Annotated in this window: 55 protein-coding genes and 2 tRNA genes (1 of these 57 cut by a window edge); 25 read left to right on the forward strand and 32 right to left on the reverse strand. The window is 69.4% G+C overall.

The window, feature by feature from the left end; genetic code table 11:
- The 9 genes from LC438_RS15580 to LC438_RS15620 all read right to left on the reverse strand — a co-directional run.
- A protein-coding gene (locus tag LC438_RS15580) for a hypothetical protein (protein WP_223587114.1) crosses the window boundary here: on the reverse strand, positions 1–66 show its start. It extends 792 nt beyond the left edge of the window; the window shows 66 of its 858 coding nt (coding positions 1–66); its start codon is at positions 64–66; its stop codon lies beyond the left edge, outside the window.
- Positions 67–71: 5 nt separating this feature from the next.
- Positions 72–317, reverse strand: a complete 246-nt coding sequence (locus LC438_RS15585; protein ID WP_223587115.1) for a hypothetical protein — start codon at positions 315–317, stop codon at positions 72–74.
- 74 nt (positions 318–391) lie between these two features.
- Positions 392–2,629: a cation-translocating P-type ATPase gene (locus tag LC438_RS15590; RefSeq protein ID WP_223587116.1), complete on the reverse strand. Its 2,238-nt coding sequence runs from the start codon at positions 2,627–2,629 to the stop codon at positions 392–394.
- Positions 2,630–2,638: 9 nt separating this feature from the next.
- Positions 2,639–2,848, reverse strand: a complete 210-nt coding sequence (locus LC438_RS15595) for a heavy-metal-associated domain-containing protein (RefSeq protein ID WP_181155899.1) — start codon at positions 2,846–2,848, stop codon at positions 2,639–2,641.
- Between the two features lie 103 nt (positions 2,849–2,951).
- Positions 2,952–3,608: a GntR family transcriptional regulator gene (locus LC438_RS15600; protein ID WP_223587117.1), complete on the reverse strand. Its 657-nt coding sequence runs from the start codon at positions 3,606–3,608 to the stop codon at positions 2,952–2,954.
- A 131-nt stretch (positions 3,609–3,739) separates the two neighbouring features.
- The gene (locus LC438_RS15605) at positions 3,740–4,381 is read right to left on the reverse strand and encodes an NADPH-dependent F420 reductase (protein ID WP_105674778.1); all 642 of its coding nucleotides are present in this window, start codon (positions 4,379–4,381) and stop codon (positions 3,740–3,742) included.
- A 38-nt stretch (positions 4,382–4,419) separates the two neighbouring features.
- Positions 4,420–5,349, reverse strand: coding sequence for a GNAT family N-acetyltransferase (locus tag LC438_RS15610; RefSeq protein WP_223587118.1), 930 nt, complete (start codon positions 5,347–5,349; stop codon positions 4,420–4,422).
- A gap of 56 nt (positions 5,350–5,405) precedes the next feature.
- A complete protein-coding gene (locus LC438_RS15615; protein ID WP_105674782.1) occupies positions 5,406–5,930 on the reverse strand; it encodes a hypothetical protein in 525 nt (174 codons plus the stop codon).
- Between the two features lie 152 nt (positions 5,931–6,082).
- Entirely contained in the window at positions 6,083–7,321 is a 1,239-nt protein-coding gene (locus LC438_RS15620) for a low temperature requirement protein A (protein WP_219844609.1), read from the reverse strand.
- Between the two features lie 254 nt (positions 7,322–7,575).
- Between LC438_RS15620 and LC438_RS15625 the strand changes: the two genes are divergently transcribed.
- A complete protein-coding gene (locus LC438_RS15625; RefSeq protein ID WP_223587119.1) occupies positions 7,576–7,926 on the forward strand; it encodes a hypothetical protein in 351 nt (116 codons plus the stop codon).
- A gap of 67 nt (positions 7,927–7,993) precedes the next feature.
- Here LC438_RS15625 and sufU read toward each other — a convergent pair whose 3' ends face one another.
- Both sufU and LC438_RS15635 read right to left on the reverse strand, forming a co-directional pair.
- A complete protein-coding gene (sufU, locus tag LC438_RS15630) occupies positions 7,994–8,428 on the reverse strand; it encodes a Fe-S cluster assembly sulfur transfer protein SufU (RefSeq protein WP_105674785.1) in 435 nt (144 codons plus the stop codon).
- Entirely contained in the window at positions 8,425–9,717 is a 1,293-nt protein-coding gene (locus tag LC438_RS15635; RefSeq protein WP_223587120.1) for an aminotransferase class V-fold PLP-dependent enzyme, read from the reverse strand. The genes sufU and LC438_RS15635 overlap by 4 nt, the downstream gene beginning before the upstream one ends.
- A gap of 126 nt (positions 9,718–9,843) precedes the next feature.
- Between LC438_RS15635 and LC438_RS15640 the strand changes: the two genes are divergently transcribed.
- The 5 genes from LC438_RS15640 to LC438_RS15660 all read left to right on the forward strand — a co-directional run bounded on the left by LC438_RS15640 (position 9,844) and on the right by LC438_RS15660 (position 13,979).
- Positions 9,844–10,725, forward strand: coding sequence for an RNA polymerase sigma-70 factor (locus LC438_RS15640; RefSeq protein ID WP_223587121.1), 882 nt, complete (start codon positions 9,844–9,846; stop codon positions 10,723–10,725).
- A gap of 62 nt (positions 10,726–10,787) precedes the next feature.
- Entirely contained in the window at positions 10,788–11,105 is a 318-nt protein-coding gene (locus LC438_RS15645) for a hypothetical protein (protein WP_223587122.1), read from the forward strand.
- Between the two features lie 61 nt (positions 11,106–11,166).
- Complete coding sequence (locus LC438_RS15650; protein WP_223587123.1) at positions 11,167–12,198, forward strand: type IV toxin-antitoxin system AbiEi family antitoxin domain-containing protein; 1,032 nt, start codon at positions 11,167–11,169, stop codon at positions 12,196–12,198.
- Entirely contained in the window at positions 12,195–13,121 is a 927-nt protein-coding gene (locus tag LC438_RS15655) for a nucleotidyl transferase AbiEii/AbiGii toxin family protein (RefSeq protein WP_223587124.1), read from the forward strand. Before LC438_RS15650 ends, LC438_RS15655 begins: the two co-directional genes overlap by 4 nt.
- Before the next feature lie 102 nt (positions 13,122–13,223).
- Positions 13,224–13,979, forward strand: coding sequence for an SDR family oxidoreductase (locus LC438_RS15660; RefSeq protein ID WP_223587125.1), 756 nt, complete (start codon positions 13,224–13,226; stop codon positions 13,977–13,979).
- 7 nt (positions 13,980–13,986) lie between these two features.
- Here the strand turns inward: LC438_RS15660 and LC438_RS15665 are convergent, their stop codons facing one another.
- A complete protein-coding gene (locus tag LC438_RS15665) occupies positions 13,987–14,367 on the reverse strand; it encodes a helix-turn-helix domain-containing protein (protein WP_105674795.1) in 381 nt (126 codons plus the stop codon).
- A gap of 87 nt (positions 14,368–14,454) precedes the next feature.
- Here LC438_RS15665 and LC438_RS15670 point away from each other — a divergent pair, with 87 nt between their 5' ends.
- From LC438_RS15670 to LC438_RS15705, 8 genes are all read left to right on the forward strand, one after another.
- A complete protein-coding gene (locus LC438_RS15670) occupies positions 14,455–14,847 on the forward strand; it encodes a nuclear transport factor 2 family protein (RefSeq protein WP_223587126.1) in 393 nt (130 codons plus the stop codon).
- Positions 14,848–14,924: 77 nt separating this feature from the next.
- Positions 14,925–15,572 carry a LysE family translocator gene (locus LC438_RS15675; RefSeq protein WP_223587127.1) on the forward strand — a complete coding sequence of 216 codons (648 nt, stop codon included), beginning with the start codon at positions 14,925–14,927 and terminating at the stop codon, positions 15,570–15,572.
- 101 nt (positions 15,573–15,673) lie between these two features.
- Positions 15,674–17,146 carry an aspartate aminotransferase family protein gene (locus tag LC438_RS15680; RefSeq protein ID WP_223587128.1) on the forward strand — a complete coding sequence of 491 codons (1,473 nt, stop codon included), beginning with the start codon at positions 15,674–15,676 and terminating at the stop codon, positions 17,144–17,146.
- Positions 17,143–18,471, forward strand: coding sequence for a lysine N(6)-hydroxylase/L-ornithine N(5)-oxygenase family protein (locus LC438_RS15685; RefSeq protein ID WP_223587129.1), 1,329 nt, complete (start codon positions 17,143–17,145; stop codon positions 18,469–18,471). The genes LC438_RS15680 and LC438_RS15685 overlap by 4 nt, the downstream gene beginning before the upstream one ends.
- Positions 18,468–19,049: a GNAT family N-acetyltransferase gene (locus LC438_RS15690; RefSeq protein WP_223587130.1), complete on the forward strand. Its 582-nt coding sequence runs from the start codon at positions 18,468–18,470 to the stop codon at positions 19,047–19,049. The genes LC438_RS15685 and LC438_RS15690 overlap by 4 nt, the downstream gene beginning before the upstream one ends.
- Positions 19,046–20,836 carry an IucA/IucC family siderophore biosynthesis protein gene (locus tag LC438_RS15695; RefSeq protein WP_223587131.1) on the forward strand — a complete coding sequence of 597 codons (1,791 nt, stop codon included), beginning with the start codon at positions 19,046–19,048 and terminating at the stop codon, positions 20,834–20,836. Before LC438_RS15690 ends, LC438_RS15695 begins: the two co-directional genes overlap by 4 nt.
- 4 nt (positions 20,837–20,840) lie before the next feature.
- Positions 20,841–22,943: a penicillin acylase family protein gene (locus tag LC438_RS15700; RefSeq protein ID WP_223587132.1), complete on the forward strand. Its 2,103-nt coding sequence runs from the start codon at positions 20,841–20,843 to the stop codon at positions 22,941–22,943.
- On the forward strand, positions 22,940–23,557 hold the full coding sequence (locus tag LC438_RS15705; protein ID WP_223587133.1) for a GNAT family N-acetyltransferase: 618 nt from the start codon (positions 22,940–22,942) through the stop codon (positions 23,555–23,557). The genes LC438_RS15700 and LC438_RS15705 overlap by 4 nt, the downstream gene beginning before the upstream one ends.
- A 6-nt stretch (positions 23,558–23,563) precedes the next feature.
- Here LC438_RS15705 and LC438_RS15710 read toward each other — a convergent pair whose 3' ends face one another.
- Positions 23,564–24,427 (reverse strand): AraC family transcriptional regulator, encoded by an 864-nt coding sequence (locus LC438_RS15710; protein ID WP_223587134.1) that lies wholly within the window; start codon positions 24,425–24,427, stop codon positions 23,564–23,566.
- Between the two features lie 125 nt (positions 24,428–24,552).
- Between LC438_RS15710 and LC438_RS15715 the strand changes: the two genes are divergently transcribed.
- A complete protein-coding gene (locus tag LC438_RS15715; protein WP_223587135.1) occupies positions 24,553–25,488 on the forward strand; it encodes an NAD(P)-dependent oxidoreductase in 936 nt (311 codons plus the stop codon).
- Between the two features lie 130 nt (positions 25,489–25,618).
- On the forward strand, positions 25,619–26,440 hold the full coding sequence (locus LC438_RS15720) for a hypothetical protein (protein ID WP_105674815.1): 822 nt from the start codon (positions 25,619–25,621) through the stop codon (positions 26,438–26,440).
- A gap of 4 nt (positions 26,441–26,444) precedes the next feature.
- Here the strand turns inward: LC438_RS15720 and LC438_RS15725 are convergent, their stop codons facing one another.
- The 3 genes from LC438_RS15725 to LC438_RS15735 all read right to left on the reverse strand — a co-directional run bounded on the left by LC438_RS15725 (position 26,445) and on the right by LC438_RS15735 (position 28,874).
- Positions 26,445–26,582, reverse strand: coding sequence for a methionine/alanine import family NSS transporter small subunit (locus LC438_RS15725; RefSeq protein ID WP_105674817.1), 138 nt, complete (start codon positions 26,580–26,582; stop codon positions 26,445–26,447).
- On the reverse strand, positions 26,579–28,195 hold the full coding sequence (locus tag LC438_RS15730) for a sodium-dependent transporter (protein WP_223587136.1): 1,617 nt from the start codon (positions 28,193–28,195) through the stop codon (positions 26,579–26,581). Before LC438_RS15730 ends, LC438_RS15725 begins: the two co-directional genes overlap by 4 nt.
- Positions 28,196–28,271: 76 nt before the next feature.
- On the reverse strand, positions 28,272–28,874 hold the full coding sequence (locus LC438_RS15735; RefSeq protein ID WP_105674821.1) for a TetR/AcrR family transcriptional regulator C-terminal domain-containing protein: 603 nt from the start codon (positions 28,872–28,874) through the stop codon (positions 28,272–28,274).
- 191 nt (positions 28,875–29,065) lie between these two features.
- Between LC438_RS15735 and LC438_RS15740 the strand changes: the two genes are divergently transcribed.
- Genes LC438_RS15740 through LC438_RS15750 form a run of 3 tightly spaced genes read left to right on the forward strand, consistent with a single transcriptional unit; the run spans position 29,066 to position 32,400 of the window.
- A complete protein-coding gene (locus LC438_RS15740; RefSeq protein ID WP_223587137.1) occupies positions 29,066–30,316 on the forward strand; it encodes an MFS transporter in 1,251 nt (416 codons plus the stop codon).
- On the forward strand, positions 30,313–31,944 hold the full coding sequence (locus LC438_RS15745) for an amidohydrolase (protein WP_223587138.1): 1,632 nt from the start codon (positions 30,313–30,315) through the stop codon (positions 31,942–31,944). The genes LC438_RS15740 and LC438_RS15745 overlap by 4 nt, the downstream gene beginning before the upstream one ends.
- Before the next feature lie 60 nt (positions 31,945–32,004).
- Complete coding sequence (locus LC438_RS15750) at positions 32,005–32,400, forward strand: VOC family protein (RefSeq protein ID WP_105674827.1); 396 nt, start codon at positions 32,005–32,007, stop codon at positions 32,398–32,400.
- A gap of 9 nt (positions 32,401–32,409) precedes the next feature.
- On the opposite strand, the gene ppsA is transcribed toward LC438_RS15750, so the two are convergent.
- The 4 genes from ppsA to LC438_RS15770 all read right to left on the reverse strand — a co-directional run bounded on the left by ppsA (position 32,410) and on the right by LC438_RS15770 (position 36,784).
- A complete protein-coding gene (gene ppsA, locus LC438_RS15755; protein WP_223587139.1) occupies positions 32,410–34,785 on the reverse strand; it encodes a phosphoenolpyruvate synthase in 2,376 nt (791 codons plus the stop codon).
- A 151-nt stretch (positions 34,786–34,936) separates the two neighbouring features.
- Positions 34,937–35,788, reverse strand: a complete 852-nt coding sequence (locus LC438_RS15760; protein WP_223587140.1) for a pyruvate, water dikinase regulatory protein — start codon at positions 35,786–35,788, stop codon at positions 34,937–34,939.
- 233 nt (positions 35,789–36,021) lie between these two features.
- The gene (locus LC438_RS15765) at positions 36,022–36,534 is read right to left on the reverse strand and encodes a GNAT family N-acetyltransferase (RefSeq protein WP_223587141.1); all 513 of its coding nucleotides are present in this window, start codon (positions 36,532–36,534) and stop codon (positions 36,022–36,024) included.
- A 161-nt stretch (positions 36,535–36,695) separates the two neighbouring features.
- A tRNA-Ser gene (locus LC438_RS15770) sits at positions 36,696–36,784 on the reverse strand.
- 174 nt (positions 36,785–36,958) lie between these two features.
- On the opposite strand from LC438_RS15770, the gene LC438_RS15775 reads away from it, so the two are divergent.
- On the forward strand, positions 36,959–37,801 hold the full coding sequence (locus tag LC438_RS15775; protein ID WP_223587142.1) for a peptidoglycan-binding protein: 843 nt from the start codon (positions 36,959–36,961) through the stop codon (positions 37,799–37,801).
- 105 nt (positions 37,802–37,906) lie between these two features.
- On the opposite strand, the gene LC438_RS15780 is transcribed toward LC438_RS15775, so the two are convergent.
- On the reverse strand, positions 37,907–40,195 hold the full coding sequence (locus tag LC438_RS15780; RefSeq protein WP_223587143.1) for a glycoside hydrolase family 3 C-terminal domain-containing protein: 2,289 nt from the start codon (positions 40,193–40,195) through the stop codon (positions 37,907–37,909).
- A 95-nt stretch (positions 40,196–40,290) separates the two neighbouring features.
- Here LC438_RS15780 and LC438_RS15785 point away from each other — a divergent pair, with 95 nt between their 5' ends.
- Positions 40,291–40,863 carry a TetR/AcrR family transcriptional regulator gene (locus tag LC438_RS15785; RefSeq protein WP_105674840.1) on the forward strand — a complete coding sequence of 191 codons (573 nt, stop codon included), beginning with the start codon at positions 40,291–40,293 and terminating at the stop codon, positions 40,861–40,863.
- A 114-nt stretch (positions 40,864–40,977) separates the two neighbouring features.
- Here the strand turns inward: LC438_RS15785 and LC438_RS15790 are convergent, their stop codons facing one another.
- The 6 genes from LC438_RS15790 to serS all read right to left on the reverse strand — a co-directional run bounded on the left by LC438_RS15790 (position 40,978) and on the right by serS (position 45,819).
- Positions 40,978–41,463: a hypothetical protein gene (locus LC438_RS15790; protein ID WP_146114314.1), complete on the reverse strand. Its 486-nt coding sequence runs from the start codon at positions 41,461–41,463 to the stop codon at positions 40,978–40,980.
- A 110-nt stretch (positions 41,464–41,573) separates the two neighbouring features.
- Positions 41,574–42,041: a peptidoglycan-binding protein gene (locus tag LC438_RS15795; protein WP_181155901.1), complete on the reverse strand. Its 468-nt coding sequence runs from the start codon at positions 42,039–42,041 to the stop codon at positions 41,574–41,576.
- A gap of 146 nt (positions 42,042–42,187) precedes the next feature.
- A complete protein-coding gene (locus LC438_RS15800; RefSeq protein WP_105674844.1) occupies positions 42,188–43,435 on the reverse strand; it encodes an LCP family protein in 1,248 nt (415 codons plus the stop codon).
- 167 nt (positions 43,436–43,602) lie between these two features.
- A tRNA-Ser gene (locus LC438_RS15805) sits at positions 43,603–43,687 on the reverse strand.
- A 42-nt stretch (positions 43,688–43,729) separates the two neighbouring features.
- Positions 43,730–44,551 carry an HAD family hydrolase gene (locus tag LC438_RS15810; protein ID WP_223587144.1) on the reverse strand — a complete coding sequence of 274 codons (822 nt, stop codon included), beginning with the start codon at positions 44,549–44,551 and terminating at the stop codon, positions 43,730–43,732.
- Entirely contained in the window at positions 44,548–45,819 is a 1,272-nt protein-coding gene (gene serS / locus LC438_RS15815) for a serine--tRNA ligase (protein ID WP_105674847.1), read from the reverse strand. Before serS ends, LC438_RS15810 begins: the two co-directional genes overlap by 4 nt.
- A 113-nt stretch (positions 45,820–45,932) precedes the next feature.
- On the opposite strand from serS, the gene LC438_RS15820 reads away from it, so the two are divergent.
- Positions 45,933–46,313 carry a nuclear transport factor 2 family protein gene (locus LC438_RS15820; protein WP_223587145.1) on the forward strand — a complete coding sequence of 127 codons (381 nt, stop codon included), beginning with the start codon at positions 45,933–45,935 and terminating at the stop codon, positions 46,311–46,313.
- Between the two features lie 32 nt (positions 46,314–46,345).
- Here the strand turns inward: LC438_RS15820 and LC438_RS15825 are convergent, their stop codons facing one another.
- On the reverse strand, positions 46,346–46,861 hold the full coding sequence (locus tag LC438_RS15825) for an RNA polymerase sigma factor (protein ID WP_105674851.1): 516 nt from the start codon (positions 46,859–46,861) through the stop codon (positions 46,346–46,348).
- 62 nt (positions 46,862–46,923) lie between these two features.
- Here LC438_RS15825 and LC438_RS15830 point away from each other — a divergent pair, with 62 nt between their 5' ends.
- Positions 46,924–47,922 carry a diacylglycerol kinase family protein gene (locus LC438_RS15830; protein ID WP_105674853.1) on the forward strand — a complete coding sequence of 333 codons (999 nt, stop codon included), beginning with the start codon at positions 46,924–46,926 and terminating at the stop codon, positions 47,920–47,922.
- Positions 47,923–47,995: 73 nt separating this feature from the next.
- Here LC438_RS15830 and LC438_RS15835 read toward each other — a convergent pair whose 3' ends face one another.
- From LC438_RS15835 to LC438_RS15845, 3 genes are all read right to left on the reverse strand, one after another.
- Positions 47,996–48,733, reverse strand: a complete 738-nt coding sequence (locus tag LC438_RS15835) for a hypothetical protein (protein WP_223587146.1) — start codon at positions 48,731–48,733, stop codon at positions 47,996–47,998.
- 67 nt (positions 48,734–48,800) lie between these two features.
- Entirely contained in the window at positions 48,801–50,261 is a 1,461-nt protein-coding gene (gene cls / locus LC438_RS15840) for a cardiolipin synthase (protein ID WP_105674857.1), read from the reverse strand.
- Positions 50,262–50,359: 98 nt separating this feature from the next.
- Positions 50,360–50,533, reverse strand: coding sequence for a hypothetical protein (locus tag LC438_RS15845; RefSeq protein ID WP_181155902.1), 174 nt, complete (start codon positions 50,531–50,533; stop codon positions 50,360–50,362).
- A gap of 112 nt (positions 50,534–50,645) precedes the next feature.
- Between LC438_RS15845 and LC438_RS15850 the strand changes: the two genes are divergently transcribed.
- Positions 50,646–51,761 carry a DUF4192 family protein gene (locus LC438_RS15850; protein WP_223587147.1) on the forward strand — a complete coding sequence of 372 codons (1,116 nt, stop codon included), beginning with the start codon at positions 50,646–50,648 and terminating at the stop codon, positions 51,759–51,761.
- Here LC438_RS15850 and lysS read toward each other — a convergent pair.
- Positions 51,754–53,325 carry a lysine--tRNA ligase gene (gene lysS, locus LC438_RS15855; RefSeq protein WP_223587148.1) on the reverse strand — a complete coding sequence of 524 codons (1,572 nt, stop codon included), beginning with the start codon at positions 53,323–53,325 and terminating at the stop codon, positions 51,754–51,756. The genes LC438_RS15850 and lysS overlap by 8 nt on opposite strands.
- Before the next feature lie 80 nt (positions 53,326–53,405).
- Here lysS and LC438_RS15860 point away from each other — a divergent pair, with 80 nt between their 5' ends.
- Positions 53,406–55,262 carry a DUF2207 domain-containing protein gene (locus LC438_RS15860; protein ID WP_223587149.1) on the forward strand — a complete coding sequence of 619 codons (1,857 nt, stop codon included), beginning with the start codon at positions 53,406–53,408 and terminating at the stop codon, positions 55,260–55,262.
- Positions 55,263–55,402 lie beyond the last annotated feature (140 nt).

Below are 55,402 nucleotides of genomic sequence, written 5' to 3' on the forward strand. Positions count from 1 at the left end.
GGCGTTCGCCCGTCCGACGACGCCCGCGGCGACGACGACCGCGAGGGCCGCCGTGACCGCCAGCATCCGCCTCACTGCAGGAACCCCGTGACGTCGGAGAGCTGCGCGTCCTGCTCGGCGATCTGCGACTGCAGAGCTGCCAGCTTCTCGGACAGCCCGTGGTTCGCGGCCCGCAGCTCTGCGACCTCCCCGCGAGCATCCTCGACGGCGGCCTTGGCCTCCTGCAGAGCCGCCATGCGCTGCTGATCCGCGGACACGACGAGGACTCCGCCGCCGATCACCAGCAGCCCCCCGACGACCACCGCGATACTCCGCATCTCGCTCCCCAGAACGCATGACTTCCGGAAAGAATCCGTGTAGCGCTAAATATAGCTCCGCACCTGGGGCGCTCCTAGACCGTTCTCATCCCGGGCGCGGCGCTGCGGAACCGACGCAGCCGGAGGCTGTTCAGCACCACGAACACGCTGGAGAACGCCATGGCGGCACCCGCGAGCATCGGGTTGAGCAGACCGAGAGCCGCGAGCGGGAGCGCCGCGACGTTGTACGCGAGCGCCCAGAACAGGTTGCCGCGGATCGTGCCCAGCGTGCGGCGTGCGAGCCGGATGGCGTCGACCGCTCCCCACAGATCGCCCCGCACGAGCGTCAGATCGGATGCCTCGATGGCGGCGTCCGTTCCCGTGCCCATGGCGATGCCGAGGTCGGACGAGGCGAGAGCCGCGGCGTCGTTCACGCCGTCACCCACCATCGCGACGACCCTGCCCTGCGCCTGCAGCGCGGCGACCTCGGCGACCTTGCCCTCGGGGAGCACGCCGGCGCGCACCTCGTCGATGCCCACCTGTGCGGCGACCTGCCTCGCGGCCTTCTCGTTGTCACCCGTGAGCAGCACGGGGGTGAGGCCGAGGCCCCGCAGAGCCGCGATCGCGTCGGCGCTGCTGGGCCTGACCTGATCGGCGACGACGAGGATGCCGCGCACCGCACCGTCCCACGCGACGGCCACGGCCGTGCGCGCCTCGGACTCCGCACGCTCGAACGCCGCGGCGAGATCGGCCGGGAGATGCAGCGCCCAGTCGGCGAGCAGCGACGGGCGCCCCGCGATCACGGCGTGCGTGTCGACGACCCCCGAGACCCCTCGGCCCTGCGCGTTCTGGAAGTCGGACACGGAGGGGAGGTCGCCGAACTGCTCGACCGCAGCGCGCACGATGGCCTGCCCGATCGGGTGCTCGGATGCCTCCTCGACGGCGGCCGCCAGCCGCAGCAGCTGCAGACGGTCTTCGCCGGCTGCGGGGACGACATCGAGCAGGGTCATGCGTCCGCTGGTCACCGTGCCGGTCTTGTCGAGCACGATCGTGTCGACTCGGCGCGTGGACTCCAGCACCTCGGGGCCCTTGATGAGCACGCCGAGCTGGGCTCCTCGCCCCGTGCCGACGAGGAGCGCCATGGGCGTCGCGAGACCGAGCGCACAGGGGCACGCGATGATGAGGACGGCGACGGCGGCGGTGAACGCCGCAGCGGCACCGCCTCCTGCGAGGAGCCACACGGCGAGGGTCACCGCGGCGATCGCGAACACGATCGGCACGAACACGGCCGACAGGCGATCGGCGAGGCGCTGCGCCTCCGCCTTGCCCGACTGCGCCTCCTCGACGAGCTGCGCCATGCGAGCAAGCTGCGTGTCGGAGCCGATGCGCGTGGCCGTGACGAGCAGGCGGCCGCCCACGTTGACCGTGGCGCCGGTGACAGTGTCGCCCGGCGTCACCTCGACGGGGACCGACTCGCCGGTGAGCATCGAGGCGTCCACGGCCGACGAGCCGTCCCGCACGATGCCGTCGGTCGCGATCTTCTCACCAGGGCGCACGACGAACACGTCTCCGACGAGGAGCTGAGACAGCGGCATCCGCGTCTCGACGCCGTCTCGGAGGATCGCGACGTCCTTCGCACCCAGCTCTCCGAGTGCCCGCAGGGCGGCGCCCGCGCGGCGCTTCGACCGCTGCTCGAGGAACCTCCCGAGCAGCAGGAACATCGTCACTCCGGCGGCGACCTCGAGGTAGATGCTGCCGAGCCCGTCGCCGCGCTCGATCGTGAACCGGAACGGGTGGGTCATCCCCCACATGCCCGCAGTGCCGAAGAACAGCGCGTACAGCGACCAGAGGTAGGCGGCTGTGACGCCGACCGAGATCAGGGTGTCCATCGTCACGGCGCGGTGGCGGGCGTTCAGCCAGGTCGCGCGGTGGAAGGGCCAGGCGGCCCAGGTGACGACGGGGGTGGCCAGCACGAGCGACGCCCACTGCCAGCCGGGGAACTGCAGCGGCTCGACCATCGCGAGGACGATCACGGGGATCGCCAGCGCCGCGGCGACGATCAGGCGCAGACGCAGGAGCCGATACGCGGCATCGGGCTCACCCTCGTCCTCCTCGCGCGGGAGCGCGGCGGAGTAGCCGGTGCGCACGACCTCGGAGATGAGGTCGTCGACGTCGATGCCCGGAGCGGCTTCGACGTGCGCCTTCTCGGTCGCATAGTTGACGGATGCCGTGACCCCGTCGATGCGATTGAGCCGCTTCTCGATGCGCGACGCGCACGACGCGCACGTCATGCCGCCGATCTCGAGATCGTAGGTCGCTCCTGCGCCTGCCATGATCGCCCCTCAGGCGCGCGCGGCGCGGTAGCCGGCCTCGTCGACCGCGGCCAGGACGGCCGCGTCGTCGAGCGCGGAATCGGAGGTCACGACGAGCGTGCCCGATGCGGCGCTGACCTCGATGCCCGTCACTCCGTCGAGCTTGGCGACCTCGCTCCGCACCGAGCCCTCGCAGTGTCCGCAGGTCATCCCGGTGACGGCGTAGGTGGTGGTGTTCATGATGTGCTTCCTCTCGGCAGTGTCCCGAAGGTCGGAACCTATACCCCCTAGGGGTATCTGCCTATCGACAACGATACGCCCGAACCGGCTATTCCCGCAAAGCTCAGATCGCGTAAGCGACGTTCGAGAGACGCGCCTCTGCGGCCGCCTGGCCGGACGCCAGATGCTCCGGAACGAGTCGCCGGAGAGCCTCGACGTCACGCGCAGCCACCGCGTCGAGGAGGACCCGGTGCTCTTCGGCCATGGCCAGCAGGTCGTCGTGCTGACCGAACAGCCACCTCAGCCGCGTGACGAAGACGCCGATGAGCTCGGCGAGCATCGAGTTGCCCGCGAGGTCGGCGGCGATGCCGTGGAAGTGCGCTGCCGCGATGCGGGCGGCCTCGGCATCGCCCGCCTGCGCCGCGAGGAGCTCGGTCTCGTAGGCGGCGCGCAGCCGGGAGAGCCCCTCGTCGTCGTGGCGTTGCGCCGCGAAGACGAAGATCAGGGTCTCGATGGCCTCGCGGACCTCGCCGAACTCCTGGATGTCCTGGTGGGTGAACTCGCGCACCACGGCCCATCTGCGCGGCCTCGAGACGACGATCCCCTCGGCGACCAGAGCGCGGATCGCCTCGCGGACGGGCAGCCGCGAGACATCGAGCTCGGCGGCGATGTCGCGTTCCACGAGCCGTGATCCCGGCGCCCGCCGCCCCAGGATGATGTCGTCGCGCAGCACGCTCGCCACTCGCACCGACTCGAGCTCGCCGGCCCCCGCCTCCGTCATGCTCGAATTCTCTCACCATGCGGAAGGCGACGGCAATCTGGTATTCCAACGGTGCGCATGGATCACCCACGCGGACACGAAGAAGGGGAGCGGATGCCGCAGCATCCGCTCCCCTTCGCTCTGCCGCCCGCTCAGGGCAGGCGGTTCGCGATCGCCAGGTTCGCCCGCAGCTCATCGGCGTTCTGCCGGACGACATACGCCGGACGGTCGCGCTCGACCCGCCAGGACTCGCTGAGCGGACCGACGTTCACCGCGTCGAATCCGATCTCGTCGTAGAAGCGCGTGACGAAGGCGACCGCCTCCGCGTCGTCTCCGGCCACGGCGAGCGCACGACGGTTCTCCGAGCCCGCCGGAGCGCCATCGGACGTGATGTCCGCCGCGAAGATGTGGTTGAAGGCCTTCACGACCTTGGACGTCGGCAGGTGCCGCTGGACGATCTCGGATGTCGTCGTCTCACCCTTGTCGAGCGCCTCGATGCGCCCGTCACGCTCGAAGTAGTAGTTGTTGGTGTCGAGCACGACCTTGCCGGCGAGAGGCTCGACGGGGATCTGGTCGATGGCGCGCAGCGGCACCGTCACGACGACCGCGTCACCCGCCTCGCCCGCTTCGACCGCCGTTCCGGCCTTCGCACGCGGACCGAGCTCCGCGACGAGGTCGGCCAGCGTCTCAGGTCCGCGCGAGTTGGCGATCACGACGTCGTACCCGTGCGCCACCGCGACGCGCGCGATCTGACTGCCGATGTGTCCTGCACCGATGATTCCGAGAGTTGTCATGCAGGGGGAAACCTCGCGCCCATCCACGTATTCCCGTCTCAGAGATCAAGGAAATACGACTCCTCGACGCGTCGGTACCCCAGCCGCTCGTAGAGCTCGATCGCACCGGTGTTGAAGCCGAAGACGTGCAGTCCGACCGAGTCGGCCCCGAACGCCCGGGCCTCCCGCTCGACGGCGAGCATGAGCGCCCGCCCGTATCCCCTGCGTCGCTGGTCGGCCGCCACCTCGATGTCGAGCACGAAGGCGTGCGGGCGGTCGTCACGCAGGCGCGCGCCGATCCACAGGACCCCGACCTCGACCCCGTCGACGGATGCCGTGAAGAACGACTGGCCCGCCGAGTCGAGCCCGTCGGGGAGCTCGAGCTGCATCTGGCGATGGGACTCGGCGACCGCCTCCTCGGGGGTGTAGCGCCCGGAGTCGACGAGGTCACCGGCGAACGCGGCCTCCGAGGCCTCCGCGTATCCGGGGAAGCGCTCGGCCGTCATGGGCGCGACCACGACGTCGTCTTCCGCGGCGCGCACTGGCAGGGGTTCGAGGACCATCTGGATCGAGGCGAGGGTGAAGCCCCTCCCGGCGATGAGTGCGTGGCCGGCCGCGTCCTGCGGGAAGAGCCCGACGCTGAGCCGTGTGGCGCCCTGCTGTCGAGCGATGACCTCGATCTCCGCGAACAGCTCGTCGGCGAGGAACGCGCCCTCGACCGCGAGCTCGATGACGAAGAGCTTCTCCCCCGCCAGCGCCAGCCACAGCGTGCCGAGCTCGCGACCGCCCTCGGTGATGACGAGGACGCGGGCGGCCGGCGAGTCGACGCCTTCGGGGAGCACCTCCGCGAACACGCGCGCGGCGTACTCGACGGCATCCGCTCCGACCCGATAGCCCGAACGCCGGGAGCGCTCCACGAGCCGCGCCTCGGCAGCAGCCCTCCACTCGTCGAACCGGTCGGCGGGCAGAGGAGCGAGCTGGATCGACATGACTCCATCATGTCGTCTGTCAGCCGTCTTCGGTCCCCGTGCCGGTCGGGCGTCGGCTACCGATTGACGAGCGGGTTCCCGATGGCGGGAACCTCCACCATCTCACCCTTGGTCACGGAGTCCGCGTACCCGCCATCGGCGTTCTTCTCCGAGAGGATCAGCACCACGCCTCGGATCCGCTTCGTCGTCGACTTCACGACGATGCGCGGCTCGGTGTACCCACCGCCTCCGTGCGTGTAGAAGGTGCAGCCGTTGTCGTCGGACGAGATCTTGACCTTCTTGCTCGTGCCGTCGGTGAAGAAGATCTTCGCGTCGAGCTGCGCGTTCTCACCGTCGCCCTTGCCCAGGACCGGGCAGTTGTCGGTGACCGCGTTGTAGACCCGGAAGGAGTACGCGCTCGTCCACTGGAGGTATCCCCACGCAGTGGCCTTGCCGTCCGGCGACTTCTCGAAGGTCGTCTCCACACGGAAGCTCGTCTTGATCTCGCTGGCCGAGGCCGGCGCCACGATCCCCAGCGACAGGATGCCTCCGAGCGCGAGCCCTGCGGCGACGATCCTCGCCGTTCGTGCGCGTTCCTTCATGTCTTCCCCCTCATGCGTGTGACGACCCGACGAATCGCGAGCCCGAGCCCCATCATCCGCTCAGAAGATCGCCGCGTCGATGGGGAGGAGTGCCCATCGGGAGTCACTCCCGTTCGCGATGAGTGACGTGGCTGTCGTGCGCGCTCCGGACGTCAGCTCGACGCGCGAGCCCCCTCCTCCACCACCGCGGCGAGCTGCGCGTCGAGCGTGCGCCACGCCCCCAGTTCGAAGGAGAGCACGATCGTGACCGGGGAGATCACGACGACCAGCAGGCACGCCCACAGCGGCCAGCCGATGGCCGCGAGGAGCACGGCGACGACGGGAAGAGCGATCACCGTCGCCTGCAGCGGAGTGTTCGTCGGCATCGCGGAGACCAGCCAGGCGTGCAGCAGGTAGAGCGTGACCATGAAGATCAGCACGGGCACCGCGATCGAGGAGATCGCGACGAGGGTGCTCACGTGGTAGTGCTCGTCGTAGACGTAGCCGATGACGTGCAGCCCCGCGCCGACCGCGGCGATCGCCGCGAACAGCAGGATGTGCCCATACCCCCATACGAGAGCCTTCGACCGGCGGACCGCAAGGATGGGCGCGCTCGGCACGAGGAAGTAGACCCACCACAGCGCGAACGCCATCAGGACGCCGAGGCCGACGACCATGATCGACGAGACCGTCCAGCCCTCCGCCGCCGTGATCGACTGCGCCGCCGCGAGGGTGCCGAAGACCGTCTCCCCGAGAGCGATGATCGTGAGCAGGGCGTACCGCTCGGCGATGTGGTGCGGATGCCACGGCGTCGCTCCGCCCCCGTAGTGGGCGCCCTTCGCCTCCGCGAGGATCGGGCTCGACCAGTCGATCGCGAGCACCACGATCGCGGCGAGGACGAAGCCCAGCGGATCGAGCGGGAGGAAGATCAGCAGCACCCATCCGATCTGCGCGATGCCGATCGACACGGCGTAGGTCTTCGCGACCGCGCGGTACTTCGGGTTGCCCTGGGCCGCTCTGAGCCACTGCGCGATCACGGCGACGCGCATCACCACGTAGCCGGCGACCATGACCTCGTTCTGCACGGGCTGCCCGCGCTCGATCGACGCGAACATCGTCGGCAGGCCGATCGCGAGCACGATCACTCCCGCCATCTGCACCATCGTGAGCACGCGGAACAGCCAGTCGTCCGTGTCGAACGCCGACGCGAACCAGGAGTAGTTGATCCAGGCCCAGATGATCGCGACCATCGCGAACGCGAACGCGCCGATCCCGGCGAGGATGTCGCCGTGAGCGATGGACGATGCGAGCGCGTTGCCCGCGACGCCGAAGGCCGCGACGAAGGTGAGGTCGAACAGCAGCTCCAGCGGCGTCGCCGCGCGATGCGACTCGGTGGAGTCGCGCCCCGTCATGCGCCTCAGACCGTGTCGGTAGTAGCTCGGTGTGGACAAGATGAAACCCCCAGATGCCCCAGTGTGTGGGAACACGATACTGCGACTCCGGACGCCGGGTCACACGGAGCCGCGCTGTCCAGTCCGCCGCAGGGCGCGGGTAGGCGAACTGGCCTGCATCGCCACCCCCTCGTCCACCCACTACCTGACTACCATCGGTCACAGACTGACCAGCATCAGTCTTAGGAGACCACGAAGAAGAGGATTGAACACACATGGGCGTTTCCGTCTACTACTCGCTTGCCCGTGAACGCCCGCTCACGCCCGACGAAGCGCATGCTCTCAACACCGCATTCGACGGTGCGACACTGCCGAGCGGCACCGAGCCGCTGGCGTTCTACGAAGAACCCGAGACCGTCGTGAGCACCGACGACTGGGAGCTTTCCGGCTCGAGCAAGCTCCCGTCCAACCTCTTCACAGCGCCGCGTGCGGTCAAGAAGTTGCTACGAGGTCTTTCCGCCGCCAGGCGCGCCGTCCCGGACGCCGACTGGTCAGTGCAGCTCGACGACGAACCAGTGGCATGGAACACCGAGACCACGGAGTACGACCTCAACCCCTCACGCTGACGAACGCGCACCCTCTGCGACGTCGATGCGGTGCCGGGGAAGAGGCTCCCGTATCATGTCCGGCTCCTCAGCTCTTGGCGAGTGCATCCTCCGCGGCGACCCAGGCGAGCATCGCGCACTTGACCCTGGCGACGTACTTCGAGACGCCGCCGAGCGCCGCGGCGTCGCCGAGCAGCTCCTCGTCGGGGAGGATCTTTCCGCGGGAGCGCATCGCCTCGCGGAAGGAGGCGATGCGCGTCTCCAGGTCGTCGACCGTCAGCCCCTCGGCGAGCTCGGACAGCAGGGACGCGGATGCCTGCGAGATCGCGCAGCCGTGCCCCTCCCAGGCGATCGCCTCGACCGAGCCGTCGGCTGCCCGATGCACCTGCAGGGTGATCTCGTCGCCGCAGGTGGGGTTGAGCTGGTGCGACTGCGCCGCGATCTCGCCGCGCAGCCCGAAGCCGTGCGGGGTGCGCGAATGGTCGAGGATCAGCTCCTGGTACAGGTTCTGCAGGTCGCTCATGCGCCCCTCCGGAAGAAATCGATGGCGCCGGCCGCGCCCGCGATGACGGCGTCGATCTCGGCATCCGTCGTGTAGAGATAGGTGCTCGCCCTCGTCGACGAGGTGATGCCGAGGCGGCGGTGCAGCGGCTGCGCGCAGTGGTGGCCCACGCGCACCGCGATGCCGAGGTCGTCGAGGTACTGCCCGACATCGTGCGAGTGGATGCCGGCCACGTCGAAGCTCGCGAGACCCACGCGCGGCAGGTCGATCCCGGCGCCGAGGACGCGCACGCCCTCGATCGCGCTCAGCCCCTCGACGAGACGCGCACCGAAGGCGGCCTCGTGCGCGGCGATGCGATCCATGCCCACCTCGGAGAGGTAGTCGACGGCCGCGGCGAGCGCGATCGCCTGCGAGACGCGCTGCGTGCCGGCCTCGAAGCGCTGCGGCGGCGGCAGGTACTCGGCCTCGGTCGTCGTGACCGTCGTGATCATGGAGCCGCCGGTGAGGAACGGGGGCATGGCCTCCAGCAGCTCCCGACGTCCGTACAGCGCGCCGATGCCGGTCGGCCCGAGCATCTTGTGCCCGGAGAGCACGGCGAAGTCGACGTCGAGCGCCTTCACGTCGAGCGGCAGGTGGGGCGCCGACTGGCAGGCGTCGAGGAGCACGAGCGCGCCGACGGCCCTGGCGAGCACGACGAGCCTGTCCACGGGGTTGATCACGCCGAGCACGTTCGAGACGTGTGTGAAGGCGACGATCCTCGTGCGCTCGGTGATGAGCTCGGCGGCGACATCGAGCCGCAGCGCGCCGTCGTCGTCGAGCGGGACGACCTTGAGCGTCGCTCCCGTGCGCGCGGCGAGCTCCTGCCACGGGATGAGGTTGGCGTGGTGCTCCATCTCGGTCGTGACGATCTCATCGCCCGCCCGCAGGCGCACGCGCTCCGCGGCCGCTCCCCCGCGTCCGAGCGAGGCGTTCGAGATCGAGTACGCGACGAGGTTGATCGCCTCGGTGGCGTTGGAGGTCCACACGATCTCGTCGTCGGAGGCCCCGACGAACCGGGCCACGGTGGCGCGGGCGTCTTCGAACAGCTCCGTCGCCTCGGCCGCGAGGGTGTGCGCGCCGCGGTGCACGGCGGAGTTCATGGTCGACGCGAACTCGCGCTCCGCGTCGAGCACCGCGAACGGCCGTTGCGAGGTCGCTCCGGAGTCGAGGTAGGCGAGCGGGTGCCCGTTCACCTCGGACTGCAGAATCGGGAAGTCGGAGCGCAGACGCTGCACCTCGGCCTCGGTCAACGGGGCGATCGATCCGGTCATCCTTCTAGCTTCTCACCTGGCGCTGTGTGCGAGGGTCGTGTCACGGATGCCGGGAGTATCCGGTCAGAGCTGACGAGGAGTGCGCACGACCGGCGGGCGTACCCTGGATCGACGAAACGAGGGGCGATGGCGGAGGGCGATCTGGACGAGGCCGTCACCGTGTTCGACGCCCAGCGACGGCGACTGTTCGGCATCGCGTATCGGATGCTGGGGACGGTGGCCGACGCCGAGGATATGGTGCAGGAGACCTGGATCCGCTGGCAGGGCGCCGATCGCTCCGGCATCCGGGAGCCGGGGGCGTTCCTCGCGACGATCATCACCAGGCTCTCGATCAACGCCCTGCAGTCGGCGCACGCGCGTCGGGAGACGTACATCGGACCGTGGCTGCCCGAACCGGTGAACACGGACGACGACCCGACTCTCGGGGCCGAGACGGGCGAGGCGCTGCAGTACGCCGTGCTGATCCTGCTCGAGAAGCTCAGCCCGACCGAGCGAGCGGCCTATGTGCTGCGGGAGGCGTTCGACTACCCGTATCCGCGCATCGCGGAGATCCTCGCGACGACGGCCGTCAACGCGCGTCAGCTGGTGAGCAGGGCGCGCGCCCACCTCTCCTCCGCCCGGAGGACGACGGCGAGCGCGCACGAGCAGCGCCGCCTGCTGGAGGCCTTCGTCACGGCCGCCCAGCGCGGCGACGTGGACGCGCTGGAGAGCCTTCTCGCGGAAGACGTCGTGAGCCGCACCGACGGCAACGGCGCGAAGCTCGCCGCACGCATCCCCATCGCGGGACGCAGCAGGGTGGCGGCGTTCATCGCCGCGTTCTCCGGGCACTTCTGGACCGGCAAGCAGGTCGGCTGGGTCGAGGTAAACGGCCAGCCTGCCGCCACCCTCGCCGTCGACGGCGATGTCACCACCCTCGTGACGATCACGGCGGGCCCCGATGGCATCGAGCAGCTGCTCTGGGTCATGGCCCCCGACAAGCTCCGCAACGCGGAGCCGACCAGGGCATGACGTCTCGGCGGATGCCGGCGTGGTGGCGGCGTCGCACCCGGGACTCACCGGATGCCGAGTTGATGCAGAACTTGGCGGCGGCTATCGGTGACGGCGACGCGACGGCGATGCGGATGCTGCTCGCTCCTGCCTCTCGCCTGGTGATCGACGGCGGGGCGGCAGTGGAGAGCCGAGAGCTCCGCGGTCGCGACGCGGTCGCGATCGCGCTCGCCTCCGCCCCCTCGGAGGTTGCGATCGTGAGTATGAACGGTGCGCCAGGTCTCACGATCCTCCAGCGCGGGCAGGTCGTGGCGACGCTGAGCGTGTCGGTTCATCGACGCCTCATCACGGCTGCGTGGTCAGTGCGCAATCCGGACAAACTGCGCCATTGGAACCGCTGACAGACTTCGAGACCTCCATCAAATACTTCACAAGTATCACCTGAGTGATACAATCGCAGTCATGAAGACGGTGAGCGTTGCAGCGCGAGTGTCAGAACTGGCAGCTCGCCAGTGGGGGATGCTCACCACCGCCCAGGCCGAGGCCGAGGGCATCACACGACTTCAGCTCACCCGTCTCGCCGAGGCGGGCGTGATCGTGCGCGTCGACCGGGGAATCTACGCGGTGCCATCAGCGGTAGACGAACGCACTGCCCTGCGCACGGCCTGGCTCTCTCTGGATCCTTCGGAGCTGGCGGAGAAGCGGCTTGCCGACCCTCTCGGATCGGGGGTGATCTCGCACACCTCAGCGGCGGCCCTCCACGGGATCGGGGATCTGCTGGACGACGAACCCGAGATCACGACCCCCGGCAGGAAGCAGAGCCGCCGAGGCATCCGCCTGCATCGCGGCACTCTCGATGCCGGTGAGGTGACGTTCGTGGAGGGACTCCCCGCGACGACGCCGGCACGCACCGTCGCGGATCTTCTCGCGGACGGGCGCGACCCCTCCCACGTCGCGGAGATCGCCGGCGATGTGCTCCGGCAGGGGCTCGCGTCACGGCAGGACATGGCGATCGCGCTCGAGCCGCTCGCCTCCAGGAACCAACAGCCGACGGGTACCGCGCTGCTGGAGCACCTTCTCGACCTGGTGGGGCTGAGCGGGGCGGCACTGGCGAAAGAGCTCGCTGCAAGCGACCTCGGGAAGGCTCTCGTCACCGCCGGTCAGCTCAGTGCGATCCGGAGCATCATCGAGGCCGTCTCAACTCTCGACGTCCCGAAGAACATCCTCGATTCCCTGAACCCTGCGGCACTCGCGGAGTTCACGAGAGACGCCGTGTTCCCTCGGCTTCCTGACGGCGTGCTCCCGAAGGTCGACGTAGCCGCGATCATCGCGGCCACGAAGCTCCCGATCCCCGTCGACACCGAGGTATTCCGCACTGCGCTCAGCGAGAGCGTGCCCGCATGGCTCCCCGAAGTCATCCGTTACGTACCGACCGACTCGCGCCCTCCGTCAGCACAGCAGACGACCATCGGCGATGGGGAGCCATCCCCGTGACGGCCGACCTCTCCTATCGGGACGGCAACGCGCTCTGGAAGTCCGTCACTGCGCGCGCACAGGCAGAAGCCCAGGCATCAGGTGCTGCACCGGGAGCGATACTCAGGCGATTCGTTGTCGACCGCTTTCTCGCGCGAGTGTTCGCCCTGCCCGGCCACGAATGGGTCCTCAAGGGCGGCAACGCCGTACTGGCGCGCGTGCATGACGCGCGTGCGACGAAGGATGTCGATCTGCTCGCCGAGCTATCCGACCTCGACGCTGCAGTTGCGAACCTGCGCAAAGCCGTCGAGATCGATCTGCATGACCACTTCCGGTTTGTGGTCACCGGAGCCCGCGCGGCTGGGGCTGGCACCGCGCAGCCCGCGGTGAACGGATCCAAGATCTCCATCGACGCGTACTGCGGCGTCCGACGCCGTGAGCATTTCAGCGTCGACCTGGTCACAGGCTCACTGATGACCGCAGAACCCGACATCCGGGCCGGGCCTGGACTCGTTCCCGCCATTCCGCCGGCTCACGTGCGGCTGTACCCCGTGGTCGATCACATCGCCGACAAGCTCTGCGCCACCCAGAGCATGTATGGCGTGGCCGGCGACCGCCCCTCCAGCCGAGTGCGCGACCTCGTCGACCTCGTGGTGTTCGCTCGAACCCAGCACATCGACGGCGCCGCGCTCATCGAGGCCATCGCCGCGGAATGGGCGCACCGAGGCCTCCCCGGACAGCCGGTCTTCTCCCCGCCCACCGAGTGGGAACGCCTCTACCCGGCAGAGGCTCGCCGGGTCCCCGCGTGCGGCGACGTTCTCACGTTCAGCGGCGCCGTCGAACTGACGACTTCCCTCCTGGCCCCTGCGTGCGATCGGAGCGCGCTCAACCGCACGTGGTCGCCCGACGCCAGCGCCTGGACGGGGTCTGCACCGATCCGGTAACCACGAAAGCCCGGCAGAGTCCCGAACCTGTCACACCCGCGAGCGGCATCCGGTCACAGCTGGGGAGCGCACCATTCGGTGCGCCGCAGAGAAAGGCTGGACATGGCAAAGATCGTCGTCATCGGGGGCACAGGACTCATCGGGTCCAAGGTCGTCTCGAAGCTCACCGCGCACGGCCACGAGGCGGTTGCCGCCTCGCCGGGCACCGGTGTCGACTCGATCACCGGCGAGGGGCTCGCCGAGGCGCTGGACGGCGCCGATGTGGTCGTCGACGTCACGAACTCCCCGTCGTTCGAGAAGGATGCGGTGCGGGAGTTCTTCACGACCTCGACGGCGAACCTTCTCGCCGCGGAGAAGACCGCGGGGGTCGGCCACCACGTCGCCCTGACCATCGTCGGCACCGACCGTCCGCAGGACATCGACTACTTCCACGCGAAGGCGGCGCAGGAGGCCCTCATCGCCGAATCGGGGGTCCCGTACTCGTTCGTGCACGCGACGCAGTTCTTCGAGTTCATCGGCAGCATCGCGGCCACCGTCGCGGCGGGCGCCGAGGTGCGGCTGCCCGGCGCGCTGATCCAGCCCATCGCGGCGGACGACGTCGCGACGGCCGTCGCCCGCACCGCCGTCGGAGCCCCGTTGAACGGCGGCATCGAGATCGCGGGTCCCGAGGTGTTCCCGATGGACGAGTTCATCCGTCGAGGGCTCGCGTTCCGCGGAGACGACCGCGTCGTCGTGCAGGATCCGGAAGCACAGTACTTCGGGGCGCACATCGAGGAGCGCACCCTGCTCCCCGTCGAAGGCGCGCAGATCTTCCCGACGACGCTCGCGGAGTGGCTGCCGGAGAACCCGCCGCGCTGATCGCGGCTCAGCGGTCGCCGAGCACCCGCTCGTCGACCGCTTCGTCGTAGCGGTCCTGCGCCGCGAGCACGTCGTCGACGTGCGACTCCGCCCACACCTGCAGCGCCTGCAGCGGCTCGTGGAGGGTCGCGCCCAGCGGGGTGAGCGCGTAGCGGACGTGGCCGTCGTCGTCGGTCGTCCGCTCGATCATCCCGTCGCGCTCCAGCGCCCGCAGCGTATCGACGAGCACCTTCTTCGCGATGCCCTCGACCCGTCGATGAAGCTCGCCGAACCGCAGCGGCTGCTCGTGCAGGAGCACGACGATCATGGCCGTCCACTTGTTGGCGATGCGCGCGAGCGAGGTGCGAGAGGGGCATCGGGCCGAGAAGACGGTCCAGTCGGTGGGCATCCGCCGCTCCGTTCGGTGACGTTGAGGTGACCAGCCCTCGCTGGAGAAGCTGGATGCCCAGAGTAACGGGCCACAGGGAGGTTCATCATGTCGGCAATCGACGTCGTCGGACAGTATGGAGCGGCCATGGCCGCCGGAGACATGGAGGCGCTCGCGGCGACCTTCGGGGCGGATGCCGTGTGGCATCAGCCGGGATCGAACCAGCTGTCGGGAGATCACGTCGGTCCCGCGGCCATCGTCGCCCACCTGGGCCGGTTCATGCAGCTCAGCGGCGGGACGTTCGCCCTGGAGCCGGAATCGGTGACGGAGAGCGGCGACCTCGTCTCCATGACCGTGCGGTTCCGCGCGCGACGCGACGGGCAGGACGACCTCGATCAGCACGGCGTCGACGTGTTCCGCGTCGCGGGCGACCGGATCGTCGAGGTGTGGTTGATCAGTGAGGACCAGGCGGCGGAAGACCGCTTCTGGGACGCAGCCTGACCGAGTCCGGGCGGCCGATCGGGCCGCCCGGACTCTCCCCCGCCACGGAACGACACGAGAGGCTCTAGGCTCTCCTCATGTTCAGTGCCGAGACCCTCACGAGCTTCATCATCGCGGCGTTCATCATGGTCGTGATCCCTGGGCCCACGGTGCTGTTCACGATCGGACGCGCGATGGCGCTCGGCCGTCTCGGCGGCTTCCTCAGCATCCTGGGCACCGCGCTCGGGTCGCTGCTCCTGGTCGGCGCCGTCGCTCTCGGAGTCGGGACGATCATCGCCCAGTCGGTCGTGCTGTTCACGATCGTCAAGATGCTCGGCGCCGGCTACCTCGTCTTCCTCGGCATCCAGGCGATCAGGCACCGGAAGGATGCGGCGGGCGCCATCACCGGCGTGCAGCCGCGGAGGTCGGGGATCCGCGTGCTCGTCGAGGGCTTCGTGGTCGGCGTGAGCAACCCCAAGTCGATCGCGTTCTTCCTCGCGATCCTTCCGCAGTTCGTCGATCTGCACACGGGCTCGGTGCCTCTCCAGCTCTTCGTGCTCGGTGCGATCACCGTCGCGATCGGGGTCTCCTGCGATGCGATCTGGGTGCTGCTCGCGAGCGCGGCCCGCGACTGGTTCGGCCGTTCTCCGCGCCGCCTCGAGGCGATGGGCGCCACGGGAGGCGGCCTCATGATCGCCCTCGGGGCCTTCCTCCTGGTGTGGAGCGAGAAGCCCGCGACCGCCTGAGCGCTCGCGTCCTCGTCGTCGCCGTCGGCGTGCGACGATTTATGACTGCGTCCATAAACTTCCTTATGTAGGATAGGCAATCCTAACTAAGGAGTCGATTCGTGCCTGAGCTGCTCACCTCGTCCACCGCCGATGTCTACCGCTCGCTGATCGCCCGCACCACCTCGCGGGTCGCCGACAGATTCGCCGAGACCGCGCAGCCCGCGTCGGGTGCATCCCGCGTCGAACTGCAACAGCTCGTGGATGCCGTCGACCTCGCCGGATCGGGCATCGGCACCCCCTCCGCGATCCGGGAGATCGACGAGCTGTTCCTCGCCCACGCGGTGTGGTTCCACCACCCGATGTACGCGGCCCACCTGAACTGCCCGGTCGCGCTCCCGGCCGTCGCGGCGGAGTCGGTCCTCGCGGCCGTGAACACCTCGGTCGACACCTACGACCAGTCCGCCGTCGGCACGCTGATGGAACGGCGCCTCATCGAGCTCGCGACCGGCTGGGCCGGGTTCGCCGCGGGCGACGGAGTCTTCACCTCCGGCGGCACCCAGTCGAACCTGCATGCCCTCTTCCTCGCACGGGAGGCCGCGCTGGCCGTGCTCTCCTCCCCCCGCTCCGAGGCGATCCCGCGACTGGTCGTCCTCGCCACGGCATCCAGTCACTTCAGCGTCGGCAAGTCCGCACTGCTGCTCGGACTCGCGGAGGACGCGGTGATCGAGGTCGCCGACGACGGTGAGGGACGGATGCTGCCCTCGGCCCTCGACGCTGCCCTCACCGCGGCGAGCGCCGCCGGCCGCGTGCCGATGGCGGTCGTCGCGACGGCCGGGACCACCGACCGCGGCGTCATCGACCCGCTCGCGCTCCTCGCCGACGTCTGCGAGACCCGCGGCGTGTGGATGCACGTGGATGCCGCGTACGGCGGCGGCCTGCTCGTCTCGCCGCGCCGCCGGCACCTGCTCGACGGCATCGAGCGGGCGCGGTCGGTGACCGTGGACTTCCACAAGAGCTTCTTCCAGCCGGTGTCGTCCAGCGCGATCCTCGTCCGCGAGCCGCGCGATCTCGCCGCCGGCGCCTGGCACGCCGACTACCTGAACCCCGTCGAGAACGAGGAGCCCAACCAGGTCGACAAGTCCCTGCAGACGACGCGTCGCTTCGACGCGCTGAAGCTGTGGGTGACGCTCCGCGCGATGGGCGCCGACGGCGTCGGCGCCCTCTTCGACGAGGTGATCGACCTCGCGGCATCCGTCGGGGATCTCGTCGAGGCCGACCCCGACCTCGAGCTCGTCGGTCGCACGCAGCTGAGCACGGTGCTCTTCCGCGTCCGCCCGGACGGTGCCAGCCCGGCTGCGCAGGACGCGCTCGTCGCCGGTGTGCGCCGCGTGCTGTTCGAGTCCGGCCGCGCGCTCGTCGCGAAGACCGTGATCGACGGCCGCCCCTGCCTGAAGCTCACCCTGCTGAATCCCGAGACCACCCTCGACGACGTGCGGGCGATCCTCGGCATGGTGAAGGATGCCGCGGCGGCGCTCGCGGGGATGTCCGCCGATCTCGACGACGCCCTCGTCGGAGCGGAGGCATCGGCATGAGCGCGCACGTGCACGACATCGTCGGCGTCGGCATCGGCCCCTTCAATCTCGGCCTGGCGTGCCTTGCGGATCCGCTCGGGCTGGACGCCGTGTTCCTCGACCGCGCCGACGGCTTCCGGTGGCACCACGGCATGATGATCGAGGGCGCGACGATCCAGGTGCCGTTCCTCGCCGATCTCGTGACGATGGCCGACCCCACCTCGCCGTTCTCCTTCCTCAACTGGCTGAAGCAGTCGGGCAGGCTGTACCCCTTCTACATCCGCGAGAGCTTCTACGCACTGCGCGCCGAGTACGACGCCTACTGCCGCTGGGCGGCCGCACAGCTCCCCCAGCTGCAGTGGAACAGCGAGGTCGTCGCCGTCGAGCACGACGCGGCCGACGATGTCTACGTCGTCCGCGCGATGCGCACCGACACGGGCGAGGAGCACACGCTGCGCGCCAGACACGTCGTCGTCGGCGTCGGGACCAGGCCCCGGGTGCCGCAGGCGCTGCGCGACGTCTCGGGTCATGCCGTGCACAGCTCGGAGTACCTGGAGAACCGCGACGCGCTCAGGGCCACCGACTCGATCACGGTCGTGGGCAGCGGCCAGTCCGCAGCCGAGATCTACCGCGACCTCCTGGAGGGAGCCCGCGACGGCGGATACCGGCTGGACTGGATCACCCGTTCGCCGCGGTTCTTCCCGATGGAGTACACGAAGCTCACGCTGGAGATGACCTCTCCCGAGTACACCGACCACTTCCACTCGCTCCCCATCGCCCTGCGTCAGCATCTGGGGCGCGAGCAGCGGAGCCTGTACAAGGGCATCTCCGCCGACCTCATCGACGACATCTACGACACCCTCTACCGGCTCAGCGCCGACGGGCCGGTGCCGACCACGCTGCTCACCGACACCGAGGTGACGGCGGCGTCGTGGGACGGCACCCGGCACCGCCTCACGCTGCAGCACGGACAGCTCGGCGAGGAGCACGAGCGGGAGACCGCATCGCTGGTGCTCGCGACCGGGTACTCCGCCGAGACGCCGCCGTTCCTCTCCGGCATCGCCGACCGCCTCGACTGGGATGCGCTGGGCAGGCTCGACGTCGCGCGCGACTACAGCGTCGACGGCGGCCGCGGGCGCGTCTTCGTGCAGAACGGCGAGGAGCACACCCACGGCCTCACCGCGCCCGACCTCGGCTTCGGGGCATGGCGCAACTCGTCGATCCTCGCCTCGATCACGGGGCGCGAGGTCTACCCGATCGAGCGTCGCATCGCGTTCCAGGACTTCGGCATCCCCGCGGATGCCGGACGCGCGCCGGCGCTCCACGCGGGGGAGGTCGCACGATGAGCGTCGCGACGAGCCTCGACATCACCCTGATCCCCGCCGATCCGCGGCGCGACGCCGTCGTGCTGCAGAGCTGGCTGTCCGATCCGCACTCGGCGTTCTGGGGGATGACCGCTCTGGATGCCGCGCAGGTCGAGGAGTACCTCACCTCCGTGACGACCGCGCCGGGACAGCAGGCCTGGCTGGGGCTGATCGACGGTGCACCCGCGTTCTACGCCGAGACCTACGACCCCGCCCGCGTGCTGCTGACCGAGGTGCACGAGGCGACGCCGGGAGACCTCGGCATGCACGTCCTCATCTCCCCGCCTGGAGCCGTCACGCGGCACGGTCTGACCGACGCCGTGTTCGCCGCGGTCATGACGTGGTGCTTCGACGGACTCGGTGCGACGCGGGTGGTGGTCGAGCCCGACGTCCGCAACGAGAGGATCCGCGCGAAGAACGTGCGGGCCGGCTTCCAGGAGCTCGGCGAGGTCGTCGTCGACGAGGGCGGTCACCTCAAGACCGCGATGCTGTCCACCTGCACGCGGGAGGCCTTCGCGGCATCCGCGCTCACCCGCCTCGACCGAGAGGAGCGCGCATGATCGCGCCCGCCGACCATCTGACCCCCGACGCCCTCGAGCGCGCGCAGCGCCACCTCGTGGCGAAGGCCATCGCGGAGTTCGCCCACGAGCGGCTCATCTCCCCTGAGCGCCGCGACGACGGCGGCTGGCGCCTCACGGTTCCCCTGGGCGACGCCGAGTACCTGTTCGACGCCGTCCGTGCAGAGCTCGACCACTGGATCGTGGATGAGGACAGCATCCGCCGTCTCGTCCGCGGGACGGCGACGGATCTCGACGCCCAGCAGCTGATCCTGGAGCTGCAGCCGCAGCTGGGCCTCTCCGACGAGCTGCTGCCGCTCTACCTCGAGGAGATCGCCTCCACGCTGGCCGGCTCGATGTTCAAGATCGCGCAGGGCGGGCCGACGGCGGATGCTCTGGCCGACGCCGACTTCCAGACCGTCGAGGCGGCGATGACCGAGGGCCACCCCGGGTTCGTCGCCAACAACGGGCGCATCGGCTTCGGCGTCTCCGACCATGCGGCGTTCGCCCCGGAGGCAGGACGCCCGTTCCGTCTGGTGTGGACGGCCGCGCGCCGCTCCTCCTCTCACCTCGCGCTCGGCGCCGGGATCGATGAGGAGCAGCTGCTGTCGGGCGAGCTGAGCGCCGCGGAGCGCGACCGGTTCGCAACGCGTCTGCGCGACCTCGGCGAGGACCCGGCGGACTTCCACCTGCTGCCGGTGCATCCGTGGCAGTGGGAGAACCGCGTCGCGATCACCTTCGCCCCCGACGTCGCCCGCCGCGATCTCGTGCTCATCGGAGAGAGCGACGACGAGTACCGCGCCCAGCAGTCCGTGCGGACGATGTTCAACATCTCCCACCCGCACCGTCACTACGTGAAGACCGCTCTCGCTGTGCAGAACATGGGCTTCCTCCGCGGCCTCTCCCCCGCCTACATGCGCGTCACGCCGGCGATCAACGACTGGGTCGCCGAGCTCGCAGCGGGCGACGACACCCTGCGGGACGCGGGCTTCCGGGTGCTGCGCGAGCGCGCGTCGATCGGATACACGGGCGACGTCTACCACCGCACGGCGGAGCCGTCGGCGCATCGGAAGATGCTCGCGGCCCTGTGGCGGGAGAGCCCCGTGCCCCTGGTCTCCGGTTCGCAGAGGCTGGCCACCCTCGCTTCGCTCCTGCACCGCGACGGAGAGGGCCGCTCCGTCGTCGGCGCACTCGTCCGCGCCTCCGGCATCCCCGCGGCGGAGTGGGTCCGCAGCGTGCTGCGCGCCTACCTGCGTCCGGTCGCGCACTGCCTGCTCGCGCACGACCTCGCCTTCATGCCCCACGGCGAGAACCTCATCCTGATCCTCGACGAGCACGTGCCGACCGGGGTGTTCATGAAGGACATCGGCGAGGAGGTGGCGCTGCTCTCCGCGCGCACGCTGCCGGAGGATGTGCGCAGGATCGTCTCCCCCGTCGACGACGAGGAGAAGGCGCTCGCGATCTTCACCGATGTCTTCGACGGCGTGCTGCGCCATCTGGCCGGGATCCTCCACATCGACGGGGTGCTCCCGGAGATCGAGTTCTGGCGGCTCGTCGCGGAGACGGTCGACGAGCACGCCGCCGAGCATCCGCACCTGGAGTCCCTGGTCGATCTGCGTGCGGACTCGTTCGCGCACTCCTGCCTGAACCGGCTGCAGCTGCGCAACACCCTGCGGATGGTGGACCTCGCCGATCAGTCCTCGTCGCTGATGTACGCAGGGCGGCTGGAGAACCCCATCGGCCGTGCGCGCATCCCGCAGCCCGCTGCACGGGAGACCGTGGGAGGCTGAGCGGATGGCAGAGGTGTTCCGGGACGACCTCGGCATCCCGCACATCCGGGCGACGGACGTGCGGGATCTCGCCGAGGCGCAGGGTGAGGTCACCGCGCGTGACCGCGGCTGGCAGATCGAGGTCGACCGGCTGCGTTCGGCGGGGCGTCTCTCCGAGCTCATCGGGGAGGCGGGTGTCGTGTGGGACGTCTTCGCCCGACGAGCGCGGCTCGACGAGACCGCGCGGCGCGCGTTCGACGCACTCGGTGAGGAGGATCGCGCCTTCGTGAGCGCCTACGCCGGGGGCGTGCGCCAAGGGATGGATGCCGCGGGCTCCGGCGCGGCGGAGTTCCGCGTGCTCGACGAGACGTTCGGAGACACCCGGCCGCTCACCGCGTGGGACGACCACGATCCGCTCGGCGTGCTGCACGTCGCGCACGCGCTGTTCTCGACGTTCCCGCACGTGCTGTGGCGCGAGCGGGTCGCGCTGGCGCTCGGCGACGAGTGGGTCGACCTCTTCGCCGGCGACTCCGGTGAGGAGACGACCCCGACGGCGGGCAGCAACGCCTGGGCGCTGCACGGATCGCGCACCGCCAGCGGGATGCCGCTGCTCGCGGGTGACCCGCACCGGATCTTCGAGCTCCCCGGCGTGTATCAGCAGGTCAGGCTCGCGTGCGACGAGTTCGACGTGATCGGGCTCGCCTTCCCCGGCGTCCCTGGCGTGCCGCATTTCGGTCACACCGGCGACGCCGCCTGGGGCATCACGAACGCGATCGCGCACAGCGTGGACGTGTTCGAGGAGCGTCTGCGGACCGTGCAGAGCGGGTACGAAGCGCTCGGACCCCGCGGGTGGGAGCCCGTCGAGGTGCACAGGTCGCTGATCGCCGTGCGCGGAGGCGACACGATCGAGGTCGAGTCGCTGGAGACGGCTCGCGGCTGCATCGTGACCGATCCGCATCCGCACGACGGCGGGCTGCGGGCCTGGAGCATCCGGCATCCCGCGCGGACGAACGCCGATCTCGGGGCCGGAGCGCTCCTGCCGCTGCTGCGGGCGCGCACGGCTCAGGACGTGATCTCGGCTTTCGGCCGCTGGGTCGATCCCGTCAATCGCGTGCTCGCCGCAGACCGCGGAGGCGACGTGCTGTCGGCCACGGTCGGGACCGTTCCCCGTCGAGAGAGAGACGAACGCCGACGCGCGCACTCCGCCGCGTCCGTCGCTCCCGCCCCCGACCGCGACAGGGTCGGCGCCGTCGTCGTGCGCGATGTCGCCGTCGACGCGAACGAGCGCCCGTCCGCCGCGGCGATCGACCTCGGCTGGGCGTACCCGTCGTCTCATCGGGCGTCGCGCATCGCCCGTCTTCTCGCCGACCTCGCCCCGCGCACCCCCGCGGACTTCGAGCCGATCTGGGGCGACACCGCATCGGGGTCGACGGCGCCGCTGCGCGCCCTGCTCCCCTCTCCCGACGCCTCGCTCTCCCCCGCGGCCGTGCGAGTCCGCGACCTCATCACGGCATGGGACGGGCGGATGGATGCGGGCTCCGAGGCGGCCGGCGCCTTCGGGGCCTGGCGCGACGCGCTCGTGCAGGAGACGGCCGCGCATCCGACGCTGGCACCGCTGCGGGAGCCGCACCCCTTCGGCGCGGTCTTCGACCCGTGGATGGGCGTCGAAGGACAGATCGCCGCGGTGCTCCCCCGGCTGCTCCAGCATCCGGCCCTGCGCGACGACGCTCCGGCTCTGGTGCGGCGGGCTCTGGAGAGGGCGGCGGACGCCGGTACCTGGGGATCGACGCACCGGATGCTGCCGACGCACGTCCTCGCGGACGTCGACCGGGCCACGGCCCCGGTCGCGGGTCTCGACATCGAGCTGTCCGGAGACGGGGACGCCGTGCGCTGCACCGGATCCACACCAGGGCTCACCGACCGCGCCTGGCGGGGCTCCGTCGCCCGGTGGGCATGGGACCTCGCCGACCGCGAGCAGAGCCTGTGGAGCGTGCCGTTCGGCGCCGCGGGCGCCCCCGGCTCCCCGCACTTCTCCGACCAGCTCCGCGACTGGGCCGCCGTCCACCCCACGAGGGTCGTCACCGACTGGGCGGCGCTGCACGCCGACACCCCGACAGGAGCATCATGACCGCCATCCGCACCTCCCGCCTGGCGAGCGGTCCGGCGGGCGCCGTCGTGCACACGACGGACTCGCCCGCTCTCGGGCGCCTGGAGTTCACGGTGCTCGATCCCGTGGCCGAGCTCGACCTGCTGCACGACTGGGTCACCCGCCCCGCCTCGCGCTTCTGGGGGCTCTCCGAACTTCCGCGAGAGGAGCTGCGCGACCTCTACCTCTTCGTCGACGGACTGCCGAGCCACCACGCGTTCCTCGTGCGCCGCGACGGGCTTCCGATCGTGCTCCTCCAGACGTACGAGCCCGAGAACGATCCCCTCGGCGAGGTCTACGACGCCCTCCCCGGAGACGCCGGCCTCCACTTCCTGCTCGGTGACCGCGGCGCGCCCGTCGCGGGGTTCACCTCGCTCGTCGCCGAAGCGATGGCGGAGTTCCTGTTCGCCGGCCCTGACGTCGACCGCCTCGTGATCGAGCCCGACGTGCGCAACGAGCGCGCCGTCGCACGGGCGGTGAAGTCCGGCTTCGAGCTCGGCCCGCACGTCGACCTGCCGACCAAGACCGGACAGCTCGCCTTCCTCACCCGCGAGCGCTGGGAGAGGCTGCACGCGGAGCGCGCGGCGATCAGCTGACCGCCGTCACTCCGGTTCGACGGCCAGCCACAGCTCGCAGGTGGCGTGCGTGCCGGTGAACTCCAGGTAGCGGACGATCGAGGGGCCGGGGCGCAGCCGCCACGGGTGGGACGGGAACCACTCGGTCGCGGTCGCCGCCCACAGGCTCTGCAGGGTGTCGGGGAACGGACCGGTCGCCGAGAAGACGGCCCAGGCTCCGCCCTCGACGCGCACGACGTCGAGGGCGTCCGGCACCGCGGTGGTCGGCGCCAGGGACACTCCGTGCAGGTAGGTCAGCGTCGTCCCTTCGGGGGCATCCGGCTCGATGTCGCCGGTCACCGCGAGGATGCCGGAGGGCTCGGCGTCGTTCAGCCCCTTGAGCCGCACGTGCTCCTCGGGTGCGATGGCGGCGATGTGCTGCTGGATGTGCGGGTTGACGCCCTCGTGGATGAGCGGCACGCGTGCGGCGTGGCCGACGAGCACGAGCTCGGGCAGGGTGATGACGGTGACGTCCATGGGGACGCTCCCTTCTACGCTCAGGCGGAACCGGAGCATGGGTTGTGTGCGGAGAGGACCCCCGTCTCGTCGCGCCTCCGCCGGGCCGATGCCGTGCACGGCGCGGAACGCCCGGCCGAACGCCTCGACCGAGCCGTAGCCGTGTCGAACCGCGACGTCCAGGACGTTCGGGGCGCCGCCGACGAGTTCCGCGGCGGCGAGCGTCATACGCCGGCGCCGGACGTACTCCGACAGGGGCATTCCGGCGAGCGCCGAGAACATCCGGCGCAGGTGGTACTCGGTGGTTCCCTGCGCGCGGGCGAACCCGGCGACGTCGACCTCGGCCGCGGCATCCCGCTCCACGAGATCGACCAGTGCGTTGAGTGCTCCGATCATGGGGTCCTCCTTTCCTGTCCAGCATCCCTTCCGGCGGCGGGCTCGCACCCGATCGTTCCGGTCCGATCCGATCATGCCCGCACCGGGCCCCGCGCGCGATGTGCTTTCCTGGTGAGGGAGGCGCCATGAAGATCCTTGTCCCGAACACCATCGAGCTGCAGCTCGGATCCGATGCGGAGGTCGTGGTCTACGACGTATCCGCGGACATCCCCGCAGGGCACAGGGATGCCGAGGTGCTGGTCACCTGGCAGAACCCGGGGCGCCAGCTCGACCACGCCGTGCGGGATCTGCCGGAGCTGCGGCTCGTGCAGACGCTGGCTGCGGGGCCGGATGCCGTGCTCGCCGCCGGATTCGCCGCGGACGTGCGGATCTGCTCCGGGCGCTCCCTGCACGACGGCCCCGTCGCCGAGCACGCTCTCGCGCTGATCCTCGGGGCGGTGCGCCGACTCGACCTGCTCCACGACGCGCAGCGCCAACGGCGGTGGGACGCGGACTTCATCTCCGCCCAGAGCGCCGCGGAGACCCGCTCCGCGTACACCCTCGCCGGATCCCGCGTGACGATCTGGGGATTCGGCTCGATTGCCGCACGACTCGCCCCCATGCTCGGTCTGCTCGGCGCCGACGTGCGCGGCATCGCCCGCAGCTCCGGCATCCGGTCCGGGTTCGAGGTGCGCGCGGAGGCGGACGCCGCCGAGGTGCTGGCCGAGACCGACGTCCTCGTCTCCCTCGTCCCCGCTTCTCCCGAGACCGCCGACCTCTTCGACGCCGCGGTGTTCGGGATGCTGCGGCCGGGGGCCGTGTTCGTGAACGTCGGCCGCGGCGCCACCGTCGACGAGGACGCCCTGATCGACGCACTGGCGACGGGTCGGCTCCGCACCGCCGCGATCGACGTGATGAAGACCGAGCCCCTCGACGCGGAGTCCCCGCTGTGGACGACGCCGAACCTCGTGATCACCCCGCACGTCGCAGGCAACAGGCCCGTCGGCGCGAGCGCGCTCATCGACGAGAACGTCGCACGGCTCATCGCGGGCGAGGAGCTGAGGAACCAGGTCCGCCCCTGATCTCAAGGTTCCGAGAACCACTGGCATGCTGGATCCTGTGCACGACGATACAGACGACCATCCCGGGGCGACGGAAGAAGAGGTCCTTCGCGCGCGCTCCGCTGCGACAGCCGCCGAAGGCTTGAGACGCATGGTCGAGACCACGGCGAAGATCTTCGAAGCCGTGACCGTGGAGTATGCGTCGATGCAACGCGCGGCAGAGACCATCATCCGCACCTTCGCCGAGCAGGTGGCGCCAGTCATCGATGCGTACGCGAGACCCGATCTCAGCGCTCTCGTCTCGACGTTGGGGACGGTCGTCGAGCAGCTGGCGAAGTATCTCCCCCCGAACTGGCGCGGTGCAGACATACCCGATCTCACCCTCGTGCAGAGCATCGCCGAGGACGAGGGCATCGCGTTGATCCACGTGCCCAGAGCATCCACCGTCACCTCTCTCCTCGCGGCGCCGAACGCTTCGGCCAGGCGCGCTCTTCTGGAAGAGCGGAGCGAGAGCATCGCGTCAGACTGCTGGGCCATCGCGAATGGCATGACCACAGCTCGGGGTCGCTCCCACGGCGTGTTCCTCGCTCACGCGATCGACGCACTGAACGCCGGACATGTCGAGGCATCTCAAGCGCTCTCTACGAACATCATCGACACCCTGGGGAGCGAGTATGTCGTCCCCGCGACCTTCGGGCACAAATGGGCGACGATCATGAGTCGGAACACCAGGAAGATGCGACTCGCCGCGTCTCTGCGCACGTCTCTCGTGCTCCTGCCCTTGGCATCGGCGTACGTGTCCTACGCGCCAGGTGACGAGTCGCCGACGGAGTTCAGCCGCCACGCGACCTCGCACGGGGTATCGCCACAGCAGTACACGCCGGCGAACGCGGTCATCGCGCTGATGTGCGCGGCATCCCTGCTGCGTTGGCTCGAAGAGGACCTCGAGGCGTTCGGCCCCGTCGGCGACTGACCGCCTACAGCTCGACGGGCGGGGCCTCCGGCTCGCTCTCCGCGACCTCGGGGTGGCGGGCGAGGTTCACGATCGCGGCGATGAGGCCGCCCCAGACCGTGACCATGGCGATGATCATCATGACGACGGCTGCGGCGCTCATGCGACCGCTCCCCTCTGCTCGGGCTGCGCGTGCGCGGCGGTCTCCTGATCGGGGTCGTAGTGCTCGGCCGCGAGGAACTCGTCGTAGTCGGGGTCGTCCTTCGCGTGGGAGCGCCGACCCCACGGCAGCAGTGCGAGACCGAAGGCGAGCACCACCAGGGCGATCACCATGCCCCACCCGAAGACGCCGAGGAACCACGCGGGGTACCCGCTGTAGGGGTTCGCGATCTTGTCGATCAGCCCCGTGACGAAGAGGTATCCGAGCACGACAGGTGCGAGGACGCCGACCAGCAGCATCCACACCCGTCCGACGGGGAAGCTCGATCGCCGGTTCAGGTGGTCCTTGAGCGCGGGGAGCCTGTGCAGCATCCAGGCGACGACGATCACGGCGACGAGGGCCACCGCCATGATCCCGAAGGCGTTGACGAAGGCATCCGTCGTGTCCAGGACCGAGAGCGCGGTCGTCGTCGAGAAGAGAGCCATCGAGATGACCGCCAGCGGGATCGACACGGTGAGCGTCGTGCGGATGCGGCTCCACCCCAGCTTGTCCTGCAGGGCGGCGACGATCACCTCCAGGATCGAGATCAGCGACGTCACACCCGCGAAGACGAGCGCCCCGAAGAACAGCACGCCGATGATCGATCCGCCGGCCGCCTGCGAGACGATCGTGGGGAACGCGATGAACGCCAGTCCGATGCCCGACGAGGCGACGCCGGACACATCGGTGCCCTGCGCCTGCGCCATGAAGCCGAGCGCCGCGAACACGCCGATGCCGGCGAGGATCTCGAAGCCCGAGTTCGCGAAGGCGACCACCAGCCCCGACCCGGTGAGGTCGGTCTTGCGCTTCAGATAGGACGAGTAGGTCACCATGATGCCGAACGCCACGGAGAGCGAGAAGAAGATGTGCCCGTACGCCGAGGCCCACACCGCGGGATCGGCGAGCGCCTCCCAGTCGGGCGTGAAGAACGCGTTCAACCCGTCGAGGGCGCCGGGCAGGAAGAGCGACTGCACCACGAGCACCGCGAACATCACGGTCAGCAGCGGCATGAGGATCATGTTCGCGCGCCCGATGCCCTTCTTGACGCCGAGGCACATGATCACGATCACGGCCAGCCAGACCACGACGAGGGGAAGACCGACCTGCGGCACGAACTCGGTGGAGACGCCCGTCTTCGCGACGTCCGCCGACTGCAGGAAATCGGAGAAGAAGAAGTCGTTCTCGTTGCCCGGGCCCCAGGTGAGCTGTGCGGAGAACCACGTGTACATCGCCGACCACGCGATGATGACGGCGTAGTAGACGGAGATCACGACGCAGATCAGGACCTGCCACCAGCCGAGCGTCTCGGCGGAGCGGTGCAGGCGCCGGAAGGCGAGCGGCGCCGACCCGCGGAAGCGGTGGCCGATCGCGTAGTCGAAGAACAGCAGGGGGATGCCGGCGGTCAGCAGGGCGCACAGATAAGGGATGAGGAACGCGCCTCCGCCGCCCTCGTACGCGACGTAGGGGAAGCGCCAGATGTTGCCGAGGCCGACGGCCGATCCGATCGCGGAGAGGATGAAGACGTTCCGCGAGCCGAACGCCTCGCGCTTGTGGGTCTGCGTCGCTGCGGTGGGCATGCGGGCGAGACTACCCGAGATGACGGACGGATGCCGGGGGCGAGCCGCGACCTCGATGAACCGGTGCGGCTCGGGTCTATGCGGCCAGCCGCGCGCGCAGCGAGTCGAGCAGCACCGAGACGCCCAGCTCGAAGGTGCGGTCGGAACGGGCCTCGCCGCGCTCTGCTCCGTCGAGGAGACGCCCGAGGGTGCGGGTCTCCCCCTCCGGCTGCCAGATGTCGTCGGGGGAGGCGAGGTCGAGTCCGAAGCCGATGGCGAAGGCGTCGATGAGGGCGATGATCGCGAGGATCTCGTCTTCGGGGAATCCTCCGTCGACGAGCACCGTCGCGAGCTCGTCGTAGGCGGCGATCACCGAGGGGTGGGTGATCGTCTTGCCGATGAGCAGGGGCACGAGCTGCGGGTGGTCGGCGTACATGCGGCGCTGTGTGCGGAGCACGTCGACCAGATAGTCGTCCCATGCGTCGCCCGACGGCTCGACCCGGTATCCGATGATGAGGCGCCCGCGCATGAGCTCGACGATGCCGTCCATGCCGTCGACGTGGTTGTAGAGCGACGACGGCCGCACGCCGAGGCTCCGGGCGATGGCGTTGACGCCGAACGGCTCTCCCGCACGCGACAGGGCGAGTCCGGCATCGCCGATGATCTCGGCCGACAGCAGCGGCGTGGTCGGTCTCGGCATGGTTCCTCATTCCCAGGAGATCGTCACGTGCTCGCAACACAGGGTCTTCCCTGCGACATCTCCTCTGTGCATAATAATGAACACCATTCGTTTACGAACACCATTCGTTTATGCGTGGCATGCCCCACCCGCGCATCCCGCCTCATCCGACACCCGCGCACACCGCCGTGCGCCCGCCCTTGGAGTCCTCCATGACCGTTCCCGATCTCCGCACTCGAGTCCCCCTCCGCCTGCCGACCGCCACCGCCACCTTCACCATCGGCATCGCCGGCTACCTCGGCGTCAACCTCTCCCCCTACATGATCACCGCGGCGCAGACCGCCCTCGGCATCGACGTGCTCGCGGCCAGCTGGCTCGTGACGGCCACTCTGCTGCTCACCGCCGTCTCCGGGCTCTCGATCGCACCGCTGTGCGCCGGCATCCACCGCCGCACGGTCGCGCGCACCGGCCTCGCCCTCGCCGTCCTGGGCTTCGGCGCGGCGGCGTTCCTGCCCGGCCTCGTGCTTCCGGGTCTCCTCGCCGGGGGCATCGGCGCCGGCGGTGCGGTCGCAGCATCCGGTGCGGCGCTGGCCGCGTTCCGCAACCCCGACCGCGTCGCCGGGTTCAACGGCCTCGCCAACCGCGGAGTCATCACCGTCGTGCTCGCCGTCATCCCGCTGATCGGTCTCGCCCCCATCGACGTGTTCGGCGCTCTGGCGCTGTTCAGCCTGATCGGCCTGCTCGTGTCGGCGTGGCTGCCGGCGGCGCCCGTCATCGCACCGCAGGCCGCGGCCGCCGTGGCGGAGGCCATGCCGATCGACATCCCCGAGACCGGCGCGGTCAGGGTGTCTCCTGCGCGGTCGCGCCTCGTGACGATCGCGGGCTTCGGCCTGCTCGTGACGTTCGCGCTCTGGGCCGCCAGCGAGGACTCGCTGTGGGCGATGGCCGGGGTCATGGGCGCCGAGCAGACCGGCCTCACCCCCGAGGGGCTCGGCATCGCCCTCAGCGGCGCGACCGCCGGAGGACTCCTCGGCTCCCTGCTGCTCATGATCGTCGGCGACAAGCTCGGCCGGGCGGTGCCGCTCGTGATCCTGCTCGTCCTCGGCGGGGCGCTGAAGATCGTCGAGGGCTTCACCACCGATCCGACGGCGTTCATCGTCGTCTTCATCGCCTGGAACACCGTGTACGCGGTCGCGTTCATGTACTTCGTCTCGACCTCGGCCGCCCTCGACGCCGACGGCCGCTGGTCCGGGCCGCTCCTCGCCGTCTATCTCGTCGGCTCCGCCCTGACCCCGGTGATCGGCGCCGCGCTGGTCAGCGTGCTCGGCTATGAGGGCTTCGCGATCGCGCTCGGCATTGCGAGCTTCGTCCTCGCCGTTCCCGCCGGGGTGATCGCCCTGCTGTCCACGCGCCTCGAGCGCACCGCCACCACCGTCGTCGCCCACGAGGAGATCCCCGCATGACCCGCACTGAGCGACCAGAGGGAGTCGAAGTGACCCGCACGCTGTACCGCAACGCCCGATTCTTCACCGCCGCCGACGACGCGCAGTGGGCCGACGCCGTCGTCGTGGAGGACGGCAGGTTCGTCTTCGTGGGCGCAGAGGCGGATGCTCCGGCATCCGATGCGGTCGTCGATCTCGACGGGCGGGCGGTGGTGCCCGGATTCACCGATGCGCACACCCACCTGCTCATGATGGGCAGCGCGCTCGGACAGGTCGGCCTCACCGACGCGCGCACCCTGGAGGAGATCCAGGAGCGCCTGCGAGCGGCCCGCGCGCAGGCTGAGGGCGAGCTGTACGGTCGCGGCTGGCTGTTCGACGCGATCGAGGGCGGCCAGCCGACCGCCGCGATGATCGACGCCGCCGTCTCCGACATCCCCGTCTTCCTCGACGCCAACGACTACCACTCGTGCTGGGTGAACAGCGCCGCCCTGGCGAGGCTCGGCATCACGCGCGACACCCCCGATCCCATCGGCGGGCGCATCGAGAGGGATGCCGCGGGCGACGCCACCGGGATGCTGTACGAGACCGCGGCCCAGCAGTTCGCCTGGACGCACCGCGACGCCACGACCACCGACGCGCAGCGCGACGCCGACGTCGAGCGGGTCGTCGCCGCCTACCTGGAGTCCGGCGTCACCGGAGCCGTAGACATGGCGTTCGATGAGCTCGGTCTCGCCGCACTCGGCCGCGCGGCCGCGCGAGGGGCCCTACCGCTGCGGATCGACGCGCACTGGTTCGTCGCCAACACGGGAGACGACGCCGCGAACCTCGCCCAGGTCGCACGGGCGGCCGAGCTCGCCGCCGCTCCGCAGGCCGGGGTGCGGGTGCGGGGCATCAAGCTCGTGCTCGACGGCACGATCGACGCCTGCACGGCCGCCATGAAGAACCCGTACGCCGACGGGTCGAACGCCGACGCGATCTGGCCGGCCGAGCGGCTGTTCCCCGTCGTCGCGGCGGCGGATGCGGCCGGCCTGCAGATCGCGATGCACGCGATCGGCGACGCCGCGAGCACGCTCGCACTCGACGCGATCGAGCACGCCGTCGCGCAGAACGGAGACCGCCCCCGGCGTCATCGCATCGAGCACCTGGAGTATGCGGCCCCCGGCACGGCCGAACGCATGGCGAGGCTCGGAGTGACCGCGTCGATGCAGCCGGTGCACGCCGATCCCGCGATCTTCGCGAACTGGGCCGCCCAGCTCGGCGATGAACGCGTCGACCGCGCGTTCGCCTGGCCGGAGTACGAGGATGCCGGCGCGCTCCTCGCCTTCTCGACGGATGCGCCCACCGCGCCGCACGAGGCTCTCGCGAACATGTACGTCGCGGCGACCAGGGCGTCGGCGCTGGACCCGTCGGCGCCCGCGGTGCATCCGCAGTTCGCGCTGCCCTTGGAGCGGGCGATCGCGCATGCGACGCGGGATGCCGCGGCATCCGTGGGCGACGGCGCCTGGCGCGGAACGATCGCGGTCGGGCAGGCCGCCGACTTCGCGGTGCTCGACGTCGATCCGTTCGTCGAGGGGGCGGCCTCGCTGCTCGGGGCTCACGTCGTGCTCACCGTGATCGCCGGCGTGGAGGAGTACTCGGCGCCGGAGTGATCGGCGATGCCCGTCGGCCGGCCTCTGGACAGGCCGCGCCGACGGGCGCATGCTGAACGCATGACCGCCTTCCAGACCACGCACGCGTTCAGCGGGTTCAGCGTCGACGACATCGACGCGGCCCGCTCCTTCTACGGCGAGACCCTGGGACTCGACGTGTCGACGAACGCCATGGGGTTCCTCGACATCCGTCTGCCCCAGGGCGGCTCGATCCTCGTGTACGCCAAGCCGAACCACACGCCCGCGAGCTTCACGATCCTCAACTTCCCGGTCGACGACGTCGAGGCCGCGGTCGACGAGCTCAACGCCCGCGGTGTCGTGACGAAGATCTACGTCGACCCCGACTTCGGCACCGACGCGAAGGGCATCGCGCACGGCGGCCCCGGCCGCGGACCCGACATCGCATGGTTCACCGACCCCGCAGGGAACGTGCTCTCGGTGCTCGCCGCGAGCTGAGTCGCGCGCCTAGGCGTTCAGCGTCGCGAGCCGCAGCCAGGTCTCGACCACGGTGTCGGGGTTGAGCGACATCGACTCGATCCCCTCGCCGACGAGCCAGTCGGCGAGGTCGGGGTGGTCGCTCGGGCCCTGCCCGCAGATGCCGACGTACTTGCCCGCCCTGCGGCACGCCTCGATCGCCATCGACAGCATCTTCAGCACCGCGGGGTCGCGCTCGTCGAAGGTCGCCGCGACGAGCCCGGAGTCGCGGTCGAGGCCGAGCGTGAGCTGGGTCATGTCGTTCGAGCCGATCGAGAAGCCGTCGAAGTACTCGAGGAACTCGTCGGCGAGCACGGCGTTCGACGGCAGCTCGCACATCATGATGACGCGCAGTCCGTTCTCGCCGCGGCGCAGGCCGTTCTCGGCGAGCAGCTCGGTGACGGCCGCCGCCTCGCCCAGCGTGCGCACGAAGGGCACCATGATCTCGACGTTCGTGAGCCCCATCTCGTCGCGCACGAATCGCAGCGCCTCGCACTCCATGTCGAAGCACTCGCGGAAGTCCGCAGAGATGTAGCGGGATGCGCCGCGGTAGCCGATCATCGGATTCTCCTCGTGCGGCTCGTAGATCTCGCCGCCGATGAGGTTCGCGTACTCGTTGGACTTGAAGTCGCTCAGTCGCACGATCACGGGTTCGGGCGCGAAGGCCGCGGCGAGCATCGAGACGCCCTCCGCGACGCGCTTCACGAAGTACTCCCGCGGAGAGTCGTAGGCGGCGATGCGCTCGGCGATGTCGGCCTTCAGCTCGGCGGGGAGCGTGTCGTGATCGAGCAGCGCCCGAGGGTGGATGCCGATCTGCCGGTTGATCACGAACTCGAGACGGGCCAGCCCCACGCCCCTGTTGGGCAGCTTCGAGAAGGCGAAGGCCTGGTCCGGGGTGCCGACGTTGAGCATGATCTTGACGGGGCTCGCGGGCATCTCGTCGAGGTGGGTGACGACCTCCTCGAAACCGAGGATGCCGGAGTAGACGAAGCCCTCGTCCCCCTCGGCGCAGGAGACGGTGACCTCCTGCCCGTCGCGCAGCGCGGAGGTGGCGTCCCCCGTGCCGACGACGGCGGGGATGCCGAGCTCGCGCGCGATGATCGCCGCGTGACAGGTGCGGCCGCCGCGGTTGGTGACGATCGCGGAGGCGCGCTTCATGATCGGCTCCCAGTCGGGATCGGTCATGTCGGCGACGAGGACGTCGCCGGGGCGGAACTCGTCCATCTGATCCAGCGAGGTCATCACCCGCACGGGACCCGCGCCGATCTTCTGCCCGATGGCGCGCCCCACCGTGATCGCGGTGCCGGGGGCGTCGAGCACGAAGCGCCGCGTCACGTTGCCGTCGGTGCGGCTCACGACCGTCTCCGGCCGTGCCTGCAGGATGTAGAGCTTTCCGTCGATGCCGTCCTTGCCCCACTCGATGTCCATCGGGCGGCCGTAGTGCTCCTCGATGACGAGTGCCTGGCGCCCGAGCTCCTCGACCTCGGCATCCGTGATGCTGAACCGCGCGCGCTCCGCGACCGGCACGTCGGTGAAGACGGTGCTCGCGCCCACCTGGGTCGCATCGGCGTAGACCATCTTCACGGCCTTCTCCCCCACCGACCGCTTCAGGATCGCCGGGCGCCCGTCGCGCAGGGCCGGCTTGTAGGCGTAGAACTCGTCCGGGTTCACCGCGCCCTGCACGACGGCCTCGCCGAGCCCGTACGAGCTGGTGATGAACACGGCCCGGTCGAAGCCCGACTCGGTGTCGACGGTGAAGAGCACGCCGGATGCGCCCACGTCGCTTCGCACCATCCGCTGGATGCCGGCGGACAGCGCCACGTCGTGGTGGTCGAATCCGTGGTGCACCCGGTACGCGATCGCGCGGTCGTTGTAGAGGGAGGCGAAGACGCTGCGGATCGCGGCGAGGATGTTGTCGATGCCGCTGATGTTGAGGAACGTCTCCTGCTGACCGGCGAACGACGCGTCGGGGAGATCCTCCGCGGTGGCGCTGGAGCGCACAGCCCAGGAGACGGAGTCGGGCTGCGGGTCCGACGCCACGAGGGTCGCGTACGCCTCGCGGATGTCGGACTCGAACGCCGCGGGGAGCGGCTGGCTCTCGATCCACTCGCGCACGTTCGCGCCCACGCGCGCGAGCTCGGCGACATCATCGACGTCGAGGGACTCGACCGTCGAGCGGATGCGGTCGTAGAGCCCGTCCGCCGCGAGGAAGTCCCGGTACGCATCGGCGGTGGTCGCGAAGCCGCCGGGGACGCTCACGCCCGCGCCCGACAGGTTCGAGACCATCTCGCCCAGCGAGGCGTTCTTGCCGCCGACCTGAGCGACGTCGTTCATGCCGATCTGCGTGAACCAGAGGATGGTGGTCATGGTGTTCTTCTTTCGGGTCGGAACCTGGTCGTCGAGCGAGCGATGGTCGGTGAGCGAGCGATGGTCGTTGAGCGAGCGATGGTCGTTGAGCGAGCGAAGCGAGACGAAACGCAGAGACGAAACGCAGAGAAGAAACGCCGAGACGAGCTGTTCAGCTCCGCAGCCGCATGGACTGCATGATCACGGCGGACATCTCCTCCACGGACTTCGTGGAGGAGTTCAGGAAGGGCACGCGGTTGCGGCGGTAGAGATCCTCGGCCCGGCGGATCTCGAGCGTGCACTGGGCGAGGCTCGAGTACGTGCTGTCGGGGCGGCGCTCATGCCGGACCTGGCTGAGCCGGAGGGGCGTCGTGGTGAGGCCGAAGCATTTCGACGCGTACTTCGCGACCGTGCGCGGAAGATCGTCTGCGGGGTAGTCGTCGTCTGTCAGCGGATAGTTCGCGACGAGGAGCCCGTACTGCAGTGCCAGGTACATCGTCGTGGGCGTCTTGCCGCAGCGCGACGGCGCGATGATGATGACGTCGGCGATGTCGAGGGCGCGCATGCTCTGTCCGTCGTCGTGCTCGATGGCGTACTCGACGGCGCGCATCCTGGCGAAGTAGCGCTCCATGTCGCCCACCCCGTGGAACTGGCCGAGCTGCTCGGATGCCGTGCTCCCGAGGCTCGTCTCCAGCTCGCGCAGGTGCCCGCCGAGGAGGTCGATCATCACTCCGCCCGCATCGGCGAGCGCGGCGAGGATCTGCGCGGACTTCACGGTGGTGAAGATGATCGGCTCCTCGCCGTCTCCGCGCTTCGCCCTGATGTCGGCGGCGACGTTGTCCGCGCCGACGACGGTGTCGACGAACGGCACGGTGTGGCGCCGGAAGGTCACCGCGGGGAAGTTCGCCAGCAGCGCGTTTCCCAGCGTCTCCGCGGTGATGCCCGTGCTGTCCGAGACGAAGTACGCGTCGCGGGAAGAGGTGCCGTCGCCGTGCAGCGCAAGACCGGGCCGCGGAGTGGTCATCGGGCGCACCTCACTGTGATCGGATCGGGATGCCACAACCGTATGAAAGAAGTGCACCCCACGATCACCGATCCGCGAGTTAAGAACAGCAGAAATTGCCACTACGGCATGTGCCGCTCCGCCCGCATCGCTCGCACGCTCCGCAGACGCCGGGTGCGCGGAAGGTGCGCACCGTCGTCACTCCGCGAATCCGATGCAGGATGCCTGCGGCATCCGCCACCCGCGCCGTCCGCTCAGGGGACGAGCGGTTCCAGGGTCTTCGCGAGCTGGTGGTCGGCGTAGGGCGACGAGGAGAAGCGCTCGACGGTCTCGTACCCGAGTCGACGATAGAGGCGATGCGCCTCGGCGAGGTCGTCGCGCACCGTCAGTCGCAGCGTGCGGATGCCGCGACGCGCGCTGATCGACTCGATCTCGGCGAGCAGCGCCTGTCCGACGCCGCGTCCTCGTGCGGTGCCGTCGACGAACACCCGCGTGAGTTCCCCGACTCCCTGCTCGATCACCCTCATGCCACCGCAGCCGACCGCGCGGCCCCCGTCTCGGGCGACGAGCAGGAACCCCTCGTCGCCGCAGAGGTCGTCGCTCGGTTCGTCGAGCATCGCCGCCGTCACCTCAGCGGCGGTCGCCGGCCGCCCCCAGTACCGGCCGACGATATCGATGAAGAAGCGCTCCAGAATCGCGCGCCCGTCCGGAGACCGGGGATCCACGAGAGCCAGGGTCAGCGGCGCATCCGAGTATCCAGAAGTCATGACGGTCCTCTCGGCGATCAACGCCTGCCCGGCCGCGTGCCGTGCACAACCCTCGCTCGCTCCTGTCGCACACCCCGGAGCAGGGATCCACACGCGCGGATCATCGGAGCGAGAACGTCGACAGCGTCTCGAAAGACGGGCTCTGACCAGGGAATCTACTGCGGAGACGAGGGGATTTGAACCCCTGGTCCCCGTGAGGGGACTCCACCTTAGCAGGGTGGTGCACTCGGCCGGACTATGCGACGTCTCCAGGCATCCGAGCCGAAGACACGGATGCACCCTGCAATCATAACGGGTCGGACGTGCAGTCACGAATCGGGTCTCCGTGGCCGTGGAACGACCCGGATGCCGTCGCCGATGTATCACCGACGGTCCAGCGCGCTCCTTCCCTGGGAGAGATCTTTCGCCGACGAAGGAGAAGACGATGAACGTCGCACCGTGGAGCACGATCGGACCTGGCGCTGACTGGGCGCCGGTGCGGAGCATCCAGTACTTCCTGCGCGTCCACGGCCACACCGTGGTCGTGGACGGCGTCTACGGGCCGCAGACCGCGGCGGCCGTGTCCGCCCGGCAGGCCGCCGTCGGGCTACCCTCCGACGGCGTGGTCGGGCCGCAGACCTGGCCCCACCTCTACGTCGCCAGCCAGCAGGGCGATCACGGAGACGCGGTGCGCGCCGTGCAGCAGTTCGGGCTCGTGCCCTCGCCCGGGCTCGACCCGCTGGTGGTCGACGGCGACTTCGGTCCGCTCACCGCCGACCGCGTGCGCCAGTTCCAGTGGGCGTGGGGGCTCGGGCAAGACGGCGCCGCCGGCTACGAGACCTGGTCGTTCCTGAGCGCGCTCGTCCCGGGCGCCGATCTCTGGCCACTCGTGAAGGTGGGGGCGACGCAGGACTCGAACTGGCGGGTGCTGGCCGCCCAGCATCTGCTGCGGCATCGCGGAGCGACGATCTCCGCCGACGGTGTCTTCGGACCCCTCAGCGGTGCAGCGATCCAGGCGTTCCAGCAGACGCTGCGGGCGACCTTCATCAGCACGACGGTCGGCCTCCTCGACTGGCCGGCACTGATCGACACCGTCTCGCTCCGCGCGACCGGGGAGGCGGTGCGCGCCGTGCAGACGCTGCTCCCTGCGCCGCTCGCCGTCGACGGCTCGTTCGGTCCGCAGACGGACGCCGCGGTGCGCAGCTTCCAGACGATGTTCGCTCCACCAGCGGACGGCGTCGTGGGACCGGAGACCTGGCAGGCGCTGACGCTGCCGAAGTTCGACTGACACGGGGTCGATGCCGGCCTCCATCGTCCGCCCTCCGTACATGCCGGCGCCCCTCCTCTGCAGATGCACAGGAGGGGCGCCGGTGGGGCAGCGACGGTGCGCGGGTCAGCCCTGCGGCACCGCGCCCGCGTTCGCCGCGGCGAGCAGCTGCTCGACCTGCTCGTAGGTCACGTCGATGCCGGGGAAGCCGACCAGGCGACCGATCGGGAACGACGCCATCATCTTCTGCATCGCCTCGTCATTGGGCATCATCGACGCGGCCGAGGAGTCGGCGCCGGTCAGCTCGCCCATGAAGCCGCCGAGCGCGCCCATCACGATGGGACCTGCGACCGGGTGCGCCACGACGTCGCCGATCGACGAGTTCATCGTGAGAGGCAGCACGACGGCGTCGCCCTCCACCGCCACGGCGACCGTGGAGCGGATGTCGCGGCTGGACGCCGCCACCTCGACGGTGTACTCGCCGCCCTCGACGACGAAGCGGTCGACGCGGATGTCCCAGTACGCGAGGTCCTCTCGGCGCACGACGACCTCGACGGTGCGGCTCTCGCCCGCAGCGAGTTCGACGGAGGAGAACGCCTTGAGCTCGCGCGGCGCACGCTGCGCGATCGACCCCGCCAGCGACACGTACACCTGCGCGACCTCGCGGCCGTCGCGGCCACCCGTGTTCGTCAGCGGGAACGACACGGCGATGTCGCCGCCTTCGGTGACGGATGCCGTCGCCTCTCCGTACGCGAACGTCGTGTACGACAGGCCGAAGCCGAACGGGAAGGTCACCTCGAGCCCCTTGGCGTCGTACCAGCGGTACCCGACGAGCAGCCCCTCGCCGTAGCGGACGTGGCCGAACTCGCCGGGGAAGTTGCCGTAGGAGGGATTGTCCTCGAGACGCACGGGCACCGTCTCGGTGAGCTTGCCCGAGGGGTTCACGGTTCCGTAGAGGACATCGGCGACAGCGCTGCCTCCGGCCTGTCCGAGCAGCCAGCTCTCGACGATCGCGGGCACCCGGTCAGCGAAGGGCAGCGCCACGACACCGCCGTTGGACAGCACGACGACCGTGTTCGCGTTCACCTCGAGCACGGCATCCAGCAGAGCGAGCTGCGCGGCGGGGAGGTCGATGTGCTCACGGTCGAAGCCCTCCGACTCCTCCGCGGCGGGCAGCCCGAGGAAGACGACCGCGACCTCGGCCGACGACGCGGCGGACACGGCCTCGGCGCGCAGCTCCTCAGCCGAGCGCCCCGACGCCGCGATCGCCCCGCCCTCGACCGCGAAACCGGGAGCGTACGACACGGCATCGCCGGCGACGGCGCGAAGAGCGTCGAGAGCGGCATCCACCCGAGTGGGGTTGATGAGCGAGGAACCCGCGCCCTGGAAGCGGGGCTCGGCGGCGAACGCCCCGATGACGGCGACCTTCTGCGAAGGGGTCAGCGGCAGAACGCCGCCGTCGTTCTTGAGCAGCACGATCGAGCGACCAGCGGCCTCACGGGCGAGCGCGTGGTGGGCGTCGACATCCAGCGGGCCAGCGACGACCGGGCGCCGCTCCGACTTGCGCACCAGATCGATCGCGCGGGACGCCGCGGTGTCGAGCACGCTCTCTGCGAGCTCCCCCGCGCGCACGGCGGCGACGAGCTGGGCATCCGTGCGCCCGCCCGATGCGGGCATCTCCAGGTCGAGGCCGGCGGCGACCCCGGCGACGCGGTCGTTTACGGCGCCCCAGTCGGAGACGACGAGTCCGTCGAAGCCCCACTCGTCGCGGAGCACGCTGGTGAGGAGCCACGGGTCCTCAGAGGTCCAGACGCCGTTGAGGCGGTTGTACGAGCACATCACGGTCCACGGCGCCGCGTCCTTGACCACGCGCTCGAAACCGCGCAGGTAGATCTCGCGCAGGGGGCGGGGGTCGACGTCTGAGCTCGACCGCATCCGGTCGAACTCCTGGTTGTTGGCGGCGAAGTGCTTGAGCGACGTGCCGACGCCCTGCGACTGCACACCGCGCACCGAGGCCGCACCGAGCACGCCGGAAACGATCGGATCCTCGGAGAAGTACTCGAAGTTGCGTCCGCACAGCGGAGAGCGCTTGATGTTGATGCCGGGGCCGAGCACGACCGCGACGTCTTCGATCGCGGCCTCGACGCCGATCGCCGCACCGACGCGCTCGATGAGCTCAGGGTCCCACGACGAGCCGATGCCCACCGCCGGGGGGAAGCAGGTCGCGGGAACGCTGCTCGCGAGACCGAGGTGATCCGTGCCGCCCGCCTGCTTGCGGAGCCCGTGGGGGCCGTCCGTCATCATGATCGACGGGATGCCCGCGCGATCGATGGCCTTGGTTGTCCAGAAGTCCGCGCCGCTGGTGAGCGACGCCTTCTCCTCGAGGGTGAGGTCGGATGCCGGGTTATCGGTCATGAGGGTTCCTTTCACAGGCGACGGCGATGTCCTGCGAAAACCATACGACAGTCAGGATTCGATATCAAACGTTGTTCAGGTTTACCCTCGGATGCATGGCACGACGAGGTTCATACGCGAAGGGCGTGGCGCGCCGCGAGGAGATCCTGGAGAGCGCCCTCGAGGTGATCGGCCGCAGGGGGTATCAGAACGCCTCCCTCAAGCAGATCGCGGAGGTGGTCGGGGTGACCCCCGCCGCGCTCCTGCACTACTTCGGGTCGAAGGAGGAGCTCTTCACCGCCGTCCTCCGCAAACGCGACGAGCACGACGGCATGGATCCGCGCTTCGCCGACGACGCCGACCCCCGAGACGGACTCATCGACGTCATCCGCCACAACACCGAGGTGCCCGGCCTCGTCGAGCTCTTCTCACGGCTCGCGGTGGATGCCGTCGACCCGGAGCATCCTGCCCACGCGTACTTCCTCGACCGGAGCGAGCGGCTGCGGGAGGCGGTCGCCGCCGGGTTCCACCGCGACACCACGCGCGAGCCGGCCCTCGACCCCGACACCATGGCACGGGTGCTGCAGGCGGTCGCCGACGGCCTGCAGCTGCAGTGGATGATCGATCCGAGTGTCGACATGGCCGACATCGTCGAACGTCTCATCGACGCCCTCGCTCCGCGGCGCTGAGGTTGCCTCGCATGTCTTCCGCCTCATCGGACCGGGCCGTAATATGCCAATGGATTGCTCACCGCTCGACGGCGATGAGCAATCCATTGTGAATCTTCGCTCAGGGAGAGTCCCCTACGGCACGTAGTACATCGTCGCCCACCACACATTGGCGTTACGGGTCGTTCCCAGGTTGTGGCACCCATTCCCTTCCCGGTAGAACTTGACGGTTCCGGCACTGCTCGCCATTTCGGCCGCAGTCGCGACCCAGAGCGAAGCATTGTACAACTTGACGGATGCTGCGTTGTTTCTGATCTTCTGCCCGTATCCCGCTGATCCCGAATTCGTCAGATTGAACTTGTCGTTGATCCACCACTCACCAAAGTTCTGCCCGCTGTAGTAGCGAGAAGCACCGGTGCAGTTAGGTGAGTAGTAGATCTCGAACGCCGGGGTGACAGCCGCTGCAGCTACTTGCGAAGCGGAAGCATCCGGGATCGACCTCTCCTGCGTTCTCGAAGTCGCGTCAGGGCCTCCCGTGGACGCCACGGCAGGAGTCGAGATAGCAGCGAGGCCGATGAACAGCACTGCTGCGCTGGCAATTGCAGTGAGACGACGTGTCATTCTCATTGAGGACCTTCTCTAGTCATGTTGTGGTTATGTTCTGCCAAGTACCGTCGCCGGTACGTGATAGCGCGGCCCGACCGAGTCGAACGGGGGCGCGCGTCGGGTTCTCACCAGACGGTGTTGCTGATCTGACTCGCAGGGGAGCACGCGTAATTGATGCTGTTCTTGAACTTCATGCGGCTCTGAGTATTCGGTCCGTAGATCCCATCCGCGACGACGCCGATGGCCTGCTGCACCTGGATCAGTGCGTTCCGGGTCGCCGGGCCGAAGTCGCCGTCCGTCGCGAGGTTCTTGCCGTAGCAGGAGTTCAGTGCGACCTGCAGCCAGGCGACACCGTCGTTCTTGTTTCCTGAGCGGAGGGTGCAGCTCTTCGAGGTCCCGTACGTCGGCACTGTCGCGAACTCGTTGGCGTTGTTGGTCAGCCGAAACGCGGTGGACCGGTTGCAGTCCGCGGTCTTGACGATGATCGATGCGTGAGCATCCGCGGCCGATGCGGGAGCCGCCAGGGCGATGCTTCCGGCGACCATCACGAAAGCGCTCGCCAGGGCGACCGCGACCTTCTTCACTGGGCTCATGTTGTCTCTGCGTCCAATCTCTATAGCTTCCATGAAGACGCTATGAGGATCGGCGGACGACTGTCTGTAGGCACTTCGGGGGACACGCGCCCCCGTCGCTCCCCCGCGCCGGCACCCACGAACCGGACTCGAGAAAGCTGAAGGCCTCAGTTCACCTTGCCGTTGGAGCAGGTCGTCTGCGCCGCGGAGTTGCCCTTGATGGTGTCTGGCAGCGCGACGACGTTCTCCGGCGTCGCGTTCGGGTCCGGCGTCGCGCTCGGGTCGACAGGCGTCTGCGTGGGGCCGGGATCGGTGACGATCACGCCCTCACGATCGGAGTTCTGGTGGGTGACCTGCAGCTGCGCGTTCGCGTTGATCGCGTCCCACATCGCCTGAGCAGCCGACTTGTTCGGGACGACACGGTTCTTGTCATCCGGATCGGTGTTCGTCGGATACTGCAGGAAGACGATGTCTTCGTACTTGACGGACTTGAGCGCCAGCGCGATCTGAACGATCTTCATCGGGTCCGCGAGGGACTCGCTCGGCTCGAGGTTGTCGATCGCGGTCGTCGCGAGCTTCAACATCACCGGGACGTTGCCCAGCGTCTCGCCGCTGATGAGCTTCTTCGCGAGGTTCGTCATGTACTGCTGCTGGTTGCCGATGCGACCGAGGTCGCTCCCATCGCCGACACCGTGCCGCGTCCGAAGGAACTGCAGCGCTTGCAGGCCCTGCAGCGTGTGCGTCCCCGCGGGAAGGTTGAGGCTCGTGTACTTGTCTCGGATGGGCGAGGCGAGGCAGACGTCGACGCCGCCGATCGCGTTGGTGATCTCGATGACTCCACCGAAGGTGACGGATGCCGCGAACTGGACTTCCTGTCCGGTCAACTCCGAGATCGTCTTCACGACGCAGTTCAGTCCGCCGTCGGTGTAGGAGGTGTTGATCTGCTGCTTGCTCATCTCCGAATGAGTCTTGCCCGCGGCATCCTCGCACTGCGGGATGCGAACCATGAGGTCGCGCGGGAAACTGACGACCGTGACTCGGCGCGGTGCGTCCGACACGTGCACGAGGAGGTTCACGTCATTGAGCGTGCCCTCGGAGTCCTTGCCGGTGCAGCGGGCGCCGAAGTACTGCTTGTAGGCGTCCTCGCAGGTGTCGACGCCCGTGAGCACCAGGTTGAAGCCGCCCTCGTAGGCGCCGATGTCCGGCGGAAGCTCCTTCTGCCCCTCCAGCTCGACGGCGTTCGCGCTGACCGTGCTCGTGAGGTCGTAGATCACGTAACCCGCCACAGCGATGCCGCTGACGAGCACGACCGAGAGGCCGATCGCGATGAACGTCAGAAGCTGGCTGATCGGCCCTGGCGTGCGCAACTGCCCGTGGCGTGCGATGGTACGACGGCGTCGGGTGCTCTTACTCACTCGGGGCCTTTCGGTTCTGGGTGATGCTCGCCCTCCCCGGCGGCGCATCCCTCATGAAGCGGAGAGTAAGGGAACCGGTGGTCCGCCTGCGGCGGTCCTCCTCACGAATCCCACTCAGCCAATCGGTGGCTGAGCGGCCACCCTTCGGGCGACCTCACAGCCACCAGCGGAGGGTAAGGGATTCGAACCCTTGAGACATTTCTGCCCACTGGTTTTCAAGACCAGCTCCATCGGCCGCTCGGACAACCCTCCCGACAGACGAATCTGCCGACAAGCCGTGAGTCTAGCCGAGTTCTATTCTCCGGCGTTGACCTGGGCGGGGGCTGGAAGCGTGTTCAGGGCGCGTGCCAGCCCTCCGTCGATCACGTCCAGGGTCACCTCGCCCGCCGCATCCTTCACTTCTGCGGGCGCCTGTCCCATCGCCACCGCACGCCCGCCGACCGACTGCGACCAGGTGAACATGCCGATGTCGTTCCGGCCGTCACCCGCGACCAGCACCCGCTCGCCGTCGAAGCCGAGCTCGCCGCGCACCCGCTCGAGCGCCGTGCCCTTGTCGACGCCGTTCGGAGCGATGTCGAGCCAGGCGGTCCAGCCGATCGCGTAGGACACCTCGTTGAGGCCGGCATCCGCGACCAGTCGGTGGAAGTCCTCTTCGTCGTGCCCCGGCGAGACGACGACGATGCGCGACACAGGCTCGTCCGCGAGCTCCTCGAACGTGACCTGTCGTCCGCCGTCGAGCGTCCAGTCGTCCAGCTGCTGCGTGTACAGGCGCTGTCCTGACCCGAGCTCCACCATGTAGCGCGCCTCGGGGAGGCGATCCTGGAGCAGCGCGAGGACGGGCGACGGATCGAAGGTCTCCACGTTCCATCTGATCCATTCGCCGTCGACCATGCGCATGGTGACCGCGCCGTTCGAGCACACCACGAACTCCGGGGTCAGCTCCAGCTCCTCGACGTAGCGTCGGGTCGCCATCCAGCTGCGACCAGTGGCGATCGTGACCTCATGACCGGCGTCGCGCAGACGGGCGACGGCCTCGGGCACGCCGGGGCTCATCGTCTCGTCCTGCAGCAGGATGGTTCCATCGACGTCGAGGCCGATGAGCCAGGGAGCGGTCACGCCACGGGCTCCAGCACTTCGAGGCCGCCCAGGTAAGGCCTGAGCACTTCGGGCACACGCACCGAGCCGTCGGCCTGCTGGTGCGTCTCGAGGATCGCGACGATCCAGCGCGTCGTGGCGAGGGTGCCGTTCAGTGTGGCCACCGGAGCCGTCTTGGCACCGTCCTCCGGACGGTGGCGGACGTCGAGACGCCGCGCCTGAAAGGTCGTGCAGTTCGACGTCGAGGTGAGCTCGCGGAAGGCACCCTGCGTGGGCACCCATGCCTCGATGTCGTACTTGCGCGCCGCGCTCGATCCGAGATCGCCGGCAGCCACGTCGATCACCCGGTAGGCGAGGCCGAGCGAGGTCAGCATCTCCTCCTGGAGCGCCACGAGGCGAAGGTGCTCGGCCTCGGCATCCTCAGGGGTCGTGTAGACGAACATCTCCAGCTTGTTGAACTGGTGCACGCGGATGATGCCGCGGGTGTCCTTCCCGTATGAACCTGCCTCACGGCGGTAGCAGGTCGACCATCCTGCGTAGCGGAGGGCGCCCTTCGACAGATCGACGATCTCGTCCTTGTGGTAGCCGGCGAGAGCGACCTCGCTGGTACCCACCAGATAGAGGTCGTCGTCCTTGTCGAGGTGGTACACCTCATCGGCGTGAGCGCCGAGGAATCCGGTGCCCTGCATGATCTCCGGACGCACGAGCGTCGGGGTGATCAGCGGCACGAAGTCGTTCTGCAGCGCCTTGTCGAGCGCGAGGTTCATCAGCGCGATCTCCAGACGCGCTCCGACGCCGCGCAGGAAGTAGAAGCGCGAGCCGGAGACCTTGACGCCGCGCTCCATGTCGATGGCCCCGAGGATCTCGCCGATCTCGAGGTGGTCGCGGGGCTCGAAGTCGAAGGCGGGCACCTCGCCGACGCGGCGCAGCTCGACGAAGTCGGCCTCGCCGCCGGCGGGCACGCCGTCGATCACGACGTTCTCGATGCGCGCGAGCGCAGCGGATGCCGCCTCAGCCGCCTCGTTGGCGACGACCTGCGCCTGCTTGACGCGATCGGACAGGTCCTTCACCTGCGCGACGAGAGCGGCCTTCTCGTCCTTGGGCGCCTTCGCCACCTGCTTGCCGAACGCGTTCTGCTCCGCGCGCAGATCCTCGAACGCGGAAAGCGCCGCGCGGCGCGATCGATCGGCCTCGAGAGCCGCATCCACGGTCGACTGGTCGTTTCCACGGGCAGCCTGTGAGCGGCGGACGATCTCGGGATTGTCACGAAGAAGAGCGAGGTCGATCATCCACCAATTCTACGGGTGCGATTCCGGGCGCCTCGCCTGTCACAACTCCGCCCGTTCGTCGTCTTCCCCCGTAGAGACCTGCACCCGGCCGGTCTCGCACGAAAGGACACCCCGTGACCACTTCCGTCACCGCCCTCGATCAGCTCAACCTCGCGTTCGCCGAGCGCTTCAACGCCCGTGACCTCGACGGCCTCATGGCCCTCAACGCTCCCGGCGTCGTCTTCGTGCCCGCGCCGGGCCAGCCGGTCACCGGCGACGCCGCTGTGCGCGGAGCCCTCGAGCAGTTCCTGGGGCTGAACCTGCCGATCACCATGACCGTCCGCCGCGCCTTCGAGGCCGGTGGCGTGGGTCTCGCCGTCGCCGACTGGACCATCACCGGCACCGGCCCCGACGGATCCGAGATCGCTCTCGCCGGCACGACGGCTGACGTCGCCGTGTACGACGAGGAGCACGGCTGGCGCTACGTCGTCGACAACCCCTTCGGCACGGTCTGAACGGATGCTGAGGGGCCGGCGTCACCGGCCCCTCAGTCTGCCTCCATGCCCGATCTCCGGCACGCGGTCAGAGCCTTGCGCGCGCGGGAGATGCGCTGGCGGGCGGTCGCCGGTGCGATGCCGAGACGCTCCGCGACCTGGGCCGTGGTGAGGCCGTCGACCGCTGTCAGCAGGAGCGGCTCCCTGAGCGTCTCCGGAAGCGCGTGCAGCGCGGCGAGCGCACCGTCGAGGAAGGTCCGGATCTCGACGGTCCCCGCCACGTCGGCGTCATCCGGGGTGTCCTCATCGAGAGGCGCGTCCGGCCGCCGGGCCCGCAGCCGCGCCAGGTCGATCGCGGCGTTGCGGGCGATGGTGTCCAGCCACGAGCACATCTGCCCGGGCTCCGGTCGCTCCAGGTGCTCGATTCCCCTCCAGGCACGGAGGAGGGTGAGCTGGGCGACGTCGTCGGCATCGTCGACGGGGACGCCCAGGGAGATGCTCCGTCGCCGCAGGCGCTCGGGCTCCCCCTCGATCATGCTGGTCAGCAGCGTGCGACGCGCATCGTCCATCCCGGTCCTCCGCCTCTCCGGTCGCGGCGAGGGCGGCCGATCGTCGGGATTAGAGTAGCGCCATGACGAAGCGCTCTTCCGCACGCCGCCAGGCCGCACTCGTCTACAACCCCATCAAGGTCGACGAGAAGCGCCTCCGCGCGACCGTCCGCGACCTGTCGAGGGACCTCGGGTGGGAGCATCCGGCCTTCTACCCCACGACCGTCGAGGATGCCGGCCAGGGGGCGACGGCCCAGGCGCTGGCGCGCGGCGTCGACGTCGTCCTCGTCGCAGGCGGCGACGGCACGGTGCGAGCGGTCGCCGAGGCGATCGCGAACACGGGCGTGCCGCTCGCGATCCTCCCGAGCGGCACGGGGAACCTCCTCGCCAGGAATCTGGGTCTGCCGCTCGCCGACCCGGCGGAGATGGTGCGCGCCGCCCTCGGGGAGAACCGGCATCCCATCGACATCGGCTGGGCCAGGGTCACCAGAGCCGACGGCGAGGAGACCGAGCATGCGTTCGTCGTGCTCGCGGGGATCGGGCTCGACGCCGACATGATCGCGAACACCCGTGCAGATCTGAAGAAGTCCGTCGGGTGGATCGCCTACGTCGACGGAGCTGCACGCTCGCTCGCGACGGCAGAGCCCTTCCGCGCGGTGTTCCAGGTGGATGACGGACGGCTGCACACGACGAAGGTGCAGAGCATCCTGTTCGCCAACTGCGGCACTCTCCCCGCCGGCATCGCGCTGATCCCCGACGCGTCGATCACCGACGGCACGCTCGACATCGCGGTCATCCAGCCCAGCGGCGCGTTCGGCTGGCTCGGGGTCTGGCGCAAGATCTGGTGGGACAACTCCGTGCTCCGCCGGTTCCGCGCGGGCCGACGAGTGCTCGAGCGGCGGGGCAAGGACGCGTCCGTGCACTACTTCAGCGGGATCGCCGCCGAGGCCGCCGCCGCGACACCCATCCCGATCGAGCTGGACGGCGACGAGTTCGGCGAGGCGGCGAGGATCACCTGCCGCGTCGACCCCGGCGCGCTTCTTCTCGCGCTCCCTGCCGGACACCCGATCCACGCGCTCTGACGGGCGCGCTCACGCAGCGCCATGCCGCGCCGCGCCGCGATCGAGGATGCCGCTGGTTCGCGCCGACCGTCGGTCAGCGCACCGACACGGTTCCGTCGAGCCCGCCGCCCGACAGAGTGAGCGTGAACGCGTCGTCGTCCACGGCGTCGTCGCCGAAGTCGAGGATGGTCGCGCGCGGCGCCATGTCCATGGTGCAGACCTGGGTGTCGTCCGTGACGAACGTGACGGTGCCGGCCGCACCGGAGCCTTCGAGGGAGTCGACGACCGGCGGGCAGCTCGACGAGCCCCACGTGAGCAGGACGAGTGCGCCGTCATCGATCCATCCCGCAGAAGGTGTGTAGTCGGTCGAGGAACCGGGGATGCCGGTCAGCGCCGCGTCGCCGTCGAGGTCGACGTCGTCGGTCACCGCGCCGTACGTCACGTTCAGAGTGATGTCCTTGGTCGGGTCGACGCCCTCCGGGAACGCGCCGATGCTGGCACGGGGGGCGAGGTCGGCCGTGCAGGCCTTCTCCGTGGCCCCGTCGGACTGCACGTCCACGAGGGTGACCGTGACGGTCTGCCCCTGAGCGGAGACCTGATCGACCTGCGGGACACAGGTCGACGATCCCCTGGTCACGACGGCGAACATGCGCCCCTCGTCGAGCAGCGCGCCTTCGATGTCGTCGAGATCGTCGCCCGGTGCGGTCGATCCCGCAGACGGCGCCGAAGAGCTCGTCGGCGTGCTCGCCCCGGGCGTCGAGGTGCACCCCACGACGAGCAGCGCGGCGGTGAGGACGGACAGGGCGGCGATGACACGAGTGGGGGACGTCATGCTGACAGGCTACCCGTCGTGATATTTCCCCCGTACCCCCTAGTTCCAGGGGGGACTCTCGACGCCGCTACTGCAGGGCGGACGTGAGCCTGGCGAGGTTGTCGAGCACCGTCGAGCGGAGGGGCTGCTGCATCCATTCCTCCAGCGTGAGCTCGCGGCTCAGCGCGCGGTACTGGGCCTCGACCTCGCGCATCTCCGCGACGAATTCCTCGCCGCGCACGAGCATCGAGACCTCGAGGTTCAGACCGAAGGACCGCATGTCCATGTTGCTCGACCCGATGACGGCCACCTGGTCGTCGATCGTGAGGCTCTTGGTGTGCAGGATGTACGGCTTGCGGTACATCCAGATGCGCACCCCGGCCTTGAGGAGCACCTCGTAGTAGCTGCGCTGGGCGTGATAGACCATCGCCTGATCGCCCTCTTCGGAGACGAACAGCTCGACGTCGACGCCGCGATCGACCGCCGCCGTGACCGCGAGCAGCAGCGCCTCATCCGGCACGAAGTACGGGCTGACGATCATGATCTTCTCTTTGGCCGCGTAGAGCAGGCCGAGGAACAGCCGGAGGTTGTTCTCCACCTCGAACCCGGGTCCCGAGGGCACGACCTGGCAGTCGAGATCGCCCGAACCCGTCTCGGCGTGCGTGATGTCGATCTCCTGCAGCACCGTGTCGGTCTCGCTGTACCAGTCGCTCAGGAAGATGGCGTTCACGCTCAGCACCACCGGGCCGTCGATGCGCACCATCAGGTCGACCCAGTGCAGGCCGCGCTTGATGTTCTTGGGCAGGTTGTACGTCGAGTCGGTGACGTTCTGCGATCCGAGGAACGCCACACGGCCGTCGACCACGAGGAGCTTGCGGTGGTTGCGCAGATCGGGCCTCTGCATCTTGCCCTTGAGCGGCTGCACCGGCAGCATCAGATGCCAGTCGGCGCCCATCTCGTTGAGTCTCCGGATGGTCTGGCGGTACCGCGGCTTCCAGCGGTTCGCCCAGTGATCGAGCAGCACCCGCACCTGCACTCCGCGGGCCGCCACCTCCTCGAGCGCGCGGAAGAAGTTGTCGGTCGCCGCGTCTGACTGCAGGATGTAGAACTCGACGTGGACGTACTCCCGGGCGAGACGGATCTCGTCGGCCATCGCGTCGAGCGACTCCTGGTACTCCGAGATCAGGTGCGCGCCGTTGTCTCCGGAGATCGGCAGCGCCCCGAGAGCCTGGTTCATCTCGACGAGGGGCGGGAACCAGCTGGGCGCATTCGGCCGGAGCGTGCCGAAGTGCAGCTGCTCGCTGGTCTCGTGGATGTACTCGTTGATCTGGTCCTGCTTGCGGCGGCGGGCACGAGGCAGCCGCGGGTTGCCGATGAGGAGGAAGAGGAACACGCCGATGAAGGGGATGAAGAACACCGCGAGCAGCCAGGCCATCGCCGCGGTGGGGCGCCTGTTGCGCGGGATGACGATGATCGCGGTGATGCGGATCGCGAGATCGAGCGCGACCAGGAAGGCGGCGACCCACCATCCCCATGCCTCGGCGCTCATGCACTGCCCTCTCGGCGAGTCGTCACTGCGGCGGACATCGCCTCAGTGGGCACCGCGGAGGGTGCTCGCTTCACAGTAGCCGATGCTGCGGACGTTGCTCAGGTGCGGGGCGGGAGTCCGCGCGCGGCGCGCTCTTCGGCCTCGATCTTCGCGTGCACCCGCCGCTCGGTGCGGTCGAACCGGAGGATGCCGCGGATCACGAAGTAGAAGACGGTGCACACGGCGATGGTCGGCAGAATCGACCAGGCAGCCGTGAGCCAGAAGTTCTCCATGCACCCATGGTACGCGAGCCACTCTTCGCTCACATTCGAGGGCCCTCAGCTTTCTCATCCACAATGGCCTCTCCCGACGCCACGCGATGCTGCGGCCGAGCACACTCTGGGGATGACCACGATCCTCCGTGCATCCGATTCCGCCGAGTTCCTCGGCATCGTCCCCGTCCTCGCCGGCTTCACGCCCACGCGGAGCATCGTCCTGCTCCCGTTCATCGGAGCCAGAGCGTACGGCGCGATGCGCCTCGACCTCCCCGACGACGAGTCGGATCCGGCGACGTACGCCGCGGCCGCCATCGGCCTGGTCACGAGGGTGGATGGCGTGGACGGGGTGGCCATCGTCGTCTACCCGGACGACGGCCCTGCGCGAACCGGAGACGGGCTCGTGCTCCCGCTCGGTGTACAGGTCGACGAGCTCATCGGAAGCGCGGACGACGCCGGGCTGCGCATCGTGGACGCGCTGTGCGTCTGCGCGGGCGGGTGGGCGAGCTACCTCGACGACGATCCGGAGCTGGCGCCCACCGCTCCCTCCCCGACGGCGCCCCTGGTGGGAGACGTCTCCGGCGACCAGCTGGCGGGCGTCGATCTCCCCCGCGCAGACCTGGGCGAGAAGGAACGCGTCGGACGTGCCCTTCTCGACGTGGCCGAGATCCTCGACAGGGGGAAGCACGGCCCCCTGACCGGGCGGGAGAATCCGCAGGCGATCGCGGCGATCGCCATGCTCGAGGATCTCCCGGAGTTCTTCGAGCTCCTGCTGGACGCCCCGGAGTCTCAGCCCGCGTTCGCCACCGCCGCGCTGCTGTGGTGCCTCGCTCGACCGGTCTTCCGTGACGTCGCTCTCACGCAGTGGGCGAGCGATCGGCGAGGGGGCGTGCGCACGCTGTCGGCGCAGCTGGCCTTCTCCGGCACCGGCCGGATGGTCCCCGACGACCTCACCGGCATCTTCCTCGGCCGCGGGCCGACACCCGACCCCGACCGGCTGCGTCTCGCGCTCGCAGTGGTGCGGCTGGCAGCCGCCAGAGCGCCGCGAGAGCTGCGCCCCGGGCCCCTCACGGCGGCGGCTTGGCTGTCGTGGGCGCTCGGGCGCTCCACTCACGCGGCGCACTACCTCGATCTGGTGCGCAGCATCGATCCGCAGCACGGGCTCGCCGAACTGCTGAACGCGATCGTCTCCGACGGGCTCCTGCCCGAGTGGGCGTTCCGACGCGGAGCGGGGCGTCCTACTTGACCAGCGGGAACAGGATCGTCTCGCGGATGCCGAGACCGGTGATCGCCATGAGCAGGCGATCGATGCCCATGCCCATGCCACCGGACGGCGGCATGGCGTGCTCCAGGGCGCGCAGGAACTCCTCGTCGACCGGCATCGCCTCGACGTCGCCGCGCGCCGCGAGCTTCGCCTGCTCGACGAAGCGCTCGCGCTGGATCACAGGGTCGACCAGCTCGGAGTATCCCGTGGCGAGTTCGAATCCGCGGATGTACAGATCCCACTTCTCCACGACGCCGTCGATCGCGCGGTGCTCGCGCACGAGCGGCGACGTGTCGACGGGGAAGTCCATCACGAACGTCGGGCGCACGAGGTCGCCCTTCACGAAGTGCTCCCACAGCTCCTCGACCCACTTGCCATGGGTCGGCTGCGAGACGGAGAGACCGTCGTTCCCGTCAGGGCTGACGATCATGGCGGAGATCTCTTCGAGCTCGCCGACCGTCGTTTCCGGCGTGATTACCGGAGGATGCTGGTCCAACGACCACCAGTTTTCGATCGCCTGGTTGAGCGACTCGTACATCGAGATGCGGTCCCACTCTCCGCCCAGGTCGTACTCGGTGCCGTCGGCCCACGTCACCGTCGTCGATCCGGCGACCGCGACGGCTGCGTTCTGCACGAGTTCCTGGGTGAGGGCGGCCATCTGGTTGTAGTCGCCGTACGCCTGGTACGCCTCGAGCATCGCGAACTCGGGGCTGTGCGTGGAGTCGGCGCCCTCGTTGCGGAAGTTGCGGTTGATCTCGTAGACCCGCTCGATGCCGCCGACGACGGCGCGCTTCAGGTAGAGCTCAGGGGCGATGCGCAGGTAGAGCTCGGTGTCGAAGGCGTTCGAGTGCGTGATGAACGGACGAGCGGAGGCCCCGCCGTGCTGCACCTGCAGCATGGGGGTCTCGACCTCGAGGTAGTCGTGTGACGTGAACGTCGCACGCAGGCTCGCGTTCACGGCCGCACGGGCGCGCACGGTGGTGCGGGCCTGCTCGCGGACGATCAGGTCGAGATAGCGGCTCCGGACACGACCCTCCTCACTGAGCTCGGAGTAGGCGTTCGGCAGCGGCAGGATCGCCTTCGAGGCGATGGACCAGTCGTCCGCCATGATCGACAGCTCTCCGCGGCGGCTGGAGATGACCTCTCCGTGCACGAACACGTGGTCGCCGAGGTCGACGTACTCCTTCCAGTCCGCGAGCGACTCCTCGCCGACGTTCGCGAGGGAGACCATCGCCTGGATGCGCGTGCCGTCGCCGGCCTGCAGCGTCGCGAAGCAGAGCTTGCCGGTGTTGCGGCTGAACACCACACGTCCGGCGACGCCGACGACGACGCCGGTCTCGGCGCCGGCCTCGAGCTCGCCGTACTCGGCACGCAGCGCGGGGATCGAGTGCGTCACGGGGACCCCGACCGGGAAGGCTCCACCGCCGGCATCCGCACGCTTCGCGATCAGGCGCTCACGCTTGGCGAGGCGCACCGCCTTCTGCTCATGGATGTCTTCGTCGTTGGTCGCAGGGTTCTGCTCGGGCGCGGCGGACGCGTCAGTCATGTGCGGGGCTCCTTGAAAGTCCCCTCCAGTTTACCGGCGCGCGGTCGCCTGCCCGCAGCCTCAGTCGATAGCCTCGGAACATGGCCGCACCCCGCCTCGCCCACGCCGCCGCTGTGATCGCCCTGGCGTTGGCAGGGCTGCTCTGGTCGATGCCCGCAACGGCCTCGGCATCCCCCTCCGCCGAGCGCGCCCCGGACGTGGCCGCCATGTCGATCCCGCAGTCGCTTCCCTCTGCAAGGGACGACGTCGACGACTTCTCCTATGCCTCCTGGGACACCCGGATGGAGCTCGGCATCGACGACGAGGGGCGCGCACGGCTGCATGCGACGGAGACCCTCACCGCGCGTTTTCCCGAGACCGACCAGAACCGGGGCATCGTCCGCGGGATCCCGATGACCTACGAGAACGCCGGGCTCGATCTCCGCATACTCTCCGTGACCGACGGCAGGGGCGCAGACGTACCCTTCGAGACCGACGAGGACGACGGCGTGCTCTTCGTCCTCACCGGAGACGACTCCTACGTGCACGGCCTGACCACCTACGTCGTCGAGTACGAGATGCGCGATGTGATCCTGCACCGCGCCGACGGGCGCGCCGACGAGTTCTACTGGGACCTGCTGCCGCTCGACAGCACGCAGCCGATCGAGTCGTTCCACGCGGAGATCGACCTCGATGAGGCGTTGACCTCGCAGCTCACGGGCAGTACGCGCTGCTACGTCGGCCGTTCGGGGTCGACCGATGAGTGCACGCTCGGCCGCGACGGCGGGCGGTTCACGGTCGAGACCGGAGCACTCGCAGCGGGCGAGGGCGTCACCGTGGCGATCGGCTTCGAACCGGGCGCCGTCGCGCAGCCTTCGGCCAGGACCCCGAACCACACCACCGACACCGTCCCGGGCATCGCGGCGCTCGGAGCCGCGGGCCTCTCGGTCGGCAGCTGGTTCGCCGTGTCAGCCTTCACGCGATCGCGGCGCCGGGCGAGCGGCATCGTCGTCGCCCAGTACGACGTCCCAGACGCGCTGCCCCCGCTTCTCGCTGCGACCATCGTCCCCGGCGCCAAGGACACCATCCCCGCGGAGATCGTGCATCTCGCCGTGCGCGGCACCCTGCGGATCGAGGAGGGCGCGCCCGACCCCGTGCTGCGGAGACTGCCCGGCGCGCGAATCCCGGATCCGCTCGACGTCGACGCCCTCGACGCCCTGTTCTCCGATGCGGATGATGCCGGGGTGGTCGCGCTGCCGACGAGCAGCGAGACGTTCGCGGCGAGGATGACGGCGCTGACGACATCGGGAACGGAGGCCGCCAGCGCGCGGGGCCTCACCACCAAGGCGCGCAGCCGCGGCGCCGTGATCCTGCAGTGGTGTGCGAACGGGGTGGCCGCCGTCGGCTTCGCGCTCGCGCTCTGGGGAGTGGTCAGTGGGCGGATCACGGCCGTGCCCGCCCTCGTGGCGATGTGCTTCGCCCTCTTCGTCGTGCTCGTGTCGAGCATCTACTCGTTCACACGGCACACGGTGCTGACCCCCGAAGGCGCCGAGAGGCACGAGTATCTGATGGGCGTGCGCGAGTTCATCCGCGTCGCCGAAGCCGATCGCCTCCGGATGCTGCAGTCCTACTCCGGCGCCGAGCGGCGGCAGGATGGCAGCGCGAACGTGATCGTCGTCTACGAGCGGCTCCTCCCCTACGCGATGCTGTTCGGCATGGAGCGCGAATGGGGCCAGGTGCTCGAATCCGTGTACGCCTACGAGCGGCACGGCGCCTCCTGGATCGGCGATCCCACCGCGCCGTTCGTGTACTCGCAGCTCTCCGCGTTCGCGGCGACGTCGCAGGCGGCCGCCTCGTACTCCGCACCGAGCGCGAGCGGATCCTCGAGCGCGGGAGGCTCCTTCGGCGGCGGCTTCTCGGGCGGAGGAGGCGGAGGAGGCTTCTCGGGAGGCCGCTGAGCGGCGGCCTCGGCCCTTCGGCGCGGCATCCGCCGCTCAGCGCGGCATACGTTCCTCGGCATGACGCACGTACTCCGCGCGTCATCCCTCGATGGTCAGCGCGATGTCCGTCAGCGCGCTGCGCGTACCGGGCTCACCGC

The sequence above is a fragment of the Microbacterium sp. OVT16B genome, assembly GCF_019969705.1.
In the GTDB taxonomy this organism is placed as follows: domain Bacteria; phylum Actinomycetota; class Actinomycetes; order Actinomycetales; family Microbacteriaceae; genus Microbacterium; species Microbacterium natoriense.

Coding starts and splice junctions, on each gene's coding strand:
- LC438_RS15585 (WP_223587115.1), bottom strand. CDS start 317: ATGCGGAGTATCGCGGTGGTCGTCGGGGGGCTGCTGGTGATCGGCGGC.
- LC438_RS15590 (WP_223587116.1), bottom strand. CDS start 2,629: ATGGCAGGCGCAGGAGCGACCTACGATCTCGAGATCGGCGGCATGACG.
- LC438_RS15595 (WP_181155899.1), bottom strand. CDS start 2,848: ATGAACACCACCACCTACGCCGTCACCGGGATGACCTGCGGACACTGC.
- LC438_RS15600 (WP_223587117.1), bottom strand. CDS start 3,608: ATGACGGAGGCGGGGGCCGGCGAGCTCGAGTCGGTGCGAGTGGCGAGC.
- LC438_RS15605 (WP_105674778.1), bottom strand. CDS start 4,381: ATGACAACTCTCGGAATCATCGGTGCAGGACACATCGGCAGTCAGATC.
- LC438_RS15610 (WP_223587118.1), bottom strand. CDS start 5,349: ATGTCGATCCAGCTCGCTCCTCTGCCCGCCGACCGGTTCGACGAGTGG.
- LC438_RS15615 (WP_105674782.1), bottom strand. CDS start 5,930: ATGAAGGAACGCGCACGAACGGCGAGGATCGTCGCCGCAGGGCTCGCG.
- LC438_RS15620 (WP_219844609.1), bottom strand. CDS start 7,321: ATGACGGGGCGCGACTCCACCGAGTCGCATCGCGCGGCGACGCCGCTG.
- LC438_RS15625 (WP_223587119.1), top strand. CDS start 7,576: ATGGGCGTTTCCGTCTACTACTCGCTTGCCCGTGAACGCCCGCTCACG.
- sufU (WP_105674785.1), bottom strand. CDS start 8,428: ATGAGCGACCTGCAGAACCTGTACCAGGAGCTGATCCTCGACCATTCG.
- LC438_RS15635 (WP_223587120.1), bottom strand. CDS start 9,717: ATGACCGGATCGATCGCCCCGTTGACCGAGGCCGAGGTGCAGCGTCTG.
- LC438_RS15640 (WP_223587121.1), top strand. CDS start 9,844: ATGGCGGAGGGCGATCTGGACGAGGCCGTCACCGTGTTCGACGCCCAG.
- LC438_RS15645 (WP_223587122.1), top strand. CDS start 10,788: ATGCAGAACTTGGCGGCGGCTATCGGTGACGGCGACGCGACGGCGATG.
- LC438_RS15650 (WP_223587123.1), top strand. CDS start 11,167: ATGAAGACGGTGAGCGTTGCAGCGCGAGTGTCAGAACTGGCAGCTCGC.
- LC438_RS15660 (WP_223587125.1), top strand. CDS start 13,224: ATGGCAAAGATCGTCGTCATCGGGGGCACAGGACTCATCGGGTCCAAG.
- LC438_RS15665 (WP_105674795.1), bottom strand. CDS start 14,367: ATGCCCACCGACTGGACCGTCTTCTCGGCCCGATGCCCCTCTCGCACC.
- LC438_RS15670 (WP_223587126.1), top strand. CDS start 14,455: ATGTCGGCAATCGACGTCGTCGGACAGTATGGAGCGGCCATGGCCGCC.
- LC438_RS15675 (WP_223587127.1), top strand. CDS start 14,925: ATGTTCAGTGCCGAGACCCTCACGAGCTTCATCATCGCGGCGTTCATC.
- LC438_RS15685 (WP_223587129.1), top strand. CDS start 17,143: ATGAGCGCGCACGTGCACGACATCGTCGGCGTCGGCATCGGCCCCTTC.
- LC438_RS15690 (WP_223587130.1), top strand. CDS start 18,468: ATGAGCGTCGCGACGAGCCTCGACATCACCCTGATCCCCGCCGATCCG.
- LC438_RS15695 (WP_223587131.1), top strand. CDS start 19,046: ATGATCGCGCCCGCCGACCATCTGACCCCCGACGCCCTCGAGCGCGCG.
- LC438_RS15700 (WP_223587132.1), top strand. CDS start 20,841: ATGGCAGAGGTGTTCCGGGACGACCTCGGCATCCCGCACATCCGGGCG.
- LC438_RS15705 (WP_223587133.1), top strand. CDS start 22,940: ATGACCGCCATCCGCACCTCCCGCCTGGCGAGCGGTCCGGCGGGCGCC.
- LC438_RS15710 (WP_223587134.1), bottom strand. CDS start 24,427: ATGATCGGAGCACTCAACGCACTGGTCGATCTCGTGGAGCGGGATGCC.
- LC438_RS15715 (WP_223587135.1), top strand. CDS start 24,553: ATGAAGATCCTTGTCCCGAACACCATCGAGCTGCAGCTCGGATCCGAT.
- LC438_RS15720 (WP_105674815.1), top strand. CDS start 25,619: ATGGTCGAGACCACGGCGAAGATCTTCGAAGCCGTGACCGTGGAGTAT.
- LC438_RS15725 (WP_105674817.1), bottom strand. CDS start 26,582: ATGAGCGCCGCAGCCGTCGTCATGATGATCATCGCCATGGTCACGGTC.
- LC438_RS15730 (WP_223587136.1), bottom strand. CDS start 28,195: ATGCCCACCGCAGCGACGCAGACCCACAAGCGCGAGGCGTTCGGCTCG.
- LC438_RS15735 (WP_105674821.1), bottom strand. CDS start 28,874: ATGCCGAGACCGACCACGCCGCTGCTGTCGGCCGAGATCATCGGCGAT.
- LC438_RS15740 (WP_223587137.1), top strand. CDS start 29,066: ATGACCGTTCCCGATCTCCGCACTCGAGTCCCCCTCCGCCTGCCGACC.
- LC438_RS15745 (WP_223587138.1), top strand. CDS start 30,313: ATGACCCGCACTGAGCGACCAGAGGGAGTCGAAGTGACCCGCACGCTG.
- LC438_RS15750 (WP_105674827.1), top strand. CDS start 32,005: ATGACCGCCTTCCAGACCACGCACGCGTTCAGCGGGTTCAGCGTCGAC.
- ppsA (WP_223587139.1), bottom strand. CDS start 34,785: ATGACCACCATCCTCTGGTTCACGCAGATCGGCATGAACGACGTCGCT.
- LC438_RS15760 (WP_223587140.1), bottom strand. CDS start 35,788: ATGACCACTCCGCGGCCCGGTCTTGCGCTGCACGGCGACGGCACCTCT.
- LC438_RS15765 (WP_223587141.1), bottom strand. CDS start 36,534: ATGACTTCTGGATACTCGGATGCGCCGCTGACCCTGGCTCTCGTGGAT.
- LC438_RS15775 (WP_223587142.1), top strand. CDS start 36,959: ATGAACGTCGCACCGTGGAGCACGATCGGACCTGGCGCTGACTGGGCG.
- LC438_RS15780 (WP_223587143.1), bottom strand. CDS start 40,195: ATGACCGATAACCCGGCATCCGACCTCACCCTCGAGGAGAAGGCGTCG.
- LC438_RS15785 (WP_105674840.1), top strand. CDS start 40,291: ATGGCACGACGAGGTTCATACGCGAAGGGCGTGGCGCGCCGCGAGGAG.
- LC438_RS15790 (WP_146114314.1), bottom strand. CDS start 41,463: ATGACACGTCGTCTCACTGCAATTGCCAGCGCAGCAGTGCTGTTCATC.
- LC438_RS15795 (WP_181155901.1), bottom strand. CDS start 42,041: ATGAGCCCAGTGAAGAAGGTCGCGGTCGCCCTGGCGAGCGCTTTCGTG.
- serS (WP_105674847.1), bottom strand. CDS start 45,819: ATGATCGACCTCGCTCTTCTTCGTGACAATCCCGAGATCGTCCGCCGC.
- LC438_RS15825 (WP_105674851.1), bottom strand. CDS start 46,861: ATGGACGATGCGCGTCGCACGCTGCTGACCAGCATGATCGAGGGGGAG.
- LC438_RS15830 (WP_105674853.1), top strand. CDS start 46,924: ATGACGAAGCGCTCTTCCGCACGCCGCCAGGCCGCACTCGTCTACAAC.
- LC438_RS15835 (WP_223587146.1), bottom strand. CDS start 48,733: ATGACGTCCCCCACTCGTGTCATCGCCGCCCTGTCCGTCCTCACCGCC.
- cls (WP_105674857.1), bottom strand. CDS start 50,261: ATGAGCGCCGAGGCATGGGGATGGTGGGTCGCCGCCTTCCTGGTCGCG.
- LC438_RS15845 (WP_181155902.1), bottom strand. CDS start 50,533: ATGGAGAACTTCTGGCTCACGGCTGCCTGGTCGATTCTGCCGACCATC.
- LC438_RS15850 (WP_223587147.1), top strand. CDS start 50,646: ATGACCACGATCCTCCGTGCATCCGATTCCGCCGAGTTCCTCGGCATC.
- lysS (WP_223587148.1), bottom strand. CDS start 53,325: ATGACTGACGCGTCCGCCGCGCCCGAGCAGAACCCTGCGACCAACGAC.
- LC438_RS15860 (WP_223587149.1), top strand. CDS start 53,406: ATGGCCGCACCCCGCCTCGCCCACGCCGCCGCTGTGATCGCCCTGGCG.